The sequence below is a fragment of the Tenacibaculum sp. SG-28 genome, from assembly GCF_002954385.1.
Classification (GTDB): domain Bacteria; phylum Bacteroidota; class Bacteroidia; order Flavobacteriales; family Flavobacteriaceae; genus Polaribacter.
In genome coordinates, this window is sequence record NZ_MQVY01000001.1 from 96563 (window position 1) to 154233 (window position 57671).

Here is a 57671-nt window from a genome sequence, read left to right on the forward strand (position 1 = left end):
GTTTCAAATGCGTTTCTATCGTATTCAGTTTATAGATAGAGTCTAAAACAGGAGAATTGATTTCTCTATAAATAGAGTCGATAAATAAAGGATCTCCCTTATTAATGTTATAGGTAATAGTACCAGTCTTTTTTTCTATGGAATCGGTAGTAGCATTTATCGTAGCTCTGAAGTATCCTTGATTTTGAAAGTATGTTTTTAAATTCGCTACCGTTTTTTTTGTTTTTTTATTGTCAATTATCACGGGTGCCTCTCCACTTTTAAGAAACCAATTGTTAATTCCTATAGACGATTTTGCAACAGAGATACTTTGTTTTTCAGAAAAAGCATTTTTAAAAAACGCATATGTTTTTGGGTTTTTCTCTCCCCACTCACTTGGCGATTTTGGCCCGTCGGGGTCTCCTAAGTTGTAAAAGTTTAGTGCAAGTGGTATTCCAAATGCTTTTACATTTGGTCTTTGTAAGATTAATTCGTCAATATTTTTGTTTTTGTTTTTAACACTATCAATATATATGGTATTTTCTTTGAGTAAAAGCTCGTTCTCTTTAACGTATTTCACAGTGCTACATGAAAATAGCACTGACATTAAAACGAAATAGAAAGAAAGTTTTTTCATTAACTTTACGCCACGATTAATAATCAAAAATACATTTTTTTTGGTGTTAAAAGATAGTAAATATAAATTAATGAGTTTGTCTAAAAGCAATAGTAAACTAATAAAAAGTTTACAGCAAAAAAAGTATCGTCAAAAACATAAATTATTTATTGCAGAAGGGGTAAAGGTGGTTACAGAATTACTACAGTCGAACTTAGAATTGCATAGTGTTTTTATGACTAGTGAGGTTCTAAATATTCCTGATTCTTTTCCAATAACTATGGTCTCAGAAGCTGAATTAAAAAAATTAGCGTTTTAAAATCACCTAACAAAGTCGTTGCATTATTTAAAATTCCTTCTAATTTTTTTACGGAACCTACACAATTTACATTGGTTCTAGATGGGGTAAATGATCCGGGTAATCTCGGAACCATAATTCGTTTGTGCGATTGGTTTGGCGTTAAACAGCTTTTGTGTTCGAAGAATACAGTTGACTGTTATAATCCGAAAGTAGTGCAGTCTACAATGGGGTCTATAACCAGAGTATCTGTACAATACTTAGATATAGTACCATTTTTATCACAGACAAAACTACCGGTATTTACTGCAGATATGGAGGGAGTAAATGTATATAAAGCTACTTTGCCAGAGCAAGCAGTTTTAGTAATGGGTAATGAGGCTAATGGTATTTCTGAGGAAGTTAAAGCTGTCGTACAAAAAAAGCTCACCATACCTCGTTTTGGTCCAGATAATGTAACCGAGAGCCTTAATGTGGCTACAGCTACTTCCATTTTATTAAGTGAGTTTAAAAGAAGCTTAGAATAAGCCGTTTATTTGTGCGTCAATTTTATCAATAATGCTACCTAAATCTTCAGGATTCTCGACGAAATCAATATCATCTACATCAATGATAAGTAAATTGCCTTTGTTGTATTTGGTTATAAATGCTTCGTATCGTTCATTTAGTCGACTCAGGTAATCAATACTAATAGAGTTTTCATATTCACGCCCTCTTTTGTGAATTTGACCAACTAAAGTGGAAATATCTGCACGCAAGTATATTAGTAAATCGGGTGGTGTTACTAGATTCTCCATGAGCTCAAACAAAGAGCTGTAATTGCTGTAATCTCTATTGGTCATTAGTCCCATGGCATGTAGGTTGGGCGCAAAAATATGGGCATCTTCATAAATTGTCCTATCCTGAATTATTTTCTTTCCCGTCTTCCGTAAATCAAGAATTTGTCGAAACCTACTGTTTAGAAAATATACTTGTAAATTGAAAGACCATCGTTCCATCTCTGCATAAAAATCATCCAAGTAAGGATTTTCATCTACAGATTCATAGTGCGGTTCCCAGCTATAATGTTTTGCTAATAATTTAGTTAAGGTAGTTTTACCAGCACCGATATTTCCTGCGATTGCTACATGCATGATTTATAATTTTCTGGATGTAAACTTACACAAAAAAATAGAATTTTAAGAGGTTTAACATGTCAATTTATACCCATATCCGCGAACGTTTAGTATTTCAATACTTTTATCATGGCACAATTTTTTACGAAGTTTAGAAATAAAAACATCCATGCTTCGGGCACTAAAATAATCGTCATTTTTCCATAGTTTATTTAAAATATAAGATCTGTCTAATATTTCATTTCTTTTTTGACACAAATGATAAAGCAAGGAAGATTCTCGATGGGTTAAAGGAATTAGATCACCGTTGAATGTTAAGTGCTGCTTGGTGGCATTAAATGTATATTTTCCTAGCGTAATGTTTTCGGTATCCAGGCGCATGACTTGCCTATTTAGTAACGCATTAATTCTTACGATCAGCTCCTCTATCGAAAATGGTTTTTTAAGGTAATCGTTTCCACCAACGCTAAAACCTTCTATTACATCTTTTGTTTGTGATTTGGCAGTTAAAAATACAATCGGGACATACTTATTTTCTTTTCTTATTTCTTGCGCAAGTGAAAAACCGTCTTTTTGAGGCATCATAACATCTAAAACCAAAATATTTGGTGTATCACGGTGATATAATTCTAGTGCCTCTTGTCCGTTTTTAGCATAAATTACATGAAAATCTCTACTCTCTAAACTTTCCTTAACAATTTGTCCTAAACTAGGTTCATCTTCGGCAAATAGTATTTTTACTTTTTTTTTCATTTTGGAAGCAATATTTTAAATATAGTTAGCGATGGTTTTGAGTTTAATTCCACAGTTCCGTTATGCTTTTCTATAATTTTTTGAACGTAGTATAATCCTATTCCAAAGCCTTTTACATTATGGGTATTTCCTTTAGGAACTCTATAAAATTTTTCAAAAATTTTCTGTTGTTGATTTTTATCAATTCCTTTTCCATTATCGGTTACAATTAATTGAATAGCTTTAGGTAAGGGGTTCATTGTCAATTCAATACTGCTTCCGCCGTATTTTATAGCATTGTCTAAGAGGTTAGATACTACATTCTCCATATGAAAACGATCTATATTGATAGTTAGTTCTTTAGTATGCGATGTATACAGAATTTGTTTTTGGGTAAGATGTTTATGACGCTGTACTATCTTTTCTACAAATTCAACTATATCCGTAGGCTCCTTTTGCAACAGCAATTTTTCACTGTCTAACAATGCGGTCTCCAGTAATTTTTCGACCATAGTTTGTAGCTTCAAAATTTGATTGGAGGAAATAGCAAGGTATTTATTTGTCTTTTCTTTATCGTTAATAGCGTTAAAGTTGGTAATGCCCTCTATGGCTGCAGATATAGTAGTAATTGGAGTTTTAAATTCATGAGTTATGTTACTAATAAGGTCATTTTTGATAAGGGCTAGTTCTTTTTGTTTTTTAATAATTGCTACCAAATAAAAGATACTACCAATAATTACTATAGATAGTAATAGGGAAAGTAAAATTCCAAAAGAACTCCTTTTAATTGCCAAGCCATTTGGTTTTTGATAGTATACTGTAATCTTATCTTCAAGTTTTAAAAAAGTTGATTTTGCAATAGTACTCGCATTTAGTTTTTTATTACTTAGTGTTCTTTCTACATTATTTAGGATACTATCGTTTCTTTTATGTTCTATATAAAAATCAGTGTTGATGCCTTTTATTCCTAATTGATTTTTAAATAAAGAATCTAACTTTTGGTAGTTAATACTTTTATTATTTAGACTTATCATTAAAGAGGTAATATCATTAATTTCTCTTTGAATTCGCAAACTGTCTGCTTTACTCTTACCGAAATACACTTTTAAATTGGAGTTCTTGTTTGTGTTTTCTGTCTTTTTTTGGAGGTAGAATTTATCTCTGATTTCAGTTTCAAGTTTATCCTCTAAAGTAGTAGATATAGAATCTAATAGCGCCTTTGATTGTTCATAGTTTTTATCATCGGAAGATATTTCAATTGATTCAATTTTGAAAGATATTGTGTCTTCATTTTTTGTAGGAAGACCAAGAAGTGATTTTGATATTTTAGATACTGTTTTTTTATAGTCCTTAGACTTTTCCGGTTCTTCTACAATAGTATAAATAGTCTCTTTTTGTTCTCTGCTGAAATATTCTTCACAAGCACCATCTATACTTTCTTGTATCTCCGTATGGATATATTGCTGGTTTTGTTGGTAATTTTTTAAATTCCAAAACAACTGCACCGCAATAATTATCAGTACGGTTATAGATATAAGAACTAATGTTACTCTTTCATTTTTAAAATTCATGTATCAAATATAGAAAGTAAGTAGTTACATTTTTCACTGTTAACAATCGTTAACGTTGGTTAACTAGGAATATAAATAAGATATCCAAACTTTGTAATACTAAAATAAAAATACTATTAAATTAATATATCATGAATGTAAAAATTATCGTAACAATTGTTTTGTTTTTTATCTATTGTATTGCAAATGCGCAACAAAAACCGCAAAAATATGCGGTAGATTCTATACAAGCCGTAGTGACTAAATTGGAGCTAAAAATTGAAAGTATACAAGAATTACAAAGTATAGATTGGAATATAATAGAAGAGATGTTTAAGGATAACCTGCCAAGTAAAGAGATTGCTATTGTACTAGAATATCAACCTAAACAAAACGAGATTAAAACATATAAGAAAGTAGATAATTTCAGAGTAGAACTCAAGGGTAAATCCTCAGATACTTCATGGATAGTAACTAAAATGAAGGCAATTGTTAAGAGAATAGTAAAGCTTTAGTGAACAAGATAGCAGAACATACTTTCCCTAATTTATTTTTTAGATGTTTTGTTGTGCTCTATTATAGTTTATAGTCTCAGAATTTATGAACTTTTTAGAAAGCAAGTTATAAAAAGCGAGTCGATTAGACTCGCTTTTTCTACTTTATGATTAGCTTTGAGATTGTTTGTTTACTACCGTTTTGAACTTGTAATAAGTACATACCTGCTTTAACCGAATCAAAATTTAAGTTTTCTGAAAATACTCCTAATGCCTCTGGAAAATGCAAATCCTGAAGCACTCTTCCTCTTATATCGTATAGCTTTACGGTAACTCCTTTCTCATTTTTGAGTAGAAAAGATAGTTGAAATGCTCCATCAGAGGGGTTTGGATATATTTTAAAATTTTCAAAAACAGTAGTATTGGTTGATGCTACAGCATCTATAACTACAGTGTAATCCTCTACTTCTCCATCGAAGTTTGTTTCGCATGCCGCAGGGTCTCCATCGTTTAAATACTTCGTAGAAATTCTTAACAATGTATTTCCGAGTTCAGCATTTTCAGGAATAGTAATTTGTAATGGGCTATTACTTGTAATTCCATTAGAATTAGAATTCACAATACCTAAATCATATTCTTCCTCGGGGTCTAGTTTGCAATTCTGATTCCAATCAAACCATGCGAAGGTTTTCGTTTGAAAAGCACCATCGGTATTTGCATATACAGTAAGTGGTATAGATTCCCCTTGTTGCACAAGAGTTGAAATGGCAGTGAAGTCATTATATCCCTGCGTTTTGTTGGGAGTAGCGTTGTCAATGGTATTAAATCTTACTAAAGTTGTACTAGTGTTGTATTGTGTAGTTCCTGAAGAAGTACAAATACCATCAATAATATTTAGCCTAATAGGGATATTTTGTGTAAACGAAGTGCTTTGTGCATTCAATGTGATTTCATAAGAGTCAGATAACACGTTTTCCAGATTCGAAATATCTAGATAAAAGTTTCCGTTTTCACTGATATTTTCTGCGCTCAAATTACTCGTTGCTCCCGGGGGTAGATCTTGTATGCTTAACGATACGTTTTCAGTGTAATTAGAAGATTTTAGAAAATCAAAATTAAATCGAATTTCTGTGGTAACCTCATTGCAGATTTCAGTGTCTCCGGTGGTATTAGTAATTGCGAAATTCGGTGTTGTATTAATTCCAAAAGAGGAGGTAATGTTATAAAAAATATTATCGGCTGCTTCCACCATTATATAAGCACTAGTACTGGTTGTGACCGTATTTGGTAAAGTGATAGTTTCCTGGCCATCATTATCAGTATTTGTTGCTAAGGTAACAGGAAATGTACTTCCTCCATCTGTAGATAATTTAATATTTACTTTTTTACAGTTTATTGGTGTTTCATTTGTTTTACCAACTACCCAAGCTACATCTATCGTTTCATTTTGCTCTAAATTAGGAAGGTTAGTTACCGTAAAAATAGGAGCATTCACTACATTTACAGTAACATCATCTCTGGAGTTGGCACCTCCATTAGTGTTGTTATCTCGAACTGTTAGCGCAAAATTTAGTTCTCTGGCGACACTTGGTAAAACTTCCCATGTAGAACCCGTATTTCCGGATATTACAGTATTAATTGCAGGGAAATAGCGATCAGGACTATTTGATGGTGCTAACGATCGGAACAAAGGACCTCCGATATTGGTTGCTTCCGGTGGCATCGATGCAGCAATTTCATTATCTATTTGTTCCCAAGTATACGTTAAAGCATTTACTCCATTATCGTCAGAGGCATTTGCTTTCATTACGAAAGGAGTGAGTTTAGGAATGCTATATGATCCACCTGAAACTACTGTTGGAGCTATATTGTTGGTATCTTCCAATGTGGCACAGGTAGCAGATGTCTGTATAATCTCCCACATTTGAGCTATGCTTACAGCATGGAAATAGTCATCGCTTACCGATTGTATATTTGGACTACATATACCTGCATATGCCATTATTGTAGATCCACTTCCGGGTTCCACAGCAGTTGATCCAGTTCTATTTCCGTTACAGAAATTATTAAAGGTATGGGTAGCTCCAAACTGATGTCCTATTTCATGTGCTACATAATCTATGTCAAATGGATCTCCAATAGGTTGTTGCCTTCCTGTTATACCTCTAGCTTTTTGATTTGAGATACAAACTACTCCCAATCCTGCAAGTCCACCACCACCGGTACTAAATGTGTGACCGATGTCGTAATTTGAGGGAGTTATTATATTATCACAAACACTTTGGCTTTCATTGATTAAAAGGCTCGCATTGTCGTTTGATAAGTTGTCTGTGCTTGGGTCTAAAAAAATAATTTTATCATTGTCGTTTACTAGCACCATACGAACAGCCATGTCTCTTTGATATACAGCGTTTACTCTAGTCATCGTTGTATTCATGGCTGAAAGTACTGCTGCTTTTTTTACCTGATCTGTTGCAGTAGATGGTATATTCTGTCTACTGAGGTGAAATAAGGAATATTCGCCTGTACATGCTATGGCAATTCTAAAAGTTCTCAATTTTCCATCGTCAACGGTTTTATAGGAATTTTGTCTAGCAGCATTATTTTCTTGTTTAGAATCATTTGTCAAACAGATAAAATCCTCTTTGTCATGGTTTATGTCTTCCTTTTTGTATGCAAGATACTTATCAAGATTTTTAGTTAAAGGGTCAATATAGATTGTCTTTTTACTTCCAGAAGTTATCATTACATGAACACCATCGGATCCAATACTGATATATGCATGCTTATCAGGATTCTTTATACATTTACCCGAATAGGAAGTGATGCTGCTGAATTTCCTAGCAATCTCCTTCTCAAAATTAGAAATTTTTCGTATTTTGAAAATAGAGAAAATACCATTACTGTCGGGTAATACAATTGTAATTGCATTACTTTTAGTTGCGGTTCTTAGGTGGGTAACAAACGCCTTTTTATCCAAAGAATAGCCTTCGAAATCTTTGGGCATAATATTCCTTTCAAGAAGTGTACTTTTGTTTTGTAAATTATAGGATTCTAATTTTTTCCAGTAATTTTGTGCATTAGCTAAAAATGTACTAAATAAAAAAAGTGAAAATAGAAGGTAGTATTTTTTCATAAATAAATTATTTAACGCAGTTATCAACCAAAACTATTTAATTGATATTTTTTTAACAAGATTTATAAAATTATGAATAAAAAAATTAAGATTGATGATTTAACCCAAAAAGATTTCAAAGAAACTTGGGATTTGCAAACACAATTGCTAGACTCTATAATAACACTTAAAAGAGCAAAACGCAACGGCGAGACCACAGAGGAAACACCGAATTATTTTTTGTTTGTAGAGCATCCTCACGTGTATACTTTGGGAAAATCTGGGGATCTTAAAAATCTATTAATTTCAAAAGAACAACTACAACAAAAAGGGGCTTCTTTTTATAAAATAAATAGAGGAGGTGATATTACTTACCACGGACCTGGACAAATAGTTGGGTATCCTATTTTAGATCTTGAAAACTTTTTTACCGATATTCATAAGTATCTTCGACTTTTAGAGGAAACCATTATTCTTACCCTTGCAGAATACGGAATTGAATCGGGCAGAAGTAAAGGCGAGACAGGGGTTTGGCTAGATGTAGGTACTCCTTTTGCCAGAAAGATATGTGCCATGGGAATACGAGCAAGTAGGTGGGTTACAATGCATGGTTTTGCTTTGAATGTAAATGCAGATCTTGGTTACTTTGACAATATCATACCCTGCGGTATCCGTGGAAAACAGGTTACTTCGATGCAAGCAGAATTAGGAAGAGAAATTGACGAACAAGAGATAAAAGAAAAGATTCTAAAGCATTTTAAAGAACTGTTTGCAGTAGAACAATACATGTAAACTAAAAAAGTGATTGGTTTCCAATCACTTTTTTAGTTTAATTCAAAAGAACAACTTAGTTTTTCGCTTTTACATCGAATGAAATTTCAATTAAATCGTCAATAAATTTATCTTTTAAATTTTCAAAAATCTTTTTTGATTTATATTCAATACCGAATTCTGTTCTATCAATACTAAAGGTATCACTTTTAAAGGCCATTAACCCATTTTCGTTATAAATTATCGCAGGAATGGTAATACTTTTAGTAACATCTTTTATCGTAAGATTTCCTGTAATGTGTAATTTTTCGCCTTTCATTTCAGAGGAAGCTACTTCAAATTTTGCAGCCGGAAATTTTTCAACATCAAAAAAATCAGCAGCTTTTAAGTGCTTCTCTAGATTCTCTTTTCCCTGACCCTCTAAATCGGTACAAACGATTGAATTCATATTAACTACGAATTTTCCAGCTTTAATAATTCCATTTTCAACTTCGAATGCTCCGTACTCCATTGCGATATTTCCATTGTGCGAACCCGTTGGTTTTGATCCTTTCCACAGCATTGTAGACTCTTCAATGTTTACTTCGTAGGAATTTGCAAGATTTTCTACTTTTTGTACATCTTTAACCTCTTCACCCGTAGTAACTTTATTTTTTTCTGTCTTACAAGAAACTGCGGTTAAGGCTACAAATGCTATTGCTAAAATTGATTTTTTCATGGTATTGTTTTAAAAAATTGATTAAGTTAAGTACTACAAATTTAATTAAAATTTATTTTCCTTGGAAATTATTTTCTTTTTAATAACTGATTAATAACATAAGATGCTGCTTGAAGTCCAAATGCAGCAGGCATGTAACTAATGGTACCGTAGTATGATTTTTTAAAGTTTTTCCCATCCGTAAGTTGTAAGCTATTAGGAATTTGAATTTCTTCAGAATATACCGCTTTAACTCCTTTGTCTACTTTTCGTTCTGCTAGTCTTTTTCGCAGTGTTTTAGCCATTTTGCAATGTTTTGTCTTCGAGATATCTTTTACCTTTACTTTGGAGGCATCGAGTTTCCCTCCAGCACCCATAGAACTGACTATTTTTACTTTTTTTCTTCTTGCAGCAACTAATAAGTTTACTTTAGGGGTAATGCTATCAATACAATCTATGACATAATCATACTGTGGGTCTATGATTTCATAGGCACGCTCTGGTGATAAGAACTCTTCCAAAACCGTAAGGTGAATATCTGGATTGATATCTACTATTCTCTCGGCCATTACTTTGGCTTTAGATTTTCCTATAGTGCTATCTAAAGCTGGAAGTTGTCTGTTTTTATTTGTAATATCAAAAGCATCACCATCAACAATTGTCATTTTTTGCACGCCAGCTCTCGCGATAAATTCTGCGGCAAAAGAGCCAACTCCACCTAGTCCGACAATTAAAATATTGGCTTTTTTAATTTTAAGTATACCTTCCTTTTGTACCAACAGTTCGGTGCGTTCTAACCATTTCATAAAGTAAATATGTTGTTAAAATTGTAATTAATTTCTGTTTGAATTTCTGTGATATTTTTTCCTTTTAAAGCAGCAAATTTATAATAAATGTCTTGTATAGAATAGGCTGTGTTATCCGTTTCTAATAAAAAATTCTCCGTATCTATACTACGAACTACCTCTTGCAAATTTTTATTTTTTAACAAAGATGCACCAACAGATAAAACGATTCCATTGCGGAGAAGCTCTCGCGCCAGGTGTATGTTTTTATGGTACCCATGTACAATCCATTTCTGCTTCGGTTTTCGTTGTTTTTTGATAGCTAATAGCTCATTGTAACTTTTAACACAATGAAGAAGTACAGGTTTTTCATATTTTTCTGAAATTTCTATTTGTTGTTGCAAAACCTCTACTTGCAATTCAAAGTTTATATCAATTTTTTTATCCAAACCACATTCTCCAATAGCAAGGCATTTTTTGGAAGAAATATTCTTGTGTATGCACTGGAGATCGTTTTCGATTTGTCCCTGATTAATATACCATGGATGGATGCCAATAGAAAAATAAGTACTATTTATTTTAGAGTTTGGGTACTGGTTGTAAATCGAAATGATTGCCGGATCCTCTTGTACAGTATGCGTATGCGTATCATAAAATTGAGGTTCCATGTTTACTCTTTATTTTTTGTATCTATAATGATGGTAACCGGGCCGTCGTTACACAAAGCTACTTGCATGTCGGCACCAAATTCTCCAGTTTGTATTTTCTTTCCTACATCTTGCTCAATTTGCGAAATGAATTTTTTATATAATGGAAGTGCAATTTCTGGTTTAGCAGCTTTTATATAGCTTGGTCTATTTCCTTTTTTTGTTGCAGCTTGAAGCGTGAATTGGCTCACCACTAGGAGATCTGCATGAATATCCTTCACCGATTTATTCATGATGTTATTTTCATCGTTAAAGATTCTTAGGTTTACAATTTTTTTAGATAACCATCGTATATCTTCTTCAGTATCGCTCTCCGTGATACCTATTAATACGACAATACCATTTTTAATAATGGCAACTTTATTGTTCGCAATAGTTACGCTAGCTTCCGTAACTCTCTGTAGTACTGCTCTCATGTTTGTAATCTCCTAGCTAATATGTTGTTATCTCCAAATATCCGTTCTGTAATTTTCCTCCTCGTCTTCTAAAATTTGCAAGTAACTCTTATAACGTGACCAAGATATCTCTTCATTTTCTAAGGCTTCCTTAACGGCACATTTTGGCTCGTTTATATGAATACAATTGTTGAATTTACAATCTTTCTTCAATTTGAAAAACTCGGGAAAGTAGTCTCCTAATTCGTCTTTATCCATATCAACAACTCCAAATCCCTTTATTCCCGGCGTATCAATAATTTGGGCATTAAAACTCAAGTCAAACATTTCTGCGAATGTAGTGGTGTGCTGTCCTTGTTTATGCTGCTCTGAAATCTCCTTAGTCTTAAGATTAAGGGATGGTTCAATTGCATTTACTAATGTTGTTTTTCCAACCCCAGAATGTCCTGCAAACATACTTACTTTACCTTCCATAATTTTTTTTACAGAAGAAATATTTATGTCTTGTATTGCGGAAACTTCAATGCAAGTGTATCCAATATTCTCGTAAATATCTTTTAGATAAAGAATTTCAGCTCTTTCGTCTACGGAATAGGAATCAATTTTATTAAAAACTAAAATGGTCTCAATGGAGTAGGCTTCTGCAGTAACTAAAAAACGATCTATAAATGTAGTTAAAGTTGGTGGGTTATTGATGGTAATTAAAAGAAAAACTTGGTCAATATTAGCGGCAATAACATGGGTTTGTTTCGATAAGTTAACCGATTTTCGAACGATACAGTTTTTACGTTCTTTGATGGTAGATATAACCCCAGTTTCAGCATCTGTTTTGGATTCTAGTTCAAATTCGACAACATCTCCAACTGCTATTGGATTTGTACTCTTAATTCCTTTTATTCTAAACTTTCCTTTTATTCTACACTTGTATAATGTAGTGCCTGTTTTTACCCAGTACCAGCTTCCTGTAGATTTATAGACAGTTCCAATCATCTAACAAAGATGCAAATAAAAAATGAAAAAGATGGCAGAGAAAGGCTGGGAATTAGCATTTGTAAATAGTGGTGAAGCGAGTTATTCTGGTAGGGGAAATAGTAATGGTATTTTTATCACACGATACGGGTTTAAAAGAAAAAGAAAGACACCTGTTGCTCAATCTTCCAATTAAAAAAAACGCCCATTAGGGCGCTTTTTCTTATCCGTTTATAATTTTCTTTTGATGGTTAATACTTTCTTGATGAATTGCTTTAAACATTTTCAAAACAAATTCTTCACTTAAACCTCTTTGCTCACCTTCTAAAATCATATTCCCCAAAATTTCATTCCATCTTTTGGATTGCAAGACGGCAACGTTCTTTTCTTTTTTTAATGCTCCAATTTTATCTGCTATTTTCATTCGCTTCCCTAGGGTATCGATAAGCTGATTATCCGTGATGTTAATTTGAGCTCTTAAATTATCTAGCGAGTCTCTATAGGTTTGGTCAGAGGTTGTTTCTTTTCGCACTTTTAAGTCTATCATCATTTGTTTAAGGGTGTCTGGTGTTACTTGTTGTGCAGCATCACTCCAAGCATTGTCTGGATCTATGTGTGTTTCAATCATTAAACCGTCAAAATTTAAATCAAGAGCGGTTTGTGAAACTTCAAATACCATGTCTCTCTTACCAGTAATATGAGATGGATCACAAATTAAGGGCAAATCTGGGAATTTATTTTGAAACTCTATAGCTAGCTGCCATTCTGGAATGTTTCTGTATTTAGATTTTTCATAAGTAGAAAATCCTCTGTGAATTGCTCCTAATTTTTTAATCCCCTTAGAGTACAATCGCTCTATTCCTCCAAGCCAAAGTGCAAGATCAGGATTTACTGGGTTTTTAACCAAAACAATTTTATCGGTACCCTCTAAGGCATCCGCAATTTCTTGCATGATAAATGGGCTCACGGTAGAGCGTGCTCCAATCCATAATAAATCAATGTCGTGTTCTAATGCTAATTTTACATGATTAGCATTGGCAACTTCTGTACAAGTTTTCATCCCCGTTTCTTCTTTTACCTTTTGAAGCCATTTTAGACCTAATGCTCCAACACCTTCAAAGTTTCCGGGTCTTGTTCTCGGTTTCCAAATACCAGCGCGAAAATAATTCACATCAGAATCCTTTAGCTCGTGTGCAATTTTAAGCACTTGTTCCTCTGTTTCGGCACTGCATGGTCCTGCGATTACCAATGGGTGAGACAAACTCATGTCTTCCAACCATGTTTTTAATTCTTTAGAATTTTCCATATGTATTTCTGTTAGTTGGTCTCCTCAACGAGAATTCCATTTAATATTTGTTTTATATAGTTTGTATTTTCCATCTCTTGGTAAATCTCAGTGAATCTAGCGTCTTGTAATAGTTCTTTAAAATGAATTAGATTTAAGATATATTCCTCAAGAGTTTCCATAATGTTTTCTCTGTTTTGTTCAAAAATAGGGGTCCACATGGCGGGTGAACTTTTCGCTAGTCTTACTGTAGAGGCAAATCCACTGCCAGCCATGTCAAAGATGTCCCGCTCATTTTTTTCTTTTTCAATAACAGTTTTCCCCAGCATAAAAGCACTTATATGTGATAAATGAGAAACATAAGCAATGTGTTTGTCATGCGATTTAGCATCCATATAGCGAATCCGCATTCCAAGAGCAGAAAATAGTTCTAATGCCTTTTCTTGTAATTTGAATGCTGTTTTTTCTACTTCACAAATTATATTTGTCTTCTCTTGATATAAGGTGCTTGTGGCTGCCTTTGGTCCTGAGAATTCTGTGCCTGCTATAGGGTGTGTCGCTAAAAAATTTCGTCTGTTTTTGTGCTTTTCAATAGCCTTGCATATATCTACTTTAGTTGAGCCTACGTCAAAGACTAGTGTGTTTTCTTGAATCGAATTTAAAACCTCCAAAGTTAGCTCTAATGCAACATTTACCGGAACTGCAACGATAACCACATCCGCATTTTTTAATTCTTTTAGCGTTGCTTTTTCATGAATTATTCCTAGGTCTAGGGCTTCTTGTAGGTGGTTTTCATTGCTGTCTATTCCGTATATGGTACACGATGCATATGCTTTTTGAATTCCCAAGGCTAAACTACCTCCAATTAATCCAATGCCAATTACATATATATTCATTTAAAATCGTTTTATTGCTTCCGTAATTTTTTCTTCTGGAACACACAACGAAAAGCGTATGTATCCTTCTCCTTGACTCCCAAAGATGGTTCCTGGTGCCACGAATATATTTTTCTCATAGAGTAGTTTGTCTACCATATCTTCCGATTTTTGATCTCCGGGTAATTTAGCCCAAACAAACATTCCACTTGTATTTTTATCGTAAACACAATGTAGTTTATCTGCCAGTTCAAATATCAATTGTTGTCTCTTTTTATAAATTTCATTTTGTTCTTCAAACCATTTATCGGATAATTCTAATGCTTTAATGGCCCCTTTTTGAATACCATAGAACATTCCAGAATCCATTTGTGTTTTTACTTTTAAGACTTCCTGTATAAATGTCTTGTTTCCCAATAACTTCCCTACTCTCCAGCCTGCCATATTAAATGACTTACTCAAAGAGTTTAATTCTAGTGCAATATCTTTAGCGCCTTCGATTTGTAAAATACTCTTTGGAGCCTTATTCAAAATAAAACTATACGGGTTGTCATTAACAATAAGAATATTGTTTCTTTTCCCAAAAGCTATAAGTTTTTTATAGGTGTCTTCGGTTGCTTTTGTACCTGTTGGCATATGTGGATAATTTACCCACATTATTTTAACTCTAGATAGGTCTTGTTTTTCAAGTGCTTCAAAATCGGGTTGCCAGTTTGTTTTGGCATCCAATGCATAGAACACTGAAGTTGCTCCAAGTAGGTTCGTAACAGAGCTGTAAGTTGGATACCCCGGATTAGATGAGTACGGCATCTCCCTCGTTTAAAAAAGCCAAAGAGATGTGCATAATACCTTCCTTACTTCCCATTAACGGTAAAATTTCATTCTCTGGATCTACAGTAACCTTATACTTTTCTTTATAAAATTGGGCAACCGCATTTCTGAATTCTGGTAAGCCTTGGTAACTCTGGTATTTGTGAGCTCCAATATCTAATACGCTTTTTTGAATCGCTTCAATTACAGGGCTTGGCGGAGCTAAGTCTGGGCTACCGATACCTATATTTATTATCGGTCTTCCTGTTGCTACGAGGTTTCGAACTTCTTTAAGTTTTTTAGAGAAGTAATATTCCTGAACCGTTTCTAATCTTTTTGCAAAAGTAATCATGCTCTTCCGTTTTTATATTCTCCGAGTACTTTTAAATTGTTGGCCATAATTTCTAAAATGGCTTTTGCTTTTTTATAATCTTCATAGGTATTGAAGGTTACATCGATAAAAAAAGCATATTTCCATGGTGTTTCAATGATGGGAAGTGATTGTATTTTTGTTAAATTTAGTTTACAATCGCTCATCACATTAAGAACTGTGGCTAAGCTGCCTCTTTTGTGGTCTAATTCAAAGCGAAGTGATGCTTTGTTTATGTTCTCTACCCCATTTTCAGGCTTTTCTGTTTGTAGAACTACAAATCTAGTTTCGTTATTTTTTATGGTCTGAATTTCATCTTCGATAATTTCTAAATTGAAAATCTCTGCTGCGATTTTTGGAGCAATAGCAGCAACACCCTGCAGTTTTTCTTCGGAAATTGTTTTTGCAACGGCTGAGGTGTCTACGTCTTCTACTAATTTTATGGAAGGATATTTTTTGAAAAATTCTTTACACTGAAGCAACGCCATAGGGTGGGAGCAAACCTCTTTTATATCTTCTATTTTTTGACCAGGTAAAGCCATTAAATGATGGTGTATTGGTAAATAGTACTCTCCTGATATATGCAAGTTGTTTTTGTCTATTAATGCATAGTTAGGGATAATTGAACCTGCGATGGTATTTTCAATAGCCATTACAGCCTCGTCGGAAGTGCTACATAACAAACTATTACTTAAAATGTCAAAAGATAAACACTCGTTTATTGTAATATCTTTGCCATAATATTTTTTTGCAACGATATGATGATTGCTACCTTGTATTCCTTGAATCGCTATTTTTTTCATTTTGGTGTAAAAAAAAAGCCTCGATACAATCGAGACTTTAGGTTTATATTATTTTTTGTTACTTAACAATATGGTATAAAGTCTCTTCTTTTACTAAAAAAGTAAAAGTAAAAATAGAAACCTTGCCATACGTTTTGTAACATTCTTTGTGTTTTTGTTTTCTAATACAAATCTTAGAAATTAATTTAATACTACCAAATATTTTTTGTAAAAAATTATTTAACCCCTGAAATCAAGGGTAAAGCATCGGGTAGTTTTCTTTTAGGGAGCTTACAAGTACCATTGGTACAAACATAAATTAGTGTTTGACCTGAAACATATTTACTTTTCAGCAAAGGAATTGTACTAGTAGTATCGGAAGTACCACTGAATATTATATTTGGTATATACAGCTTGTACATCTCTTTTGCAAGCTCAGATACGTTTTCTCCTACTATGGCAACTTCGTAATATGGTAGAGTATAACTCATTAACAAGTGAAGCCAATTGGTGAAATTCTGGGGTGATGTTGTTACGCTATTAATCACGTTATTTAGCATTAAAATTGCGAGTTCATTCATTTTTTTATCAGAGAAATAAAGGCTTAGCTTATGAAGATTTCTCGCCATCTGAGAATTTGAAGAAGGAATCACTCCATCGATTATTGCTGTTTTTTTAGAGATTAGATCTTTGTCCTCTTTAGAGCTGAAATTAAACATTTTAGTGTTCTCGTCATAAAAGTACTGCATAGCATACTCCATTAATTCTTTTGCAGCCTGCAACCATTTTTCCTCTAAGGTAACTTCATACAAAGCAATAAAGGCATCAATAACAGCCGCATAATCTTCTGCATAAGCATTAATGGTACTTTTATTGTCTTTGTAATTTCGGTACAACCCACCGTCTTTTTTGAATTGATTTTTTACGATAAACTCCGCATTTTTTATAGCGGTATTTAAATACACTTCTTGGTCAAAAGCACGATATGCATCTATAAACCCTTTAAGCATCATGGCGTTCCATGAGGTAAGTACTTTTTTGTCTGTGGCAGGGCGAGATCTTTTACCTCTTATTTCTAGTAATGCTTTTTTCCAGTTATTTACCTTTTGTTCTAGTTGTGCTTCAGAAATGTTAGCAGCAATCGCCAGCTTATTTTTAGAAGTTGTTCTTTGTAATATGTATTTGTCGTCTTCCCAATATCCTTTTTTGTCAATACTAAAATAACGTGAAAAAAGAGCAAAATCCTCTTGTAAAATAGCTTCTAGTTCTTCTTTTTTCCATACGTAAAATGCGCCCTCTTCCATGTCTCCATTTCTATCTTTACTGTCTGCATCAATGGAGGTGTAAAAAGCACCATTACTGCTAGTCATTTCCTGTAAGATAAAATCCAAGGTCTCTACTGCAACGTTTTTGTATAGTGTTTTCTTTTCTTTTTGATATGCTTTTGCATAGAGGCTAACCAATTGTGCATTATCATACAGCATTTTTTCAAAGTGAGGAATCCGCCATTCTTCCTCGATAGTATATCTAGAAAATCCACCTCTAATATGGTCATAAATTCCACCATAAGCCATTTTTGTAAGACTAGTGTTTAGGTATTTTTGAAGAACAGTATCTTTGTATTGGTGTTCAAAACGCATTAAAAAATCAAGTGCATTGGGTAATGGGAATTTTTGTTTTCTTAGGAATCCACCATTGGTATAATCTAGATTTATTTTTAAACTATCTACCGAAGCAGCTAAGATATTTTCGGTGAACTTTGTGGGGGTGTTGTTTGGTTTAATGATATTATTTTCTCGGATACCTTTTGTTATTTTTTCTGCGAATTCTTTAAGTTTCCTTGGGTTTTCTTTATACAAAGCAGAAACCTCTTCTAAGATATTTTTCCATTGTTTTTTGGTGAAGTAGGTTCCTCCAAATATTGGCTTCCCATTTGGCAGTGCAATACAGTTTAGTGGCCAGCCTCCACTTCCAGTCATTAATTGTACAGCAGTCATATAGGTGTTGTCTACATCTGGTCGTTCTTCTCTATCTACCTTTATATTTATGAAATTTTCATTCATAATTTTTGCAATAGAATCATTTTCAAAACTTTCTTCCTCCATTACATGACACCAATGGCATGCTGCATACCCTATCGAAATAATGATTAGTTTGTTTTCATTTTTAGCCTGTTCTAATGTTTTGGGGTTCCAAGCTTTCCAATTCACGGGGTTGTAGGCGTGTTGTAAGAGGTATGGGCTTGTTTCTTGGAGTAATTCGTTCGACTTTTTCGACGGTGATGTGGTGCAACATAAAAGAGTAAAGTTAATAGCAATTCCTATAAAAAGTTGCTGTAAATATCGCATGGTATCGATCGTTTAGGTTGTAGCATCAAAAGTAACGAATACGTTTTAATTTACTTCAAACATACTCTACTATAAAAAAACCTCGAAATATCGAGGTTTTTTGGTTCAGGTTAGATTGTGTATTTTTAATTTACACGAACAGTCTCGTAAGTTCTCGGAGTTTCTGCTTTAATAACAGTCATTTTACCTTTCACTTGTTTTAAAACATCCTTTAGTATTAATTTTTTAACAGCCTGATTTTTGTAGGTCTTGTAGTAGTATATAGAGTTTTGTGTGTCCACTACCGAGGTCCAAACGGTATAATCTGTTAATAAACCGTTTTTGGTATTTTCTTTGATAACTCCTTTGGGAATATCAAAGGCGTTTAAAATATGAAAAGCTCGAAAAATTCCTTCCTCTGTATTTTTACTTTGTAAAGAAGTATTAGCAAACGCTGTCGCTCTAACAAATCGAGAAGGAGAGGTGTAATCTCCTGGTAATCCTAGCATACCTGTTCCCTCACCAAGTGAGCCGTACTTTACTCCATTGATTTCAAAACCGTGTTTGTTTTGAGCTCCTAAATTTACATAATTTCTCAAGTTGGTAAGGTGCCAATCGTAGGTAGGATTATTACAAATAGCATTTACTGTATTTTCATATATTTGAAGACCATCTTTGGTGTATTCAATAACTACAGATCTACCAGATTTATCTGTTACTGCATAGTGAAATGGCGCTTCACCTTGAATATCTTCTATAAAAGATCCAACAACAGAAACGTTTTTTAATCCTTTTATAACCTCATCTACGGTTGCAAAACTGCCAAGTATATAATTTCCCATTTCTTCACTTGACACAGCTCTTGACTGGTTTTGCGGAGTCAAAGGTTCATAAGAAGCGAATCCTGCAAAATAAAAACATCCTAAATATAGCCCTGCTTCATTTACACCATCTACCACAATCATTTTTTCAACAGCATTCATTCCTGCAAAACCGTATTTTGCTTTCATCGTATAGCCATCTTTTCCTTCAACAGAACTTAAGAATTTTATAGGAGTTCCTTTTGGAACTACTAGTAAATTAGACCTAACATCGAATCCAAATTCCATGGTTCTGGCCGGTATGGTTACACCGTTAAGTGTTTTGATAATAATTCCTGTACATGCAAATGTACTTGGAATGCTTATGATAGAACATAGCATAAGCATGATAAAAAGTTTGTTTAGTTTCATAATTTTTATTTTAATTCTTAAAAATAAAGAAATAATAACAAAGGTCAAATAAATTTTACAGTTTCTGAAAAGGTAAATAGTAGCGAGATAAAAAACACAAAAAAGCCTTCAAATTATTTTGAAGGCTTTTGCGGTCTGGACGGGACTCGAACCCGCGACCCCATGCGTGACAGGCATGTATTCTAACCAGCTGAACTACCAAACCGTTGCTTTTAGAGCGAGCACAAATATAAAATTGTTTTTTGTATTTGCACTATTTTTATGTGTGTTTTCTCGTTTAAAAGAGAAGCTTCTAGCGGTCTGGACGGGACTCGAACCCGCGACCCCATGCGTGACAGGCATGTATTCTAACCAGCTGAACTACCAAACCGTTGCTCTAAGCGGATGCAAATATATAACTTTTTTTAATTAAAAAAGTAAGTTATTATAAAAATTTCCTTCTGCTAACAAGGTATGAAGTGAGGATTTCGTTGTATCCTTTTGCTCTGTTTACTGGAACATAATCAATTTTATATTGTAAGCATTTGTTTTTAAGATTATTGAAAAAGTTAGCAGCCAATTCTCTATATTGTTTTTGAATATTTTCAGCGTATATATTAATTTCTTTCCCAGTTTCTAGGTCTGTAAATTTTTTGGGAGTATTGTCGAAGTTAAACGAGAATTCAAGTTCCTTATCATAGGTGTGAAATAAAATTACTTCGTGCTTATTGTGTTTTAAATGCCGCAGTGCGTCAAAAAGTTCTTCCTCCTCTTTTGAGGTTTGGAGCATGTCTGTGAATAAAAAAATTAAAGACCTTCTGTGAATTTTTTCTGCAATCTCATGCAAATATTCATAAGTTCTTGTGCTTTTCTTAGAGGGATTAGAAAGTAATTTTTCCAACTGATTTAGAATCATTTTACGATGACGTTCGCTTCCTTTTTCTGGGGCATAGTATTCATAAGAATCGGAATATACACTCAAACCTATTGCATCTCGTTGTTTTTTTAAAATCTCCATGAGACAGGCAGAGGCAACTGCCGCAAATCCTATTTTATTTAGGTTATTTAAATCGGTGTTTTTTATTACTGGATAATGCATCGAAGCTGAATTGTCAATAATAATATGGCATCTTAGATTTGTTTCTTCTTCATATTTTTTGGTGTATAATTTTTCGGTTTTGCAAAAGTTTCCAATCTATGTGTCTTGTACTTTCTCCTTTATTATACAATTTGTGCTCTGAGAATTCAACAGAAAAACCATGAAAGGGACTTTTGTGCATTCCCGTTATAAATCCTTCCACAACTTGTTTTGCAAAAAATTCAAGGTTTTTTATCTCAGATCCTAAAGAATTATTTAAATCAATCATATACTCCGAAATTACTAAAAGCACAAGCAATAAACAAAATTTTGTTCTTGTAGAAATTTCATACTTTGCTTCTAAAAATAAAAAAGGTTTAGCCGCAACTAAACCTTTTTAAATTGTATATCTTTAATTTGAAATATATCTATAAAGCAGCATCAATTTTGTCTGTGTACGCTTTTTTAGGCGCAGCACCAACTTGCTTGTCTACAACTTCCCCATTTTTGAAAATTAACACCGTTGGAATATTTCTTACACCGTATTTAGCAGCAAATTCTTGATTAGCATCTACATCTACCTTACCAACAACTGCTTTACCATTATATTCCGAGCTAATTTCATCAACGATTGGAGCGACCATTCTACAAGGACCACACCAAGCTGCCCAAAAGTCAACTAATACAGGTTTATCTGATTTTAATACTACCTCTTCAAAAGAAGCATCTGTTATTTCTAAAGCCATCTTATTTTATGTTTTATTTAAATTAAATTCGTTTTTGCAGATACAAATGTAATCAAATATTTTTCCATGGCAATTTTATAGAAATTAGTTTTAATTATAACTACATCAATACTTTTTATTACATGTATGTTGTATAATGTTTAAAATAATCTTTATTTTTGCAAGCTCAAAACATGAGGAAAAATTTGTCTGATTGCAACCTCCATAAAAAATGCTAAAGCAGTATTCTACTTCTTTTTGCAGCAATCGTAGCAAGTTTTTTGGGTATTAAATAAAAAGAAATAAATTATGCCATATTTTTTTACTTCGGAAAGTGTTTCTGAAGGTCATCCAGATAAAGTAGCAGATCAAATATCAGACGCATTAATTGATAATTTTTTGGCTTTTGACGCATCTTCTAAAGTTGCTTGTGAAACCTTAGTAACAACCGGTCAGGTAGTGCTTGCTGGAGAAGTGAAATCTAATACGTATTTAGATGTTCAGAAAATTGCCAGAGATGTGATTAACAAGATAGGATATACCAAAGGAGAGTATATGTTTGATGGAAATTCTTGTGGTGTTCTATCTGCTATACACGAACAATCAGACGATATAAATAGGGGAGTAGACAAGGGAATTCAAGAGGAACAAGGAGCAGGAGATCAAGGAATGATGTTTGGTTATGCTACTAGAGAAACTGAAAATTACATGCCACTTGCTTTAGATCTTTCCCATCTATTACTAAAAGAATTAGCCGCGCTTAGGAGAGAGTCTGACCAAATTACTTATTTGCGACCTGATGCTAAAAGTCAGGTTACTATTGAGTACTCTGACGATAACATTCCATTGCGTATAGAAGCAATTGTTTTATCGACACAACACGATGATTTTGCCTCGGAAAAGGAAATGCTTGAAACGATTGCAAAGGACGTTCAAAATATTTTGATTCCAAGAGTTATTGCAAAGCTAAACCCTCAAATTCAAAAACTTTTTAATGCCGATATCAAATATCATATCAACCCTACAGGAAAATTTGTAATCGGAGGACCTCACGGGGATACCGGGTTAACAGGGAGAAAAATTATTGTGGATACCTACGGTGGTAAAGGAGCGCATGGCGGTGGTGCTTTCTCTGGAAAAGATCCTAGTAAGGTAGATCGTTCCGCAGCATATGCAACTAGACATATTGCTAAAAATCTTGTGGCTGCTGGAGTAGCCGATGAGATTTTGGTACAAGTTTCTTATGCCATAGGTGTTGCAGAGCCAATGGGGATTTTTGTAGATACCTATGGAACCGCAAAAGTTGGGCTACAGGACGGAGAAATAGCTCAAAAAGTAGCTGCTATTTTCGACATGCGCCCCCATGCTATCGAAACGCGATTAAAACTGCGAACACCAATGTATAGCGAAACTGCTGCCTATGGTCATATGGGTAGGAAAAATGAAATTGTAACAAAAACGTTTATCCAGCCAAACGGAGAAATCAAAACTTTAGATGTAGAGTTGTTTACATGGGAAAAGTTGAATTACGTAGAAGAAGTGAAGGCTGCGTTTGCAATTTAAAATTAATATTCAAAGTAAATTTATCAAGTGTACTTGTTGTATCAAGTACACTTTTTTTACATTATGACTTGTTTTTTTATATAATTGACACAATTTTATTTTATGTTTGTCACTTAAAAGGAAAAAAGGACTAAGAAATGGACATATTTTTTATCATCACGATACTGATAGTTTTATCCGCAATCTTCGGATACATTAATATACGATTTTTGAAATTACCATCCACCATTGGTTTAATGGCGGTAAGTATTTTATTTACGCTTGGAGTTATTGGTTTGAGTAGGTTTGATGATGCTTTGTTAGAAAAAGAAAAATTACTTCTCGCCTCCATTGATTTTAAAACAGTACTCTTGGATGTTATGTTAAGTTTTTTATTGTTTGCAGGGGCATTACATACCAATTTTCAGCAATTAAAAGTGCAGCGAAAACCAATTCTAGTTTTTGCAACAATAGGTACTTTTTTGTCTACATTTATCGTTGGTACTTTTATCTATTTTCTACTCGATATTATTGGTCTTGAAGTCGCTTACATCTATTGTTTGCTATTTGGAGCACTAATTTCACCAACCGATCCAATTGCTGTTCTAGGGATTTTAAAGAAGGTAGGAGCTCCAAAACAGCTAGAGACAAATATAGTTGGAGAGTCTTTGTTTAATGATGGGGTAGGCGTAGTTATCTTTATGACTATTTTTGAGATAGCATCAGGAGAAGAAAGCTTTTCTTTTGTAGGTGTTGGAGAACTTTTTTTAGTAGAGGTCTTAGGAGGTTTATTCCTTGGTCTTACGCTTGGGTACATAACTTTTAAATTATTAAAATCTATTGACAATTACGAGACTGAAGTGATTATTACAATTGCTACTGTAATGGGAGGGACGCTATTGGCGCAAAGACTTCACGTCTCAGCTCCTTTGGCAATGGTCACTGCTGGTTTAATGGTAGGACACGATACTACCAGAAAAGCAGCGATGAGTTCACTTTCCGAACAATATGTAGATAAGTTTTGGGAGTTAGTGGATGTTCTTTTAAATGCCATTCTTTTTGTCATTATCGGAATGGAATTGTTAGCGTTAACGTTCAAAGGAGCTTATTTAATGGCTGGATTATTTGCTATTCCTTTGTTGATTATAGCGAGGTATCTATCCTTAATGTTTCCGATAGCTTTTTATGCTAAAAAGTTAAATTTCGTGCCACATACCAATATTATTATGTCTTGGGGCGGTCTTAGAGGTGGTATTTCTATCGCTTTGGCATTAAGCTTTCCGCTTCCATGCACAGAGATTTATTTCTTGTGATGACCTACGTCATTGTAATTTTTTCTATCCTATTTCAAGGTTTAACCCTAGAAAAATTAATTCAAAGGATGGGATTGAAAGAGAAGGCAATGCAGGCGAAGTAATTTTTAAGTACATAAAACTGAAGTAAGTACTGTTGGTATTCGTGGTTATTATTTTGAATTAAGTTATATTTTTCTTTCCACAACATAGTGTATCATCTGTTGCAGTGATTTTTTATATGGAGAGTCTGGAAAATTCTCAAGTATGGCAAGGGCCTTATCTTTATAGTCGTTCATTTTTTTGGTGGTATATTCTATCCCACCATTATTTTTTACAAAAGCTATAACTTCTTTTACTCTTTTTTTGTCTTTGTTGTATTTTTTTACCGAATTAATCAACCAGCTTTTTTCTTTTTTCGAACAGTTGTTTAAAGTATGTATAAGTGGCAATGTCATCTTCTGTTCTTTGATGTCTATTCCTGTTGGTTTTCCTATCTTTTCCTCGGTGTAGTCGAATAAATCGTCTTTGATTTGGAAAGCAATACCAATATATTCACCAAACTTGCGCATTTGCTGTACCGTTTTATTGTTTGCGCCAACAGATGCCGCTCCAATACCGCAACACGCCGCAATTAGGGTGGCGGTTTTTTGCCGAATGATTTCAAAATAAATGGTCTCTGTTATATCAAGTTTTCGAGCTTTTTCGATTTGCAATAACTCTCCCTCACTCATCTCTCGTACGGCAATAGATATGAGCTTTAAAATATCAAAATCTTCGTTGTCAATGGATAAAAGTAAACCTTTAGATAGCAAAAAATCTCCTACTAAAACGGCAATTTTATTTTTCCAAAGCGCATTAATGGAGAAAAATCCTCTTCTACGATTGCTGTCGTCTACAACATCATCGTGCACTAAAGTAGCAGTATGTATTAATTCCACGACAGAAGCTCCGCGATACGTCCGTTCATCAAAGCCTCCATTGGAAACCATTTTTGCTACTAAAAAAACAAACATTGGACGCATTTGTTTTCCCTTTCTTCGCACGATATAATAGGTGATTCTGTTGAGCAGAGGTACTTTGGATAGCATGGCATCTTTGAATTTGTTTTCAAAGAGTTCCATCTCTTTTGCAATGGGAATTTTGATTTGCTCTACGGGCTTCATATACGCAGTAAAAATACGAATAATTTGAGTTTTTTAATCTAAATAAAAGTAAAGTTTTGGCTTTAGAGGTCTTTTGTTTTTTTGCTTAAAGCATCTTTTTTTGGTGTGAATTTAGGCTTTGGAAAAGCGCCCTGGGATATTTTTGAACTTGGATTAGGATTTATTAGCTAATTGACCACAGGCAGCATCGATGTCTTTACCTCTTGATCGACGAACATTCACTACAATATCGTGCATTTCTAAATTTGAGATGTAGTTGTTTAGTGCTCTAGCTGATGCCTGTTGAAATTCGCCATCGTCAATAGGGTTATATTCAATCAAATTCACTTTGCAAGGAAGGTATTTACAAAAACTTACCAATGCATCAATATCTTCTTTACGATCGTTAATTCCATTCCAAACAACGTATTCGTAGGTGATTTTTCTCTTTGTCTTTTCGTACCAATACTCTAGAGATTCTCGTAGGTCTTTTAGCGGGAATCTCGTATTGAAAGGCATAATCGATGTTCTTACTTCATCGATTGCAGAGTGCAGTGAAACTGCGAGGTTAAAGCGAACCTCGTCATCTGCCAACTTGCGTATCATCCTTGGAACACCAGAGGTGGAAACCGTAATTCTCCTCGCTGCCATTCCTAGTCCTTCAGGAGATGTTATTTTTTCAATAGCTTTAAGAACATTGTTGTAGTTCATAAGAGGTTCTCCCATTCCCATGAATACAATATTGGATAATTTATGGTTGTGATATAACCTACTCTGTTTGTCAATTGCTACAACCTGGTCGTAAATTTCATCAGGATTCAAGTTTCGCATGCGTTTTAGGCGAGCTGTTGCGCAAAATTTGCAGTCTAAACTACAACCTACCTGACTTGAAACACATGCAGTAGTTCTTGTTTCTGTTGGAATCAGTACAGATTCAACAATCAAACCATCGTGTAATTTAATGGCGTTTTTGATGGTGCCATCACTACTTCGCTGCATCGCGTCTACCTGCACGTGATTAATGACAAAGTTTTCATCCAACATTTCCCGTGTTTCTTTCGATAAATTTGTCATATCCTCAAAAGAATGTGCTGCTTTATGCCAAAGCCACTCGTATACTTGATTTCCTCGAAAAGCCTTGTCATTGTTTCCGATAAAAAAGTTGCGAAGTTCTTCTTTAGAAAGTGCTCGTATGTCTTTTTTCTTGTTCAAGTGAAATTGAAATTACAGAATTGCAAAGGTATAATAAAAAACTGGTAATCTTTTGTAGAGTACCAGTTTAGTATATGGTTGTGTAATACGAATTCTTATAAGATAAGCATGGCATCACCGTACGAGTAAAACTTGTACTTTTCTTTGATTGCTTCTTGGTAGGCCTCCATCATAAAATCGTGCCCTGCAAAAGCCGAAACCATCATTAATAGTGTAGATTTTGGCGTGTGGAAATTAGTTACCATACAATTGGCGATACTAAAATCATAAGGAGGAAAAATAAATTTATTCGTCCAACCATCGAAGGCATTTAATTTATTACTCGATGATACGGAAGACTCTACCGTTCGCATAACAGTGGTACCAATGGCACATATTTTGCGTTTGTCTTGAATGGCTTGGTTAATTCGTGTAGAACTCTCCTCAGGAATTATTATTCTTTCTGAATCCATTTTGTGTTTTGAGAGATCTTCTACTTCTACTGGATTAAAGGTGCCAAGACCAACGTGTAAGGTCATTTCAGCAAAATCTACTCCTTTAATTTCTAAACGCTTCATTAAGTGTTTCGAAAAATGCAAACCTGCAGTTGGCGCTGCAACTGCTCCTTCGTGTTTAGCAAATATGGTTTGGTATCTTTCTTCATCTTCTGGTTCGACGTCTCTCTTGATATATTTTGGTAGTGGTGTTTCTCCTAATTGGATGAGTTTTTTTCGAAACTCTTCATAAGATCCATCAAACAAAAAGCGCAATGTTCTTCCTCTTGAAGTAGTGTTGTCTATAACTTCTGCTACTAAACTATCATCCTCTCCAAAAAATAATTTATTACCAATTCTAATTTTTCTTGCAGGGTCTACTAATACATCCCAAAGTCTATTTTCCGCATTTAATTCGCGCAGTAAAAATACCTCTATACGAGCTCCTGTTTTTTCTTTATTTCCAAACATACGAGCAGGAAAAACTTTCGTATTGTTTAACATCATTACATCCCCCTCGTCAAAATAATTGATCAAATCTTTAAATAGTTTGTGTTCTATTTTTTGAGAGTCTCTGTGTAATACCATTAAACGAGCTTCATCTCTGTGCTCTGAAGGATATTCCGCTAATAGTTCCTTTGGTAAATCAAAATCAAAATTCGATAATTTCATATTTTTTATTTTCTAAACGAGGGCAAATATACAATATTGCAATAGGCGTTGTCAAGAGATTGGGGTAATATTTTATATCTCTGTTACCTGAAAACCAATTTTTTTTAGGTCCTTCCAAAAATTTCTGTACGATTTCGTTACTACGTTTGCATCTTCAATTCTGATGCTGGTTTTTAGCGCAAGAGGGGCAAAAGCCATTGCCATTCTATGGTCGTTATAGGTGGCGATAGCAACCTCTTTATTCATCTTGTTTTGGGATTCTAAATGCAAGCTTTTGTCGGTAACCGATATAGTTGCTCCTAGTTTAGTTAATTCTTCTCGGAGGGCCTCTAAGCGATCTGTTTCCTTAATTTTTAAAGTGTGCAAGCCAGTCAAATCACAAGCGATACCTAAACCAAAGCAAGTAACTGCAATGGTTTGTGCAATATCGGGAGCATTTTTTAGATCTCTGATTAATTTCTCTTTACTCGTTCCTGTGTTTTTTGTTATCGTAATATGGTTGCCCTCAAAAGTAGTTGTTACGCCGAAATGTTGGTAGATTTGTGCCAATACACTGTCTCCTTGTAAACTGCTTTTTTATAGGCAGATAATCTAACGGAACTGCCGATGTCACTGAGTGCAATAATGGAATAAAAATAAGAAGCAGAGCTCCAGTCCGATTCGACAACAATTGTAGTATCGACAATTTCTTTTTGTTTTTCTATGCGGATTATTTGCTGTTCAAAAGTAGCTTTGATACCCAGTTGATGAAGCAGCGATAAGGTCATTTCGATATACGGTACAGAAGTAATTGCTCCGACCAATTCAATTTCTAGTCCAGTTTCCAGTTTTGCTGCTATAAGCATAAGTGCTGAAATATACTGACTACTCACATTTCCATTGATTTTTACGGAGTTTTTTTGCAACTTTTTGCCATGAATCTCAAGCGGTGGGTACCCATTTTTTCTAAGTACTTTATTTCCGCTCCTAAGCTGCTAAGTGCATCGACTAAAATTGCAATAGGTCTATTGTGCATCCTCTCCGAACCTTGTAGTATTTTACAACCTTTTTCTTGGGAAGCAAAATAAGCAGTTAAAAAGCGCATCGCAGTTCCTGCATGACCAATATCTGCCACATTACTTTTTCCTGAAAGAGCTTCTTTAAGATGTAAAGAGTCATCGGAATCTGATAAGTTTTCTATAGTTAAATTTGGGTAGAGTTTTTGTAATATTAACAAACGGTTCGATTCACTTTTTGAACCAGATATAAGAATATCAGCAGAAATTTTTGTTAGGTTAGTGCTAAGTTTAATATTCATTACTTAAGGCATTTTTTTATTGGTAATCCATAATCCATAAAACAGACTGATAATTATTTTAGACGTCCAAAATTGCATCCATTTTCCGTCGGAGAACAAGGTGTTATTTACGGCTTCAAAATTACCTGCGAATACATCAGACCAATTGTTCATTAGAATACTTATTACTACTACAATACCTAAAAAAGGAACGGAAATTTTTAAGGTATTAATCCAGAATAGTGGTTGTCGAATTTTTTTTAGGAATTGCATTTATTTAAGTTTATCGTTGTTGTGGTGCCTATCGTGATCTCGCTTAGTTTTGAGGTCTAGTTTTTTGTCAAAAGCCTCTTGTAAGTTAACACCAGTTTGGTTTGCTAAACATAAAACTACGAAAACAACATCTGCCAGTTCTTCTCCTAGATCTTTATTTTTATCACTTTCTTTCTCACTTTGTTCTCCGTAGCGTCTGGCAATTATTCGAGCTACCTCACCAACCTCTTCTGTTAATTGAGCCATATTAGTAAGCTCATTGAAATAGCGAACACCATGGGTTTTAATCCAGTGATCAACTTGTTTTTGAGCGTCTTGTATATTCATTTGAATTCTTGTTTTTTAAAACTATTTGAACTGTCCAAAGATAAAGCATATTGTGATTAATTAATTCGCCAAGGCGGATTTTTTCTGTTCTTTCCTGCGGTGTATAGTATTAATTTATTGCCGTCAGGATCAAGTAATCTTGCCTCTCTCCAAAGCCAAGGTTGATCGGTTGGGAACATTGTAAATTGCATGCCTTTCTCTTGTAATGCGTCTACCAATGCATCTAAATTTTCATTTTCAAAATAGATACTTGTTTTGCTTTCTTCAGGAATATCCTTTACCGCATGAATAGAAAAAGTACTATCGCCTTCGGGCAAAGCGAAACGTGCATATTTTGGGCTTGCATCAACGATGAGTTGCAAGCCGAGGGTAGTGTAAAATACTATGGATTGTTTTACATTTTTAGACGGTACGGTAACTTGATTTAATCGCATTTTTCTCTGTTTTTAATTGAATAATTAGTAGTAAAAAGACAAACATTCCTAGTACAGCTAGTAGTGTCATGATATTCCATGTGATGCCATATCCATAGGTGTTTATCAATTGCATTCCTGAATTATGTCCGAATATATGTGCTATTGAAAACGCAATGCTGTAGTATGCCATATATTCTCCTTGTTTTCCCTTTTTTGCTCTGCTGATTACAAAAGCATTGGAAAAAGGAAAGGCAATCATTTCTCCGATAGTCATTAGCAACATTCCAACTATTACTATACCGATGTAACCGCCAATGTTCAATATTAAAAAACTCACCCCCGTTAATAGTATTCCAAAGAAAATTAATTTCACTGGAGATACTTTAGTGGTCTCCAACCATTTGATTAAAGGCATTTCTAGGAGGAAAATTAAGAATCCATTCATTCCCATGAGGAGTCCTATTTCAAACTCTGAAAGTGTACATATTTCTTTGTAATATAGAGGTATCGTTGAAAAATACTGCAAGAAAATAAAACCAAAAAGAAACATCCCTACAAAGAAGATCCAGAATGCCTTATCTGAAAAAATTGAAATTGGATCTTTTGTTTCTATGTCGTCTAAAACTTTTACTTTTTTAGGATGCAATACTTTCTTCAACAGAAGTGTAGCCAGTAAACAAGTTACTCCATCAATCCAAAATAGGCCGTCGTAGCCAATACTAGTTATTATGAGCCCACCAATTGCGGGTCCTGCAGAAAAACCAAGATTTATAGCCAAACGGATTAACGTTACTGATCGGGTTTTATTTTCTGGCTTACTGTAGGTATTTAAGGCCACAAACATTGCTGGTCTAAAGGTATCTGCGACCAGCATTACTAAGAATATTCCAATACAAAACCCCAGAACTGAATGTACAAATTGAAGGCCAATAAATAGTATTCCTGTTAGGAGTAAACTTGTATTCATTACTTTGTAGAATCCTATTTTGTCGGTTAATTTTCCACCCAACCAAGAGCCAATTACCGAACCAAGTCCAAAACAGGTCATGATCCACCCGACATTTTTGATAGTGAAGTTTAAATTTTCGATAAGATAAAGTGATAAAAATGGTATTACCATAGTTCCCGCTCTATTGATTAGAGTAATTAAGGCTAGCCACCATACCTCCTCAGAAAGTCCTTTGAAGGTATTTGTATAGTTTTGGTATAGTGTTTTCATTTCGTTTGTTGGTTAGTTTTCTAAAAATAAAAAGTCCGACAGTAACGTCGGACTTTTAAGAATTGTTATAATTTATTTTTTTATAGTTAAAATATATCAACAGCCCGGATGTGTTTCATTCTATATGAAAAACATCTGTACTGTTTGCTATATGTATTTAAAATCGTCATTGTATTTATTAGTGTATCAAAACTACTAAAAAAAACTTTTCATTTACAAAAATATTGTCAAAATATTCTGAAAATCAAAATGTGTCGTCTTTTAAGTGCTTCGATTTATATGTTCTTGTACTTCCCAGACAGGATTTATACTAGTATTTTATACAAAATCGGCTTACTTGGTGTCGCATCGTTTGCAAAAGGTGCTATCATAATATTAATCATGTAGTTGCCATCTTCTACAGTGTTGGGTACATAGATGAATTCGGTAATGGTTGCATCAAGTCTTATTTTTTCAGAAGTATTCCAAAATGCATGGTGTGCTAAAAGTTTCCCCTCATCCTTTTCTTTGTCTACGGAGGGTAAATCTATTAAAAGGTGTTTTACGTTAATTTCTTTAAGGTATTGTGCAGCCTCTTCTGTGAGGTATGGCGGATTGGTGTTTGAGTACCTTGCCGATGTTTTTTGTTCATTGTTTGGTAAAGTCCTGATAACAATGGCTTCTATGTTTTTATTTGTGATTTGTTCTTTCACCTGTTTCTTTGTGATTACCGCATCATCACCAACTTTTTTAGGAGTAACACTAATCAGTTCGGCAAGAAAAAAATAACGTTGTAAATGATTGTTAATAGAATAGAATTCCTCTGTAATATGACCCACGCACTCGGTATGGGTAATATGTGCATGTGGGTTAAAATTTATGGTATTAAAATTAACATCTGCCCCAGCAGAGACACTACCGATCCATTCGCCCAAGGAAACTGGTTTTATAGTTGGGTCATCAACGTACCATGCGTTAATATTTTGTTTCTTCGTATCGATAGGTATCGAGATATCTATTGGTTTAGCAAGATCAATAGTTATCTTAGTATTGTTGCAATCTATGGTAGTTATCATGGGGTAAAAATACCTAAATTATAAATAAATCACTAGCGATTCCGTCTGCTAAAAATTTTCCTTTTTCTGTAGTCTTTAGGCAGCTACTCTTAGCCTCCTCTTCCGATATATATTCCATCTGCAATAAGCCATTTTCAATATATTTTTTAGAATTAACTAAAAGTTCATTTTCTATTTTAGTGCCAAATTCCTTTTTTATTTTGTGAAGAGATACGCCCCATATCGTTCTTAAGCCCGTCATTAAATATTCGTTGAATTGGTCTTTTTTAGTCAATTTTTCTATTTCAAAAGGGAGTTGATTTTCTTGTATAGCTTTTATGTATTTTGGATTGCTGGCTAGATTCCAACTGCGGTGCGTTTTGTTGAAGGAATGTGCAGAAGGTCCTATACCAATATATCTCTTTCCTTGCCAATAACTAGTATTGTGTTTCGAGAAGAAACCAGGTTTACCAAAATTTGAAATTTCATAATGAACAAAACCATTCTTTTTTGTTTCCTCTACCAAAATATCAAAATGTGCCTTAGTCTCGTCTTCATTAGTGTTTGGATAGCTACCATTTTTAACAAAAGTTGCAAGTGCTGTTTTTGGTTCAACAGTTAAGGCATAGGAAGATATGTGGTTAATGTTAAGGTCAAAGGCGTATTGTAAATTCTCCTTCCATCTTTTTTTACTCATTTTTGGAATTCCATAGATCAAATCTATGGTGACGTTATCGAATAATTTCGTGGCTAATTTTAGAGATTCAAGAGCTTCCTTAGCGCTGTGTGCTCTGTTCATTACCTGTAAATCTTCGTCAAAAAAAGATTGCACTCCAATGCTTAGTCTATTAACTTTTGATGTGGCTAACTTTTGCAAAGTTTCCCTGGATAGATCGTCAGGGTTTGCCTCTAGAGTAATTTCAGCAGTATCCGTTACATGATAATATTTTTGTATTTTTTCTAGAATGGATTTTATTTCAGAAACGGAAAGTAGGCTAGGGGTTCCACCCCCAAAATAGATCGTTGTAACGCTTTCATCTTTTAACTCTGTGTTTCGCATGACAAGTTCTTTTTCAAGGCAGCTAATGAGAAGTTCCTTCTTCTTTAAGGAGGTAGAAAAATGAAAGTCACAATAGTGGCAAGCTTGCTTGCAAAAGGGGATGTGTAGATAGATTCCTGCCATTCGAGTTGTCTTTTTATTTTTTTACAATTCTATCATTTCGATTAAAAAATAAAAGAACCTTAATTGGTTTATTTTACTTTTTTTGGGTTTTGTTTTACAAAAGCAGCCCATCCCGAATAATTTTTACCGCCAATTTTACTTCCCGAATTATAGTAGTGACATACCGCTGCGGCCAGTCCATCTGTTGCATCTAGATTTTTCGGTAAGACTTTAAGATTTAACAAGGATTTAAGCATTAGTGCAACTTGCTCTTTACTTGCGTTTCCATTACCAGTAATGGCCATTTTTATTTTTTTGGCAAGTATTCTGTCACAGGAATTTGACGTGAAAGTCCCGCAGCCATCGCAACGCCTTGAGCTCTACCTAGTTTTAGCATCGACTGCACATTCTTTCCGAAAAACGGCGCTTCTAATGCGATTTCGTCGGGATGGTAGGTGTCAATCAATTCAATAGTCCTCTCAAAAATAAGCTTTAGCTTTATATAAGGGTCTTCGTATTTTTTAAGGAGTAGTTCATTCATTTGAATAAACTCCATTTTTTTACCAACTACCTTTATAATTCCAAAACCCATTATCGTAGTACCAGGATCTACCCCTAAAATTATTCGTTCTGTTTTCAAATGACTTGATTTGTTACTTACAAAATTACTCATTTATCTTGGGATACCTGAATGTTTAACAACGCGATTACATTTTATTATTTTATCTCTAAAGAAGTAAATTTAAATTTTTCACCATTGAATAATCCTTTGTCGGATAATTTTATCGATGGAATTACCAATAGTCCCATAAAAGATAAGGTCATAAACGGTGCACTTAACGTACTCCCCATTTTTTTAGCCAAAAGATCTAGCGCTGCATATTGTTTCCCTATTATCTCGGCAGGTTGATCGCTCATGATACCTGCAATTGGTAATGGGATAACATTTTCGGTCTTTTCGGTAACCGCGCAAATACCACCTTTTTTCTCTATTAGTAGGTTTACTGCTTTACAAAGCATAGCGTCGGATACCCCTACAGCAATTATATTATGTGAATCATGTCCTACAGAGCTCGCGATTGCTCCTTCTTTCAAATTGAAGTTTTTGATAAATCCTATTGCTGGCTCGCTATTGGCATACCGATTAACCACCGTGATTTTTAAAATATCTTCTTCCACATTAGAGATGAGGTTGCCGTTGTCTTGTAACGCGTTTACTTCTATTTCTTCTGTAATCAGAGCTCCATCTATTGCTGCAATAGCTCTAATTTTTTCTGAGGAAGAATGGTATTCAAATTCAGAAATATTTTTTTTGAGGTACAAAAGTTGTTCATGATTTCAAAAGGAACATCTGTAACTTTGGTTTTTCCATTTGCAGCGACTAATATCCCATCGATATAGGTTTGGATAACCTTAAAATCAGTTAGGTCTTCAACGATAACAAAATCTCCGGCATCTCCAACTTGTAACATGCCAACATCCAAGTTATAATGTGTAATCGGATTGATGCAAGCAACTTGCAATACTTTAAAAAGGTCAATTCCTTTTGCAACCGCTCTTGCACAGAGTTTATTGATATGTCCTTCTAATAAATCATCGGGATGTTTATCGTCTGAACAAAACATCATATTCTCATAATTAGTGCGAACTAAGTCAATTAAGGCTTCAAAGTTTTTAGCGGCACTTCCTTCACGAATGATTATCTTCATTCCTTTTTCGAGTTTTTCTTTTGCCTCTGCACTACTAAAACATTCGTGATCGGTATGTATTCCGGCTGCTATATATTTGGTTAGGTCGTTTCCTTTTAACCCAGGAGCATGTCCGTCCACTGGTTTTTGAAAATACTTTGCCCAACTTATTTTTTTTAGAATTTCTTCATCCTCGTGAATCACCCCAGGATAATTCATCATCTCTGCTAAATATTTAATATCTGGATTTGCCATTAGGCGTTTGATGCCTGCTGCATCAATAGTAGCTCCTGCATTTTCATAAGAAGTTGCAGGGACACAGGAGGGAGCACCAAAATTGAACTTTAAAGGTACTTTTTTTCCATTTTGTATCATAAACTCAATGCCGGGAATGCCAAGAACATTTGCTATTTCATGCGGGTCAGAAACCGTAGCAACAGTGCCATGGGTTACTGCAATTTTAGCAAATTCAGAAGGCACTAGCATGGAGCTTTCAATGTGAATATGTGCATCAATAAATCCCGGAATTATATAATGTTCCTTTTCGTGCATTGCTTCTTTAATAGCAGTGATTTTTCCATCTGTTATCTGAAGTTCTCCTTTGAATATTCTTCTATTGGGGATATCTACAATATTACCTTGTATGGTCATGATACTTTTTAAGCTAATGTAGGTATTATTGTGCTAATATTATCAACATATTTTTGGTTAGGGTTACACCAAGAGCTAAAAAAAGCATCCGAAAAGGATGCTTTTATTTGTGCTTATTTTTTGATAATAGGAGGTCCTCCTGCAAGAATTTCTTCGTTAGCGTACTCTTCAAACTTTTTAAAGTTTTCTCTAAAAGAATCGGCTAATTTGTGGGCAGTTTTGTAATATTCCTCATCGTTGTTCCATGCAATGCGTTGACTTAATAATTCGGTTGGAACTCCTGGGCATTGTCTTGGTTGTGCTAAACCAAAAACTGAATGGATATGATAGTCTCGTAGTTTATTTCTCCAAGTTTACCACTTAATGCAGCATTAATCATCGCACGAGTATATTTTAATTTCATACGGTCTCCAACGCCGTAAGGTCCAGCAAACCAACCTGTATTAATTAACCAAACGCTAACACCGGTTTCCTTCATTTTTTCACTCAACATTTCTGCGTATTTTGTTGGGTGTAAAGGCATAAAAGGTGCACCGAAACAAGCGGAAAAACTAGGTACAGGTTCTGTTACTCCTGCTTCAGTTCCTGCTACTTTTGCAGTGTATCCTGAAATAAAGTGATACGCAGCCTGACCAGGTGTTAATTTAGATATTGGAGGTAACACTCCAAAGGCATCGGCGGTTAGGAAAAATATATTTTTAGGGTTATTTCCTGTTGATGGAGTTCTTATGTTTTCAATGTGGTGAATTGGATAACTTACACGAGTATTTTGTGTAATTGATGTATCGGCAAAGTCTACTTTACCATTCTCATCCATCACAATATTTTCGAGAATAGCCCCTCGTTTAATGGCTGCAAAAATTTCAGGTTCTTTTTCTTGCGATAGATCTATAACTTTTGCATAACAACCTCCTTCAAAATTAAATACCGAGTTTTCAGCAGTCCATCCATGTTCGTCATCGCCAATTAAGCTTCTATTTGGATCTGTTGAAAGTGTAGTTTTTCCTGTTCCTGACAAGCCAAAAAATATGGCAGTATCTCCTTCTTTACCTACATTAGCAGAACAGTGCATAGGTAACGTGTTTTTGAATACTGGCAAAATAAAGTTAAGTGCAGAGAAAATTCCTTTTTTAATTTCTCCTGTATATCCAGTTCCTCCAATTAAGGCGATTTTTCTTTTAAAATTTAAGATTGCAAAGTTGTGTTGGCGAGTTCCATCTTCTTTAGGATCTGCCATAAACCCTGGCGCATTAACAACGGTCCATTCCGGATTAAAATCTTTTAGTTCTTCTTTTGTTGGTCGTAAGAACATGTTGTAGGCAAACATGTTGCTCCAAGGATATTCATTAACCACTCGAATGTTTAACTTGTAATTCTCATCTGCGCATGCGTAGCTGTCTCGAACAAATACTTCTTTACTAGACAGATAATTGGTTACTTTGTCGTATAACTTATCGAATTTAGTACTATCAAAAGGAATATTGATATCGCCCCACCAAATTTTATCTTCGGTGATGTCATCTTTTACAATAAAGCGATCCCTTGGTGATCTTCCCGTGAACTCACCAGTTTTAACTGCTATTGCACCAAAACTTGTATCTTCCCCTTGTCCTTTTTCAATTGAAATATCATGTAACTCGTCTGAACTCAATTGATAACGCACGATAGCGTTCTTAATTCCTAAGTTTTCTATCGAAATCGTTTTCGTATCAAGATTTGTCATCTTAAAATATTTTAGTTGTGTTTTATTTTTTACAAAAATAGTTCTTTTTGTGAAAACTTATAACTCCCTTGCGATTTTTATTGCACATTCTTTTTTTTCTTCTTTTGAATTAGAAATACTGCAGTCACAGCCCAGCCTAATAGTAAAAGTAATCCTCCAAACGGGGTAATAAACCATATACTTTTCGCTGGAATATTTCCTAATTGAATCGCAAAAATGGATCCGGAAAAGCATATAATTCCTAGAAAAACTATTCCTGTAATCCAGTTTTTTTGTGCTTTCGATAGCTCTAAAGATGCATTCACAATTAATAAGAACAATACATGAAACATTTGATATCGAATTGCTGTTTCAAAGCTTTTCAAACCATCTACTGTCAAAACCTCTTGTAAACTATGTGCTCCAAATGCACCAAGTAGTATCGTTAACCCACCTAAGATACAGGTTATTGTTAAATTTTTATACATATTTAAAGTTTTTGTTTAAAATTAAACTTTTTTAGCGATATTGCAATTCCAAAATAAACGACACAAAAGTACATTATATCCATGAGAAATATATTGATAATTGGTGCTGGAAGATCTAGTTCTTCCTTAATATCTTATTTGCTAGAGAAATCCCAGGAAGAGAATTTACATATAACCATTGGTGATCTGGATACCACCCACGCATCCGCACTTATAAACGGTCATAAAAATGCCTCTACAATCCTACTAGATGTTTTTAATGAAAAAGAGCGAATGGAAGCAGTTCAAAATGCAGATGTAGTAATATCGATGTTACCAGCGAGATTCCACGTAGAGGTAGCCAAAGATTGTGTTACCTATAAGAAGCACATGGTTACTGCCTCTTATATTTCTGATGAAATGCATGCCTTAGATAAAGAAGTTCGTGAGAAAGGCCTGATTTTTATGAATGAAATTGGTTTAGATCCAGGAATCGATCATATGAGTGCTATGCAAGTAATTGATAGAATCAAAGAAGACAATGGTAAAATGGTGTTATTTGAGTCTTTTTGTGGAGGTTTAGTAGCACCTGAGAGTGATACCAATTTATGGAACTATAAATTTACATGGAATCCAAGAAATGTGGTTTTGGCAGGGCAGGGAGGTGCATCTATGTTTCTGCAAGAAGGTACTTACAAATACATTCCATATCATAAACTTTTTCGAAGGACCGAGTTTCTCACCATAAACGGAAGTGGAAGATTTGAAGCATATGCCAATAGAGATTCTTTAAAATATCGCAGCATTTATGGTTTGCAAGATATTAAAACCATGTATCGTGGAACGGTTCGTAAAGTTGGTTTTTCTAGAGCATGGAATGTTTTCGTTCAGTTAGGAATGACAGATGATTCGTATACCATTCAAAACTCGGAAACCATGAGTTATCGCGATTTTACCAATTTATTTTTAGCCTACTCTCCAACAGACTCTGTAGAGCTTAAATTCAGGTCGTATTTAAAAATAGATCAAGACGATTTGATGTGGGATAAGTTTTTAGAGTTGGATATTTTAGTGCCACTAAAAAAGTGAACATAAAAAATGGAACACCTGCGCAAATTCTACAAAAAATATTGATGGATTCTTGGAGTTTGGGGCCTAATGATATTGATATGATTGTAATGCATCATATTTTTGGGTATGAAAAAGATGGTGTTACAAAGCAATTAGAGAGTAGTATGGTTATAGAAGGCGACGACGATATTTATACGGCAATGGCCAAAACGGTTGGTTTACCTGTTGCTATGGCAGCTGTGAAAATTTTAAACGGAGAGATTAAAACTCCCGGAGTACAATTGCCAATTAACAAAGAGGTGTATGAACCAATTCTTTCTGAATTACAATCATTCGGTATCCATTTTAAAGAAAAGGAAGTACCGTATTTAGGTTACAACCCCGATTCCATAAAAGGATAAACTACAACTTTAAATAAAAATCTTTAACAAGATTACGATAGGCATCTGTATATTGATGTCTATCTTTTTCTAGTGTTAATTCTTCCGATTTCACGATAGTTTCTCGAAAGGATAATTCTAACAAACTTCTTTTTATTTCGGTTTTATCGTTTCCTTTAACTCGACACCTCCTGGTGACGTGTAAATGGTACTTTTTAGCAATATTGGTAAAATACGCTTCTTCCTTGAAAGGAATAATAACGGCAAAGTTTCCGTCTTTAGCTAGCATTTTAGCCACAGAAGCAAGTAACTCTTCAAAGCTTAAATGCACTGTAAATCGCGCTTTATTTCTTGCCGAATCGTTAGACGGATAGGTATCCGAGTAGAAAGGAGGGTTAGAAATAATTAAATCATAGGTTTCTCCTTCCTCTACTATTTCAGCAGTAAATTCTTTACAAGATGCATGGTATCCATAGAGGCGATCTCCCCAGTCTGATAATTCAAAATTTTGAACAGTTTGCTCAAAAGCATCTTCATCAATTTCTATGGCATCGATAATACTAGCACTGCTCCTTTGTGCCATCATAAGCGCAAGTATTCCGGTTCCAGAACCAATATCCAAGATGGTGTCGGGGATGTTTTCTAAAGAACACCAAGCTCCTAATAAAACCCCATCTGTACCGATTTTCATCGCGCACTTGTCTTGATGAATTGTGAATTCTTTAAATTTAAATGGTTCCATTTATAAAAAAGTACCGATTATTTTTTCTGCGTTGTACCATAGTAAAATAACTACCATTAAAAGTAGTACTAAAAATAGACCTCGTTTAGGGTTTGTCTTTCTGTTTTGACCAAACTTTCTTTGAAACTTCATGTTTTATCGTGTTATTTTGTAGCTCTTAACATTTCTCTTTTTCCTGGAGGACCAGGTAATCTCTCTACGGAAAACCCAACTGCTATCATGGCTCGCCTTATAGTTCCTTTTGCGGCATAAGTGACTAGGATACCATTTTCTCGAAGCGAATTGTACATAATTGTAAATATCTTTTCTGTCCATAATTCGGGCTGCACTCTTGCCCCGAAGGCATCAAAATAAATCAAGTCATAGGTGTTTACGTCTGTAATTTCCTGAAAAAACTTCTTTTGTTTTGTCAGAGAAAACTGCTTTGAAATTTGCTGTTTTACATCCCAAGGACATGCATGAATAACTTGAAAGTAGTTGGCTTTATTTTTACCGTTTAAGTTATCGGTATAATTGAGTTTTTTAAGTTCCTCCAAAGCGACAGGATAGGCCTCTACACCGATATAGTGGATGGTTTTGTTTGATTCTAGAAGTGTAATTAAACAATTTAACCCTGTACCAAATCCTATTTCTAAAATAGCGATATTCTCTTTAGAAATCTGTTCTAAACCATTTCTGATAAATACGTGGTACGCCTCTTGTATTGCTCCATGTTTGGAGTGATACTGTTCGTTCCATTCCGGAATGTGAATGGTATTTGAGCCATCTGCAGTTGTAATTATCTCTCTTTTCAAATTAATTAATCCAAAGTTTTTTAATTTTTGGTATTGGTCCTCTACAAAAAATCTCGTGACATTGCACACAACTATTAACCGCCGTATTGAAATTTTCCTTCCTTTGTGATTTCTCTCCTGTATACGTTTTTACCATATACTGCACGTAGGTGTCGGATAACTTCCTGAAATCACTACTCTTAAAAGTGGCATTCGTTAAAGTTGCACTGTGTATGTTTTTGATATAATCCGGAAACGGACCGATATCTTTTTGATGCATAACATTTTCTTTGGTTTCTTGCATTTTTGCAAACATTTGTTGCATCAGTACTGCCATTTCAGAGGGTTCGGCATAAACAAACTCTTTGGTATTCTTATTTTCAGAGGCACAAGCACACAAAAAGCTTCCTAAAAAAACTAAAAGATACCTAGTCATTATTTTTTAACAATACACCATCTGCTAAAAACGCATAGGTATATTTTGGTTCTGTTATTGCGTTTATCTCCTCGTCTGATTTTCCTGCATCTTTAGCGTAGTGTTGTAATTCCTCCACAGGAGTAATAGTTACATATGCTTTTCCGTTAACAATTACCTTTTCATCTTCACAATTTAAAGGCATGAAAAAGCCGTAATCTTTAAAACGAACCATGGTTTCTTTACCATCACCAAGTTCTAACTTCATCCAGCATCCTTTTTTCTTACAAACACTATTAACAGTGCTGGTGAATTTTACGTTTAAAGTATCTCCTGCATTCATGTTTTCGAATTTATTTCGCATAACATCAGCAGATAAAACATTTTTCTCATTTACCTTTTTACCAAAGGAAGTATATGCGATGGTACTGGATTCTTTAGTAGCTTTGTCATTCTCCTTCTTTAAATTACAGCTTGCACAAAATATGCTTAAAATTAGTGTTATTATTGTTATTCTTTTCATCTTCAGTTTGTTGAGTAAATTATTTTTAACAAAGATAACCATATTTGTTGGATTCGTGTAGTAAGCACGTTTAATCCTACATGTTTTTGTAACTTTGCCAGCATAAAAAAAATATTATGGATATTAAAATTCAGTCGGTTGAAGTTTCTAAAATTGCTGATGTAGACTTTAACGATTTATCTTTTGGTCATGTGTTTACAGATCACATGCTCGTTTGCGATTATGAAAACGGAGAATGGAATGTGCCCGAAATTGTACCTTATGCGCCAATTACCCTAGAACCGTCGGCAAGGGTGTTTCATTATGGTCAGGCTGTTTTTGAAGGAATGAAAGCATATAAAGATGATGCAGATGGGATTTTCTTATTTCGACCCGACCAAAGTATAAAAAGACTTAACATTTCTGCTGAAAGGCTTGCTATTCCTGCCGTTCCAGAAGCTATCTTTTACAATGGGTTGAAAAAATTACTACATCTCGATACCGAATGGATCAAAAAAGGGTTTGGAAACTCTTTATACATTCGTCCTTTTATAATAGCTACCGAAGGAGCTATCGCTGCTTCCCCAGCTGAAAAATACCGATTCATGGTTATCTGTTCTCCGGCGCAATCTTATTATGCAGGTGATGTTCGAGTTTTAATAGCAGAAAAATACAGTAGATCTGCAAATGGTGGTGTTGGTTATGCCAAAGCAGCAGGTAATTATGCTGCACAATTTTACCCTACAAGTCTAGCGAATAAAGAAGGATACCAACAGATCATCTGGACGGATGCTGATACACATGAATACATGGAAGAGGCTGGAACCATGAATGTATTTTTTAGAATAGGAGACACCTTAATTACTGCTCCAACTAGCGATAGAATTTTGGATGGCATTACAAGGAAATCTATTATTCAATTAGCAAAAGATAATGGAATTTCTATTGAAGTACGAAATATCAAGGTACAAGAAATAAAAACTGCTGCAGCAAAAGGAGAACTCAAAGAAATTTTTGGTTCTGGTACTGCCGCTGTTATCAATCCTATTAAAGGGTTTAAGCACCAGGATACTGTGGTAGAATTGCCAAATATGGAAGATACTTACGCTGCATTTTTCAAAGAAAAGCTTTTAAATATTCAGTATAACAAAGAAGAAGATAAGCATCAATGGAGGGTGCAAATTTAGAGCATTAAACCCCTCTTAAAATATAATTTCAAAAGGCATCGAAATCGAAAACAACTCAAATTCGATGCCTTTTTATAGCTATTATTCCAGAACTATTTTTTCTAAATTAGGTTTAAAGTAATTCGGTCCTTTTAGAACTTTTCCATCTTCTCGGTAAATAGGCTTCCCATCTTCCCCTAATTTACTCATGTTACTGCGTTGAATTTCGTTAAAAACTGCTTCAATTTTATCTTGCATTCCATGCTCTATAATAGTACCGCATAAAATGTACAGCATATCACCTAAGGCATCTGCAACCTCTACTAGGTCATTGTTCCTTGCTGCCTCAATATATTCCTCGTTTTCTTCTTTCATTAAATTGAAACGAAGCAGGTTTCGGTCTTCTCCAATATTTGCAGTCGGTTTGTCTTTTATTCCTAACCCAAATGCTTTATGAAATTCATGAACGGCACTAATCTTTTTTTTCATTTTGGTTCTTATTTTAATGTTGTATTCCTAATTTTTTTTCTGTTTCTTTTAGCTGAAAGCTATTCCAATCTTTTATGTGGTGTTTAACTCCCATAAGGTTAAAATCCTTTTTGTTTTTATCATTAACTCCAACAAAATGAAGGTTTAGATTTGTTGCGGTAGTTAGATCCCATAATCCATCTCCGAAGGAAATAATTTCCTCAAATGCTGAGATTCCGAAGTATTTTTCCGCTTTTTTAATTGCAGAGGTAACGATCTCTTCTCTTGAAAACATGCCATTGGAGGTCGCTATTAGTTCGGGTATTACAGGTAGCTTTGCTTGTTGTAATTTTAGTATTGCCGGACGCATTAAAGATCCAGTGGCAAAACAGATACCGTAGTCGCTATGGTGAAGTAACTGATTTATTATATTCAGCGCTCCTTTAATTGCATTGCTGTCTTTGTGGGTTGCAAATCTTTCTGTCATTACTTTCTCAAATTCAGGAATAAAAGAAAGGGTAAAGTCTCTTTTAAAGGTTTTTTCGTAATTTACTTTAAAAATATAACTGTCTGAAGCATTTTTGTAGTTTTTCCAGTTGGTATCTATATTTTCAATTCCAAAGTGTTTCAAGGCAAATAATAACGCATCCTCGTGTTTATGCTGACTATCTGTTAACGTATCGTCGATATCCAAAACAGCTAACTTACTTTTTTGTATCATGGTATTGGTTTGGCTTTAAAGCTATTTAAATTAAACGAATTACAGGGTTTTAGTATTGCAGAGCACTTGCGTTATAGAAAAACATTATCCAAATAAATTTCAGAACAATAAATCATTGTTTAACTTTGCTAAAAATACAATATTATGTTTACCACAGGTAGGATTATTTTTGCAAGTTTATTTGTTGTCGTTTTTGTAACCACAATGGTTATAAGTTACAAAAAAGACGCGAAGAGGAATAAAAAGTATTACCAGAATGGAGCTTTGTATGTTGCCGTGGCAATTGTTGTAACCATTTCTTTACTATTTTTATCTAAATACTTAATTAAGGGTTAAACAAGTTCCTCTACATCATTGAGTTTTTCATGATCTAGAATGGTAAATCCTTCACTATCAAAATATATAGAAGGTTTGTATTTAGCGTGAAGTTTCAATTCAGAAAAGTCATAAGAGGTGGCTTGATAAACTGTTTGCCCAAAAGATTCTTCGTGATACTTTAATAAAATATACAGTTTAGCATCTAAACTTTTTATTTCTACTGCATTGTATTTTTGTAGTGGACTTTCTGAATCAATTTCATGCACCACAGTCCAGATTGTCGGTAAATACATTATTTTATTCCGCTCTAATTTTAAGGTGTAGAAGTTCCTCTTATACATCCCTGATTTTTCTTTTTCGTTAATAGATAGTGTAACGGTTATCTCGGGTTCTATCATTAATGTTTTTCTTCTGTTAATCAAGCGAAACATTATGGCATTTCCTTGGTTAAAGTGTCTTAAAATAAAGTTTTCGCTAAAGCGAATTGCAGCTTTAGGCCTTGAAAATCTTCCATACAAAAGACCGGTGATAAAAGAGAAAGAGAGCAAGCCAATCATCGCCTCAAAAGCAGCTATAATATTGGCGACTATACCCTGAGGTGCTATCCCTCCGTAACCTACGGTGGTTAATGTTTGTGCGCTGAAAAAAAACCATTTAAGAAATCGTCTATGAGGTTTCCTTTCGACGGAGTAATTTCCTCAATACCAATTGCTACATATAGCCCCCCAAAAAATATATTGAGCGTCAAATAGCCAAGCAATACAAATAGAAAAAATTTCCACCAAGGCAAGGCAATAAAAAAAGTGTATAAGTCTTCAATTTTGAATTTTTTATTGACGTGAATTACATTGGAAGTTCCATCTTTGTTAACAATTCCTCGAATGTTTTTCTGTGAATTATAGCCAAATCCAGGATCTTTAACTTTTTGTGCCATACGATTTATAAATAATTTTAAAGGTACAAAAATTAACTGCTACGATACTTAAAACATTCTTTGGTATGATCATTAACCATACCTATAGCTTGTAAGTAGGCGTATATTATAGTGGTTCCAACAAATTGAAAACCGTGATTTTGCAGTTCCTTAGAAATTGTATCTGAAAGTTTATTTGCAGTAGGAACTTTGTCGCTGTTTTCAAACGTATTGTAAATTGGCTTGTGGTTGCTAAATTTCCACAGAAAATCCGAAAAAGAACCATATCTATCTCGAATTTTAATAAAGTTTTGTGCATTAGATATGGCTGCTTTAATTTTTAGTTTGTTTCTTACAATTCCTTTGTCACTAACCAATGCAGTATACTTTTTAGCTTTGTATGCTGCTATTTTATGGTAATCAAAATTATCAAAGGCCCTTCTAAAATTTTCTCGTTTCTTTAGAATAGTTATCCAACTCAGTCCTGCCTGAAAAGACTCTAATAACAGCATTTCAAATAATTTCCTGTCTTCATATACTGGAATGCCCCATTCTTCATCATGATATTTTATATACAGCGGATTTGAAGTAACCCAAGCGCATCTTTTTTTCATATCTTGTATAAATTACTATAATTTTGTACTTTAAAGGTAAATATTTTTAGCATGAATTTTTCAAAATATATGGTTCCGATTATAATTTTTAGTTGTATTGTGTATGCTTGTAGTACTTCCAATCGCTATAATTCCTCTTCCGGAAAAGATGAACCGGTTGTGATAGCTAACGATAGCTTAGAGTACGAGATAATTATTATGGATGTAGGGTTTAATACTTATTTAGTGTCAAATGCCAGGCCTGTGGGTTATTACTCGCAGTCATACCTAGAATCGAGAAATAGATTATATACTACGGAGTGGAATATTAGAGTACTTAATCCCAGTCGATACAATCCTAACATTTATAACAATTCTATTGATTATAACCCAAATGTGGATTATGGATATGATGTAAACTATAAACTATTTAATTATTTTAAATTTGTCGAGCAGAAATATAGAATCAAAATTAGATAAAGCTGTCGTTAAAACTTATATTTGCTTTTGAGAATTCAATTATTATATCATGAAGTTTTTACGTAATTTATTAGCCTCTATACTTGGTTTTTTTATTTCTTTGTTTCTATTTTTTATGTTTTTTGCTCTTGTAGGTTCTCTCATGAGTTCTTCAGAAGACATAGAAGTTAAATCAAACTCAATTATCGAATTAGATCTTTCTGCAAGTGTTAAAGATTTTGCTCCAAAAGACGATAATCCTTTATCAGAGATTTTAGATTATACGGATGAAAAAGTTGGATTGAATGCTATAATCAATGCTATAGAAAATGCACAAGTTGATCCTAATATCCTAGGAATAAGTATTAAAACTTCGCAAGTCAACGCAGGGGTAGCGCAAACACAGGCAATACGCGATAAACTTTCTGATTTTAAGGAAAGCGGCAAGTTTATTTTTGCGTACAATGATTTTTACGATCAGAAAAACTATTATTTAAGTTCTGTAGCGGATAGTTTGTTTGTTAATCCTGTTGGTTCTATTGATTTTAAAGGACTATCTACCGAGATTTTATACTACAAAGATTTTGAAGACAAGTACGGCGTAAAGATGGAAGTGATTAGACATGGAAAATACAAAAGTGCTGTAGAGCCCTATTTAACCAATACAATGAGTGAAAGTAACAGAGAGCAAACCACTTCTTTTTTACAATCTATTTGGTCTGAAATGCTAAGTGATATTAGTGTAAACAGAAACATATCGGAAGACAAACTAAATAATATTGCCGATAATCTTCAAGGTAGAAATGCAACTTCTTCTAAAAATAATAGTTTAGTAGATGGTATTATTTATCAAGACGAATACGTACAAAAATTGAAAAATGCCTCTAGTGAAAAAATACACATGATTTCACTTCAAGATTATATTGCATCAGGTAAGGGACGCAGGAATGTTTCTGTGAGTAAAGATAAAATTGCAGTTATTTATGCCCAAGGAGAAATTATGTATGGTGAAGGTAACGAGGATGTTATCGGCCAGGGTATTATTAATAAAGCAATTAAAAAAGCAAAGAAAGACGCTTCTGTGAAAGCCGTTGTTTTGCGCGTAAACTCACCAGGTGGAAGTGCTTTAGCCTCTGAATTAATTTGGCGAGAGTTAGAATTATTGAAAAAAGAAAAGCCATTAGTTGTGTCTATGGGTAATGTAGCAGCCTCGGGAGGATATTATATCTCTTGTAATGCAGACAAAGTTTTTGCAGAACCAACAACCATAACTGGTTCTATTGGCGTTTTTGGAATGTTACCTAATATGGAAAAATTAGCTAGTAGAATTGGTATAAATGCAGAACAAGTTTCTACAAATAATAACCCAGAGTACAGTTTGTTTGAGCCTATGGATCCAAGATTCTATGAGGTAACTAAGGAAGGAGTAGAAGACATATACGATACTTTTCTTACACGTGTGTCGAATGGGAGAAAGCTAACTAAAGAAGCTGTCGATGCAGTAGCTCAAGGTAGAGTTTGGACCGGAAAAGAGGCTGTTAATATTGGTTTGGTAGATGCACTAGGAAATCTAGACGATGCAATTATAGCAGCAGCTAATCTTGCCGATGTTTCTGCATATAGAATTAGAAATTATCCAAATTATACTCATGATTTTAAAGATTCGTTTTCTTTTAATCCTTTTTTAAAAGCATCTAAAGAAAAACTGCTCAAAGAAACTCTTGGTGCAGAAACCTATAGGTTGTATACTACTATCAATGAATTCCAAAAATGGAAAGGAATACAAGTTCGAATGCCATATCTTTTTGAAATAAAGTAAAAATAAAAAAGGGTTCACAGAACAAGTGAACCCTTTTAGAATTTATTTTGTAAAATATTACATCATTCCTGGCATTCCACCACCCATTGGAGGCATTGCTCCTCCGGCAGGTGCGTCTTCTTTGATGTCTACTAAAGCACATTCTGTGGTTAAAATCATACCTGCAACAGAAGCAGCATTTTCTAATGCTACACGAGTTACTTTTTTAGGGTCGATAATACCAGCTTTTAGCATGTCTACATAAGCTTCAGATTTTGCATCGTAACCAAAGTCGTTTTTACCTTCTAGTACTTTGTTAATTACTACAGATCCTTCGCCACCTGCATTTTCAACGATAGTTCTTAACGGTGCTTCAATAGCTCTGTTCACAATTTGAACACCGGTTATTTCGTCTAGGTTATCGGTAGTTAAAGATTCTAAAGCCTGTTTTGCTCTAACTAAGGCAACTCCTCCACCTGCAACAATACCTTCTTCAACCGCTGCTCTTGTAGCGTGTAATGCATCGTCAACTCTGTCTTTCTTTTCTTTCATCTCTACCTCAGATGCAGCTCCCACATATAGTACTGCTACTCCTCCGGCCAACTTAGCAAGACGTTCTTGAAGTTTCTCACGATCGTAATCGGAGGTGGTAGTCTCTACTTGCGCTTTGATTTGATTAACACGAGCCTTGATTTGTGTTTCATCTCCGAATCCGTTTACGATGGTAGTGTTGTCTTTATCTATGGTTACTGTCTCTGCAGTTCCCAACAAATCTAAAGTAGCGTTTTCTAACGAAAAACCTCGTTCTTCTGAAATAACGGTTCCTCCAGTTAGAATTGCAATATCTTCTAGCATTGCTTTTCTTCTGTCTCCAAATCCAGGTGCTTTAACAGCAGCTATTTTTAATCCACCACGAAGTTTGTTTACTACTAGAGTTGCAAGGGCTTGTCCGTCTACATCCTCTGCGATAATTAATAATGGTTTCCCTGATTGCGCTACTGGCTCGAGAATAGGAAGTATTTCTTGTAGGTTAGATATTTTTTTATCGAACAATAAAATGTAAGGGTTTTCTAGGTCTGCAATCATTTTATCTGCATCCGTAACAAAATAAGGAGATAGATATCCTCTGTCAAATTGCATTCCTTCTACAACATCCACATAAGTATCTGTTCCTTTTGCTTCCTCTACGGTTATCACTCCTTCTTTACCTACTTTTCGAAAGCTTCCGAAATTAAATTTCCAATAAAAGCATCGTTATTAGCTGAAATAGAAGCTACTTGTTGTATTTTTTCTGAAGAATTACCAACTTCTTTTGCTTGTTTCGTAAGATCGCCATTTATAGCTTTTACCGCTTTGTCTATACCTCGCTTTAAGTCCATTGGATTTGCTCCAGCAGCTACATTTTTTAAGCCTTCTTTAACGATAGCTTGTGCCAATACAGTTGCTGTTGTTGTTCCATCACCGGCTAAATCGTTGGTTTTTGAAGCAACTTCTTTCACCATTTGTGCTCCCATATTTTCTAGAGCATCTTCTAATTCTACTTCTTTCGCTACAGAAACACCATCTTTTGTTACGTGAGGGGCTCCGAATGATTTTGAAACAATTACATTTCTACCTTTAGGACCTAAAGTTACTTTTACAGCGTTTGCCAATGCATCTACTCCGCGCTTTAAGCCTTCGCGAGCCTCTACATCAAATTTTATATCTTTTGCCATTTTTTCTAATTTGTTTATTTTAAATGTGTCAATTTTTTTAGATTATCGCGAAAATATCGCTCTCTCTCATAATTAGGTAGTCGTTGCCTTCTAGCTTAAGTTCTGTTCCAGCGTACTTTCCGTAAAGAACAGTGTCTCCAACTTTTACTGTTAAAGGTTCGTCTTTAGTTCCGTTTCCTACCGCAACAACAGTACCTTTTTGAGGTTTTTCTTTTGCGTTATCAGGAATAATAATTCCAGAAGCGGTCTTTGTTTCAGCTGCAGCTGGTTCTACAAGAACGCGATCTGCTAAAGGTTGTATATTTAATCCCATAATATATTTTTAAAAGTTTTTTCTTGGTAACTAATTCAGAAATTATGCCATACTCTTTAGGCTGACATTTTTACTATTCTTTTGCATAAAAATAAAAAAAATGCCAACGTGTCATCTACGTTGGCATTTTAATAATTGGTATATAGAAAACTACTGCACACTATCTTTTGTACCACTTTCTACTGGAGTACTAGTAGGTGTTGTAGTTTCAATTTCATTTAAGGTATTGTCTAAAGTTGGAGCTCCGGATGCACTATCTCTTGGAATAGCAAAATTAGCTATTAAGATTAAAGCAAACATCGTTATTGCTAGAGTCCATGTTGTTTTATCTAAAAAGGTATTGGTGTTTTGAACTCCTCCGATATTTTGAGCGCCACCACCTCCAAATGAAGAAGATAATCCACCTCCTTTTGGATTTTGAACCATTACAATTAATATCAATGCTATAGCAACTATTAAAATTAAAATCAAAAGTAAGTTATATGTAGTCATTATTTATTGTTTTGTAAAATTTTAATTCTTTTAATTTGGTCTGCAAAGAAACCACTTTTTTCTGGATATTTCAAACTTAATATTTTATAGGATTTAATCGCACTTTCATATTTCTTTTGTTCCAAATATACCTTAGCTAAGGTTTCTGTCATTAGCTGGTGTTCATTTCCTTGGTTTTCCTCTATTTTATAATGAATAGTCGTTCCTTTTGTAGGTCTCGATATTTTCGGATTGTTTTCAATAAATCTATCAATAATAGCTGCATTACTTGTGTTTATTGTTTTCGGAGTAGTTTCTTCTTTCTCTTTTGGCTTACGTTGAATTTCTTTTGCATGGGTCAATTGCAACCACTGCTGAAATGAAAAGTTTTCGTTTTTTGAAAAAGCTAAAGGAGTTCCTATCTTTAATTCTTTGGTAATGCGCTCTTGTTTAGATATTGTTTTTGGTGCAGATACTAACGATTTTATTGTGAGTTTTTCTTTTGTGACACTAGCTTTTTTTAAGTCTTTGGAGGTTATGTAATCGAAAAGCACCTCTCTGTCGGTAGTGTAAGCCGCAGTCTCTTTGAGAACTTTGTTATATTTATAACTGCTTATACTTTTTAAAATTTTTAGATGTAACGCTTTTGCTAGATGGAAATAAGGATATTTCGTAATTAAATTTTGTAGAGTTTCTAACTCTTCATGCGAAAAGGTCTCCTTCTTGAGTATAGTTTGTATGTTCGTTTTAGTTATCAAGAGTTCGTTACCATTTAGCTACAGATGCGTTAAAAATATCTTGTGTTATTCTTTCTAAAATTTCATTTAATGCGCTATCTAACACGCCTCCTGAAAGCTGTTGTGCAGCCCCATAGTCGTAGTAGAAAGAAAATTGCTTTTCAAAATTATCTTTTTCTTCTAAACTATTCGTATACCGTACGTTAACTACGATGGTTAATCGGTTTTGTGCCGCTTTTTGATCGGCCGTAGCACTCATTGGGGTAATTCTGTAGTCTATGATTTCGCCATTAAAATGCAACTCTCCATTAGATTTAACTAGTGTTAAATTTGTCTGTCTCGTGAAAAGATCTTGTAAGTCTTGTGTAAATCTTTGGCTAAGCGAGGGTTCTATGATAGGGGCCTGGTTCGGAAAAAAGTCTACTTGAATAGTTTTTGCAGCTCCAGTATTACCTCCGGTAAAAGAATAGGCGCCACAACCCAATATGAGGAGAAAAGTTACACCGATGATACCAAAATGTATAATTGATTTTTTCATTTTTTATTTTTTGGATTGTACAAACATTGCTTGGGAATGTGTTACAAGTTGTATTGTTTTATTTTTCGGTAAAGAGTTCTCTCCGAGATTCCTAATTCTTTAGCAGCCAATTTTCTTTTACCGTTATTTTTCTCTAACGATTTTTTTATCATTTCCACTTCTTTCTCTTGTAGCGATAAATTTTCATCTTCTTCAATGGTTTCAATAAAATCATAGGTATTGCTATCCGCTGGCTCTGTGTATTGTACCACCTCTACCTTAGCACTATCACTTTGCTGTTCTTGGTAAATTTTTTCAATTAGCCTGTGGTTTTCTTCTTGTACTTGAGGAGAATTACCGTCTTTTAACAAGTCTAATGTAAGTTTTTTTAAATCGTTAATGTCATTACGCATATCAAATAAAATTTTATACATAATGTCTCGTTCGTTAGAAAAATCATTTTTAGCACTAGTACCATTAATGATAGCCGGTAAATTGCCTTGTGTGTTTGGTAAATACTGCAGTAATTTTTCACTTGAGATTACTCTATTTTCCTCAACTACCGAAATTTGTTCTGCAATATTTCGAAGCTGTCTAATGTTTCCTGGGAAATTGTAGCTCAGTAATACTTTAATAGCACTATCCTCCAATCGTATGGTAGGCATGCGATATTTTTGGGCAAAATCAGATGCAAACTTTCGAAATAGCAAATGAATGTCTTCTCCTCTTTGTCGCAAAGGCGGTAATGGGATTTCAATAGTACTCAAGCGATAGTACAGGTCTTCTCTAAACTTCTCTTTCGATATCGCTTCGTGCATATTTACATTAGTAGCTGCTACAATTCGAACATTGGTTTTCTGCACTTGGGAAGACCCCACTTTAATAAATTCCCCATTTTCTAAAACACGTAGCAATCGTACCTGTGTGGTGAGCGGTAGTTCCCCTACTTCGTCTAAGAAAATAGTTCCACCATCTGCAACTTCAAAATAACCTTTTCTTGTTGCTGTTGCTCCGGTAAAGGCTCCCTTTTCATGACCAAACAATTCACTGTCTATAGTTCCCTCCGGAATGGCTCCGCAGTTTACAGCGATATATTTTGCGTGTTTTCGATGCGATAATTGATGAATAATCTTTGGAATACTCTCTTTACCAACACCACTTTCCCCGACTACTAATACAGAGATATCCGTAGGAGCAACTCTAATTGCTTTTTCTATGGCTCTGTTTAACTGTAAATCGTTACCAATAATTCCAAAACGCTGTTTAACAGTTTGTAAATTTTCCATTTTTCCTTTTTAAACGAGATTTTCGGGGAATACTCGATTACACTATTTAAGTATTTTATATTAATTATTGTCGGAATACCCTACAGCTTTACCTATTAAGGTAGTCGCAGTACAGTTTTCAATTTTTACCTCCACAAAATCTCCCATTTTATAATTTTCTTTTGGGAATACCACCACGGTATTTTGGGTGTTTCTGCCTTTCCATTGGTCTTGTGATTTTTTGGAAGTACCTTCAATAAGAACCTCTTGGATTTGTCCTACTTGTTCTTTTGCTCTGTACAAGCTATGTCTTTGTTGCAAGTCTATGATTTCTTGCAGTCGTCTCTTCTTAATGTCTAATGGGATATCATCCTCCATCTTTTTCGCAGCCAACGTACCAGGTCTTTCCGAATAAGCAAACATAAAACCAAAGCTATATTTAACTTTTTCCATAAGGTCAAGGGTGTCTTTGTGGTCTTCTTCAGTTTCTCCACAAAAGCCAGCTATCATGTCTTGACTAAGGTGCATTTCAGGAATTAGTGTATAAATATTTTTAACTAATTCTAAATATTCTTCTCGCGTATGCAATCGATTCATTGCTTTTAACATTGCATTACTTCCACTTTGGATGGGTAAATGAATGTATTTACAAATATTTCTGTGTTTTGCCATCACGTGAATGACATCTAGAGTCATGTCTTGAGGGTTGGAAGTAGAAAAACGAAAACGCATCTTGGGGAATCTAGTAGCACACATGTCTAATAGTTGTGCAAAATCTACAGCGGTAGCCTTTGCCATTTCCGAAGCCTTTTTAAAATCCTTTTTCAGCCCACCACCATACCATAAATAGGAATCTACATTCTGACCTAGAAGCGTAATCTCTTTAAAGTTTTTCTCGTGCATTGCATTTATTTCTTCCAAAATACTTTGCGGATCTCTACTTCGCTCTCTTCCTCGTGTGAACGGAACTACACAAAAAGTACACATGTTATCACATCCTCTTGTTATCGATACAAAAGCAGATACTCCATTAGAATTTAATCGAACCGGTGACACATCCGCGTAGGTTTCTTCCTTCGATAGAAGCACGTTAACGGCATCTCTTCCCGCTTCTACTTCTTCTACTAAATTTGGTAAATCTCTGTAAGCATCGGGGCCAACTACAAGATCGACAATTTTTTCTTCTTCTAAAAACTTTGCTTTTAGTCTTTCCGCCATACAACCTAAAACACCAACTTTCATCTTTGGGTTTCGTTTTTTAGCATGGTTGTATTTTTGCAGTCTATTGCGAACAGTTTGTTCCGCTTTCTCTCTAATAGAACAGGTGTTTACTAATACTAAGTCAGCTTCTTCTATGTTGCCAGTGGTATTAAAGCCCTCTTCGGAAGAATCGAAGCGACGATCTCACTGTCGTTCATGTTCATTTGGCAACCGTAACTTTCTATAAAAAGTTTTTTGCTATTGCCATCCTTTTGTTTTGTTAGTAAAGGTTTACCTTGTTTCTTCTCCTCAATTATTTTCTCAACGTGTTCCATAAGTTCCTTTAAATCTTGCTAAAAATAGACCGCAAAGATACAACCAAATTATAGAAATATGACATTATGACATAAATTAATAGAGTTTTAACCTTGTCTTTTTAGGATTTTTTTTTAAACTAAATATTAAATAAAAAAAAGTGGCTACTTTTGTAGACTGAAAAAAGCTTCTTTTCTATATATATGAAGCAAAGAACAAGAATAAAGTATGGCAAAGAATTTAGTAATAGTAGAGTCACCTGCAAAAGCAAAAACAATTGAAAAGTTTTTAGGTAAAGATTTTCAAGTGGAGTCTAGCTATGGGCACATAGCAGATTTGCCTTCGAAAGAACTTGGGGTGAATGTTGATGGTGATTTTAAGCCAAAATATATCGTTTCTTCTGATAAAAAAGCAATTGTTAAAAAATTAAAAGATTTAGCGAAAAAAGCAGATACAGTGTGGTTAGCCTCCGATGAAGATCGAGAGGGAGAGGCAATTGCATGGCATCTGGCAGAGCAATTAAAGTTAAAAGACGAAAATACCAAAAGAATTGTTTTTCACGAAATAACCAAAAAAGCAATTTTAAGAGCTGTTGAAAATCCAAGGGATATCAATTACAACCTGGTAAATGCCCAGCAGGCCAGAAGAATATTGGATCGATTGGTAGGATATGAACTGTCTCCGGTTTTATGGAGAAAGGTTAAAGGTGGCTTGTCTGCTGGAAGAGTGCAGTCTGTGGCTGTTCGACTAATCGTAGAACGAGAAAGAGAAATTGAAGCGTTTACACCGGTAGCCTCTTATCGAATTGATGCTTTGTTTATTAACGATGCAGGTAAAAAATTTAAAGCTAAAATTGCCAAGAATTTTTCTTCTAAAGAAGAAGCAGAAACATTTTTAAATTCTTGTATTGAAGGAACTTTTACTATTGCAGACCTGCAAAAGAAGCCTGCAAAAAAGACACCAGCAGCTCCTTTTACAACTTCCACGTTACAGCAAGAAGCGTCTAGAAAACTTGGTTTTCCGGTAGCAAAAACTATGATGATGGCGCAAAGGTTATACGAAGCAGGTTTGATTACGTACATGAGAACCGACAGTGTAAACCTTTCCGAGGATGCTAAAAATGCAGCAAAAGAAGAAATTTCCAATTATTATGGCGCTGAGTACAGTAAACCTCGAAATTATTCCACCAAGTCCAAAGGAGCACAAGAAGCACATGAGGCTATCCGTCCAACGGATATGAGTAAACATGACGTTGCCGTAGATTATGACCAAGACAGATTGTACAGTCTTATTTGGAAAAGAACATTGGCTTCGCAAATGAGCGATGCCCAATTGGAAAGAACTGTGGTGAAAATTGAAAACGACGCGAATGATAAGGTTTTTGTTGCCAATGGTGAGGTGATTACTTTTGAAGGTTTTCTAAAAGTTTATTTAGAAGGAACAGATAATGAAGAAGAAGAACAAGCTGGTATGTTGCCTAAAATGAACGTGGGTGAAACTTTGGAGTACGATGCTATAACTGCATCGGAAAGATATACCAGACCATTAGCGAGGTTTACCGAAGCATCTTTAGTAAAGCGCCTAGAAGAGTTAGGGATTGGAAGACCCTCTACCTATGCACCTACAATTTCTACTATTCAGCGAAGACAATATGTTGAAAAAGGCACTGTGGAGGGAAAAGATAGAAATTACGTAAAGTTAAGTCTTGAAGCCGGTAAAGTGCACGAGACGTTGTTAACTGAAAAAGTTGGTTCCGACAAAGGAAAACTTGTACCAACAGATATTGGAAATGTAGTTAACGATTTTTTAGTGAAAAATTTTGATGCCATTCTAGATTTTGGATTTACGGCTAAAGTAGAAAACGAGTTTGATGAAATTGCCTCTGGAAAAGAAGACTGGACGGCAATGATTAAAGATTTTTACAAAGATTTTCACGTTACTGTAGAAGATGTAGCTGCAAACGCAGAAAGAGCTAGCGGGCAACGTTTATTAGGAATAGATCCAGAAAGTGGTAAAAATGTCTACGTTCGTTTAGGACGCTACGGAGCTATGGTACAAATAGGTGAGGCCACGGATGAAGAAAAACCAAAATTTGCAAGTTTACAAGGAGATCAAACCATGGGCTCTATTACCTATGAGGAAGCGATGGATTTATTCAAATTACCAAAGTCCATTGGTACCTATGAAGATAACGAAGTTGTAGTGGCAAATGGTCGTTTTGGACCTTACATTAAATTTGATGGAAAGTATGTTTCTTTAGATAAGGGAGAAAATCCAATGGCTGTAGATATGGATAGAGCTATTGCACTTATTGAAGCAAAAAGAAAAGCAGATGCCCCTATTGGATATTACGAAGAAATGCCAATTCAAAAGGGAGTTGGTAGGTTTGGACCTTTTATTAAATGGAATTCTATTTTTATCAATGTTAACAAGAAATACGATTTCGATAATTTAACCCAAGAAGATCTAGAGACTTTAATTGAAGAGAAAAAGCAAAAAGAACGCGATAAACTAATTCACAATTTTGAAGATGTAGGAATTCGTGTAGAAAAAGCGCGTTGGGGTCGTTTCAATGTCATCAA

At 34.5% G+C, this 57671-nt stretch carries 50 protein-coding genes, 2 tRNA genes and 11 pseudogenes (2 of these 63 running past the window's edge); 11 read left to right on the forward strand and 52 right to left on the reverse strand.

Features of this window, described 5'->3' with window-relative positions; all coding sequences use genetic code 11:
- A protein-coding gene (locus BSU00_RS13610) for a BamA/TamA family outer membrane protein (protein ID WP_255402247.1) crosses the window boundary here: on the reverse strand, positions 1-559 show its 5' portion. Its footprint begins 1523 nt before the window's first position; the window shows 559 of its 2082 coding nt (coding positions 1-559); it begins with the start codon at positions 557-559; its stop codon lies off the left edge, out of view.
- Between the two features lie 127 nt (positions 560-686).
- Here BSU00_RS13610 and BSU00_RS00405 point away from each other — a divergent pair.
- Positions 687-1420: pseudogene (locus BSU00_RS00405) on the forward strand (TrmH family RNA methyltransferase).
- On the opposite strand, the gene BSU00_RS00410 reads toward BSU00_RS00405, so the two are convergent.
- From BSU00_RS00410 to BSU00_RS00420, 3 genes are read right to left on the reverse strand one after another with little or no spacing between them, the layout of a single operon-like run.
- Entirely contained in the window at positions 1412-2026 is a 615-nt protein-coding gene (locus BSU00_RS00410; RefSeq protein WP_105002645.1) for a deoxynucleoside kinase, read from the reverse strand. The pseudogene BSU00_RS00405 and the gene BSU00_RS00410 overlap by 9 nt on opposite strands.
- A gap of 54 nt (positions 2027-2080) precedes the next feature.
- Positions 2081-2761, reverse strand: coding sequence for a response regulator transcription factor (locus tag BSU00_RS00415; RefSeq protein ID WP_105002646.1), 681 nt, complete (start codon positions 2759-2761; stop codon positions 2081-2083).
- Positions 2758-4311, reverse strand: coding sequence for a sensor histidine kinase KdpD (locus BSU00_RS00420; RefSeq protein WP_105002647.1), 1554 nt, complete (start codon positions 4309-4311; stop codon positions 2758-2760). Before BSU00_RS00420 ends, BSU00_RS00415 begins: the two co-directional genes overlap by 4 nt.
- A 131-nt stretch (positions 4312-4442) precedes the next feature.
- Here BSU00_RS00420 and BSU00_RS00425 point away from each other — a divergent pair, with 131 nt between their 5' ends.
- On the forward strand, positions 4443-4805 hold the full coding sequence (locus BSU00_RS00425; RefSeq protein ID WP_105002648.1) for a hypothetical protein: 363 nt from the start codon (positions 4443-4445) through the stop codon (positions 4803-4805).
- A gap of 139 nt (positions 4806-4944) precedes the next feature.
- On the opposite strand, the gene BSU00_RS00430 is transcribed toward BSU00_RS00425, so the two are convergent.
- Positions 4945-7920 (reverse strand): reprolysin-like metallopeptidase, encoded by a 2976-nt coding sequence (locus BSU00_RS00430; RefSeq protein WP_105002649.1) that lies wholly within the window; start codon positions 7918-7920, stop codon positions 4945-4947.
- 72 nt (positions 7921-7992) lie between these two features.
- Between BSU00_RS00430 and lipB the strand changes: the two genes are divergently transcribed.
- A complete protein-coding gene (lipB, locus tag BSU00_RS00435; RefSeq protein WP_105002650.1) occupies positions 7993-8691 on the forward strand; it encodes a lipoyl(octanoyl) transferase LipB in 699 nt (232 codons plus the stop codon).
- Positions 8692-8746: 55 nt separating this feature from the next.
- On the opposite strand, the gene BSU00_RS00440 is transcribed toward lipB, so the two are convergent.
- The 5 genes from BSU00_RS00440 to rsgA all read right to left on the reverse strand — a co-directional run bounded on the left by BSU00_RS00440 (position 8747) and on the right by rsgA (position 12244).
- Positions 8747-9388: a YceI family protein gene (locus tag BSU00_RS00440; protein ID WP_105002651.1), complete on the reverse strand. Its 642-nt coding sequence runs from the start codon at positions 9386-9388 to the stop codon at positions 8747-8749.
- Positions 9389-9456: 68 nt separating this feature from the next.
- Complete coding sequence (locus BSU00_RS00445; protein ID WP_105002652.1) at positions 9457-10173, reverse strand: ThiF family adenylyltransferase; 717 nt, start codon at positions 10171-10173, stop codon at positions 9457-9459.
- Positions 10170-10820, reverse strand: a complete 651-nt coding sequence (locus tag BSU00_RS00450; protein ID WP_105002653.1) for a TatD family hydrolase — start codon at positions 10818-10820, stop codon at positions 10170-10172. Before BSU00_RS00450 ends, BSU00_RS00445 begins: the two co-directional genes overlap by 4 nt.
- Positions 10821-10822: 2 nt before the next feature.
- Entirely contained in the window at positions 10823-11275 is a 453-nt protein-coding gene (gene dtd, locus BSU00_RS00455) for a D-aminoacyl-tRNA deacylase (protein ID WP_105002654.1), read from the reverse strand.
- A 27-nt stretch (positions 11276-11302) separates the two neighbouring features.
- Positions 11303-12244, reverse strand: a complete 942-nt coding sequence (rsgA, locus tag BSU00_RS00460) for a ribosome small subunit-dependent GTPase A (RefSeq protein WP_105002655.1) — start codon at positions 12242-12244, stop codon at positions 11303-11305.
- Between the two features lie 22 nt (positions 12245-12266).
- Between rsgA and BSU00_RS12845 the strand changes: the two genes are divergently transcribed.
- The gene (locus BSU00_RS12845) at positions 12267-12419 is read left to right on the forward strand and encodes a hypothetical protein (protein ID WP_158254371.1); all 153 of its coding nucleotides are present in this window, start codon (positions 12267-12269) and stop codon (positions 12417-12419) included.
- 27 nt (positions 12420-12446) lie between these two features.
- Here BSU00_RS12845 and BSU00_RS00465 read toward each other — a convergent pair whose 3' ends face one another.
- The 10 genes and pseudogenes from BSU00_RS00465 to trxA form a co-directional block, all read right to left on the reverse strand.
- On the reverse strand, positions 12447-13529 hold the full coding sequence (locus tag BSU00_RS00465; RefSeq protein ID WP_105002656.1) for a bifunctional 3-deoxy-7-phosphoheptulonate synthase/chorismate mutase type II: 1083 nt from the start codon (positions 13527-13529) through the stop codon (positions 12447-12449).
- A gap of 11 nt (positions 13530-13540) precedes the next feature.
- On the reverse strand, positions 13541-14404 hold the full coding sequence (locus BSU00_RS00470; RefSeq protein ID WP_105002657.1) for a prephenate dehydrogenase: 864 nt from the start codon (positions 14402-14404) through the stop codon (positions 13541-13543).
- A pseudogene (locus BSU00_RS00475) lies at positions 14405-15545 on the reverse strand (pyridoxal phosphate-dependent aminotransferase).
- Positions 15542-16366, reverse strand: coding sequence for a prephenate dehydratase (locus BSU00_RS00480; RefSeq protein ID WP_105002658.1), 825 nt, complete (start codon positions 16364-16366; stop codon positions 15542-15544). The pseudogene BSU00_RS00475 and the gene BSU00_RS00480 overlap by 4 nt, the downstream one beginning before the upstream one ends.
- A gap of 215 nt (positions 16367-16581) precedes the next feature.
- On the reverse strand, positions 16582-18693 hold the full coding sequence (locus tag BSU00_RS00485) for a thioredoxin domain-containing protein (RefSeq protein WP_105002659.1): 2112 nt from the start codon (positions 18691-18693) through the stop codon (positions 16582-16584).
- A 125-nt stretch (positions 18694-18818) separates the two neighbouring features.
- Complete coding sequence (locus BSU00_RS00490; protein WP_199176745.1) at positions 18819-19904, reverse strand: linear amide C-N hydrolase; 1086 nt, start codon at positions 19902-19904, stop codon at positions 18819-18821.
- A 131-nt stretch (positions 19905-20035) separates the two neighbouring features.
- Positions 20036-20109, reverse strand: a tRNA-Asp gene (locus BSU00_RS00495).
- A gap of 91 nt (positions 20110-20200) precedes the next feature.
- A tRNA-Asp gene (locus tag BSU00_RS00500) sits at positions 20201-20274 on the reverse strand.
- 54 nt (positions 20275-20328) lie between these two features.
- Positions 20329-21250 (reverse strand): annotated as a pseudogene (locus tag BSU00_RS00505) (DUF58 domain-containing protein).
- Between the two features lie 139 nt (positions 21251-21389).
- Positions 21390-21707: a thioredoxin gene (trxA, locus tag BSU00_RS00510; protein WP_105002660.1), complete on the reverse strand. Its 318-nt coding sequence runs from the start codon at positions 21705-21707 to the stop codon at positions 21390-21392.
- A 288-nt stretch (positions 21708-21995) separates the two neighbouring features.
- Between trxA and metK the strand changes: the two genes are divergently transcribed.
- Positions 21996-23249: a methionine adenosyltransferase gene (metK, locus tag BSU00_RS00515; RefSeq protein WP_105002661.1), complete on the forward strand. Its 1254-nt coding sequence runs from the start codon at positions 21996-21998 to the stop codon at positions 23247-23249.
- A gap of 137 nt (positions 23250-23386) precedes the next feature.
- Positions 23387-24645, forward strand: a pseudogene (locus tag BSU00_RS00520) (cation:proton antiporter).
- A gap of 63 nt (positions 24646-24708) precedes the next feature.
- Here BSU00_RS00520 and BSU00_RS00525 read toward each other — a convergent pair.
- From BSU00_RS00525 to BSU00_RS00590, 15 genes and pseudogenes are all read right to left on the reverse strand, one after another.
- A complete protein-coding gene (locus tag BSU00_RS00525; RefSeq protein WP_105002662.1) occupies positions 24709-25686 on the reverse strand; it encodes a polyprenyl synthetase family protein in 978 nt (325 codons plus the stop codon).
- A 153-nt stretch (positions 25687-25839) separates the two neighbouring features.
- Positions 25840-26877: a 23S rRNA (adenine(2503)-C(2))-methyltransferase RlmN gene (rlmN, locus tag BSU00_RS00530; protein WP_105002663.1), complete on the reverse strand. Its 1038-nt coding sequence runs from the start codon at positions 26875-26877 to the stop codon at positions 25840-25842.
- Between the two features lie 95 nt (positions 26878-26972).
- Positions 26973-28022, reverse strand: coding sequence for a tRNA preQ1(34) S-adenosylmethionine ribosyltransferase-isomerase QueA (queA, locus tag BSU00_RS00535; protein ID WP_105002664.1), 1050 nt, complete (start codon positions 28020-28022; stop codon positions 26973-26975).
- A 72-nt stretch (positions 28023-28094) separates the two neighbouring features.
- Entirely contained in the window at positions 28095-28571 is a 477-nt protein-coding gene (locus tag BSU00_RS13790) for a hypothetical protein (protein WP_369820229.1), read from the reverse strand.
- Positions 28541-29319, reverse strand: a pseudogene (locus BSU00_RS13795) (3-phosphoshikimate 1-carboxyvinyltransferase). The gene BSU00_RS13790 and the pseudogene BSU00_RS13795 overlap by 31 nt, the downstream one beginning before the upstream one ends.
- A gap of 3 nt (positions 29320-29322) precedes the next feature.
- Positions 29323-29571, reverse strand: a complete 249-nt coding sequence (locus tag BSU00_RS00545; protein ID WP_105002665.1) for a hypothetical protein — start codon at positions 29569-29571, stop codon at positions 29323-29325.
- Positions 29572-29898 carry a nucleotide pyrophosphohydrolase gene (locus tag BSU00_RS00550; protein WP_105002666.1) on the reverse strand — a complete coding sequence of 109 codons (327 nt, stop codon included), beginning with the start codon at positions 29896-29898 and terminating at the stop codon, positions 29572-29574.
- Positions 29899-29954: 56 nt separating this feature from the next.
- On the reverse strand, positions 29955-30332 hold the full coding sequence (locus tag BSU00_RS00555; protein ID WP_105002667.1) for a VOC family protein: 378 nt from the start codon (positions 30330-30332) through the stop codon (positions 29955-29957).
- Positions 30301-31533 (reverse strand): MFS transporter, encoded by a 1233-nt coding sequence (locus tag BSU00_RS00560; protein ID WP_105002668.1) that lies wholly within the window; start codon positions 31531-31533, stop codon positions 30301-30303. The genes BSU00_RS00555 and BSU00_RS00560 overlap by 32 nt, the downstream gene beginning before the upstream one ends.
- Before the next feature lie 305 nt (positions 31534-31838).
- On the reverse strand, positions 31839-32588 hold the full coding sequence (locus BSU00_RS00565) for a cyclase family protein (RefSeq protein WP_105002669.1): 750 nt from the start codon (positions 32586-32588) through the stop codon (positions 31839-31841).
- Positions 32589-32601: 13 nt separating this feature from the next.
- Positions 32602-33750, reverse strand: coding sequence for a radical SAM family heme chaperone HemW (hemW, locus tag BSU00_RS00570; RefSeq protein ID WP_105002670.1), 1149 nt, complete (start codon positions 33748-33750; stop codon positions 32602-32604).
- Between the two features lie 68 nt (positions 33751-33818).
- A pseudogene (gene ruvC, locus BSU00_RS00575) lies at positions 33819-34369 on the reverse strand (crossover junction endodeoxyribonuclease RuvC).
- A 77-nt stretch (positions 34370-34446) separates the two neighbouring features.
- Positions 34447-36068 (reverse strand): annotated as a pseudogene (gene ade, locus BSU00_RS00580) (adenine deaminase).
- Between the two features lie 113 nt (positions 36069-36181).
- Positions 36182-37791 (reverse strand): annotated as a pseudogene (pckA, locus tag BSU00_RS00585) (phosphoenolpyruvate carboxykinase (ATP)).
- A 77-nt stretch (positions 37792-37868) separates the two neighbouring features.
- On the reverse strand, positions 37869-38258 hold the full coding sequence (locus BSU00_RS00590; protein WP_105002671.1) for a DUF423 domain-containing protein: 390 nt from the start codon (positions 38256-38258) through the stop codon (positions 37869-37871).
- Positions 38259-38339: 81 nt separating this feature from the next.
- Between BSU00_RS00590 and BSU00_RS00595 the strand changes: the two are divergent.
- Positions 38340-39709, forward strand: a pseudogene (locus tag BSU00_RS00595) (saccharopine dehydrogenase family protein).
- Position 39710: 1 nt separating this feature from the next.
- Here BSU00_RS00595 and BSU00_RS00600 read toward each other — a convergent pair.
- Genes BSU00_RS00600 through BSU00_RS00615 form a run of 5 tightly spaced genes read right to left on the reverse strand, consistent with a single transcriptional unit; the run spans position 39711 to position 42141 of the window.
- Positions 39711-40379 carry a tRNA1(Val) (adenine(37)-N6)-methyltransferase gene (locus tag BSU00_RS00600; RefSeq protein ID WP_233188527.1) on the reverse strand — a complete coding sequence of 223 codons (669 nt, stop codon included), beginning with the start codon at positions 40377-40379 and terminating at the stop codon, positions 39711-39713.
- A 51-nt stretch (positions 40380-40430) separates the two neighbouring features.
- On the reverse strand, positions 40431-40562 hold the full coding sequence (locus BSU00_RS13615; RefSeq protein ID WP_255402248.1) for a hypothetical protein: 132 nt from the start codon (positions 40560-40562) through the stop codon (positions 40431-40433).
- 11 nt (positions 40563-40573) lie between these two features.
- The gene (gene mnmD / locus BSU00_RS00605; protein ID WP_105002673.1) at positions 40574-41224 is read right to left on the reverse strand and encodes a tRNA (5-methylaminomethyl-2-thiouridine)(34)-methyltransferase MnmD; all 651 of its coding nucleotides are present in this window, start codon (positions 41222-41224) and stop codon (positions 40574-40576) included.
- A 1-nt stretch (position 41225) separates the two neighbouring features.
- Positions 41226-41639 (reverse strand): hypothetical protein, encoded by a 414-nt coding sequence (locus BSU00_RS00610; RefSeq protein ID WP_105002674.1) that lies wholly within the window; start codon positions 41637-41639, stop codon positions 41226-41228.
- Positions 41632-42141, reverse strand: coding sequence for a DUF4920 domain-containing protein (locus BSU00_RS00615; RefSeq protein WP_105002675.1), 510 nt, complete (start codon positions 42139-42141; stop codon positions 41632-41634). The genes BSU00_RS00610 and BSU00_RS00615 overlap by 8 nt, the downstream gene beginning before the upstream one ends.
- Before the next feature lie 116 nt (positions 42142-42257).
- Between BSU00_RS00615 and BSU00_RS00620 the strand changes: the two genes are divergently transcribed.
- The gene (locus BSU00_RS00620) at positions 42258-43307 is read left to right on the forward strand and encodes a branched-chain amino acid aminotransferase (protein WP_105002676.1); all 1050 of its coding nucleotides are present in this window, start codon (positions 42258-42260) and stop codon (positions 43305-43307) included.
- Between the two features lie 81 nt (positions 43308-43388).
- On the opposite strand, the gene BSU00_RS00625 is transcribed toward BSU00_RS00620, so the two are convergent.
- The 5 genes from BSU00_RS00625 to BSU00_RS00650 form a co-directional block, all read right to left on the reverse strand.
- Complete coding sequence (locus tag BSU00_RS00625) at positions 43389-43775, reverse strand: nucleoside triphosphate pyrophosphohydrolase family protein (RefSeq protein WP_105002677.1); 387 nt, start codon at positions 43773-43775, stop codon at positions 43389-43391.
- A gap of 13 nt (positions 43776-43788) precedes the next feature.
- The gene (locus BSU00_RS00630; protein ID WP_105002678.1) at positions 43789-44475 is read right to left on the reverse strand and encodes an HAD family hydrolase; all 687 of its coding nucleotides are present in this window, start codon (positions 44473-44475) and stop codon (positions 43789-43791) included.
- 332 nt (positions 44476-44807) lie between these two features.
- Positions 44808-45350, reverse strand: coding sequence for a hypothetical protein (locus BSU00_RS00640; protein WP_105002680.1), 543 nt, complete (start codon positions 45348-45350; stop codon positions 44808-44810).
- Between the two features lie 68 nt (positions 45351-45418).
- Positions 45419-45727: a hypothetical protein gene (locus BSU00_RS00645; protein ID WP_105002681.1), complete on the reverse strand. Its 309-nt coding sequence runs from the start codon at positions 45725-45727 to the stop codon at positions 45419-45421.
- 32 nt (positions 45728-45759) lie between these two features.
- Positions 45760-46320 (reverse strand): DNA-3-methyladenine glycosylase I, encoded by a 561-nt coding sequence (locus BSU00_RS00650; RefSeq protein WP_105002682.1) that lies wholly within the window; start codon positions 46318-46320, stop codon positions 45760-45762.
- 51 nt (positions 46321-46371) lie between these two features.
- Between BSU00_RS00650 and BSU00_RS00655 the strand changes: the two genes are divergently transcribed.
- Both BSU00_RS00655 and sppA read left to right on the forward strand, forming a co-directional pair.
- Positions 46372-46779, forward strand: a complete 408-nt coding sequence (locus BSU00_RS00655) for a DUF6146 family protein (protein WP_105002683.1) — start codon at positions 46372-46374, stop codon at positions 46777-46779.
- Positions 46780-46828: 49 nt separating this feature from the next.
- Positions 46829-48577: a signal peptide peptidase SppA gene (gene sppA / locus BSU00_RS00660; RefSeq protein ID WP_105002684.1), complete on the forward strand. Its 1749-nt coding sequence runs from the start codon at positions 46829-46831 to the stop codon at positions 48575-48577.
- Positions 48578-48634: 57 nt separating this feature from the next.
- Here the strand turns inward: sppA and groL are convergent.
- From groL to miaB, 7 genes and pseudogenes are all read right to left on the reverse strand, one after another.
- Positions 48635-50271: pseudogene (gene groL / locus BSU00_RS00665) on the reverse strand (chaperonin GroEL).
- Positions 50272-50308: 37 nt separating this feature from the next.
- The gene (locus BSU00_RS00670) at positions 50309-50584 is read right to left on the reverse strand and encodes a co-chaperone GroES (protein ID WP_105002685.1); all 276 of its coding nucleotides are present in this window, start codon (positions 50582-50584) and stop codon (positions 50309-50311) included.
- A gap of 150 nt (positions 50585-50734) precedes the next feature.
- Positions 50735-51076 carry a preprotein translocase subunit SecG gene (gene secG / locus BSU00_RS00675; RefSeq protein ID WP_105002686.1) on the reverse strand — a complete coding sequence of 114 codons (342 nt, stop codon included), beginning with the start codon at positions 51074-51076 and terminating at the stop codon, positions 50735-50737.
- Positions 51076-51813, reverse strand: a complete 738-nt coding sequence (locus BSU00_RS00680) for a hypothetical protein (protein ID WP_233188528.1) — start codon at positions 51811-51813, stop codon at positions 51076-51078. The genes secG and BSU00_RS00680 overlap by 1 nt, the downstream gene beginning before the upstream one ends.
- A gap of 7 nt (positions 51814-51820) precedes the next feature.
- Entirely contained in the window at positions 51821-52330 is a 510-nt protein-coding gene (locus tag BSU00_RS00685; protein WP_105002687.1) for an LptE family protein, read from the reverse strand.
- A gap of 41 nt (positions 52331-52371) precedes the next feature.
- Positions 52372-53595: a sigma-54-dependent Fis family transcriptional regulator gene (locus tag BSU00_RS00690; RefSeq protein ID WP_105002688.1), complete on the reverse strand. Its 1224-nt coding sequence runs from the start codon at positions 53593-53595 to the stop codon at positions 52372-52374.
- A gap of 60 nt (positions 53596-53655) precedes the next feature.
- Positions 53656-55109: pseudogene (miaB, locus tag BSU00_RS00695) on the reverse strand (tRNA (N6-isopentenyl adenosine(37)-C2)-methylthiotransferase MiaB).
- A 208-nt stretch (positions 55110-55317) separates the two neighbouring features.
- Between miaB and topA the strand changes: the two are divergent.
- Positions 55318-57671, forward strand: partial view of a type I DNA topoisomerase gene (gene topA, locus BSU00_RS00700; protein WP_105002689.1) — the 5' portion only. Its footprint extends 121 nt past the window's final position; only the first 2354 of its 2475 coding nucleotides appear in the window; the start codon lies at positions 55318-55320; its stop codon lies beyond the right edge, outside the window.

Coding starts and splice junctions, on each gene's coding strand:
- BSU00_RS00685 (WP_105002687.1), bottom strand. CDS start 52,330: ATGAAAAAATCAATTATACATTTTGGTATCATCGGTGTAACTTTTCTC.
- BSU00_RS00630 (WP_105002678.1), bottom strand. CDS start 44,475: ATGATACAAAAAAGTAAGTTAGCTGTTTTGGATATCGACGATACGTTA.
- BSU00_RS00565 (WP_105002669.1), bottom strand. CDS start 32,588: ATGATAACTACCATAGATTGCAACAATACTAAGATAACTATTGATCTT.
- BSU00_RS00445 (WP_105002652.1), bottom strand. CDS start 10,173: ATGAAATGGTTAGAACGCACCGAACTGTTGGTACAAAAGGAAGGTATA.
- trxA (WP_105002660.1), bottom strand. CDS start 21,707: ATGGCTTTAGAAATAACAGATGCTTCTTTTGAAGAGGTAGTATTAAAA.
- metK (WP_105002661.1), top strand. CDS start 21,996: ATGCCATATTTTTTTACTTCGGAAAGTGTTTCTGAAGGTCATCCAGAT.
- lipB (WP_105002650.1), top strand. CDS start 7,993: ATGAATAAAAAAATTAAGATTGATGATTTAACCCAAAAAGATTTCAAA.
- BSU00_RS00440 (WP_105002651.1), bottom strand. CDS start 9,388: ATGAAAAAATCAATTTTAGCAATAGCATTTGTAGCCTTAACCGCAGTT.
- queA (WP_105002664.1), bottom strand. CDS start 28,022: ATGAAATTATCGAATTTTGATTTTGATTTACCAAAGGAACTATTAGCG.
- BSU00_RS00655 (WP_105002683.1), top strand. CDS start 46,372: ATGAATTTTTCAAAATATATGGTTCCGATTATAATTTTTAGTTGTATT.
- BSU00_RS00625 (WP_105002677.1), bottom strand. CDS start 43,775: ATGAAAAAAAAGATTAGTGCCGTTCATGAATTTCATAAAGCATTTGGG.
- sppA (WP_105002684.1), top strand. CDS start 46,829: ATGAAGTTTTTACGTAATTTATTAGCCTCTATACTTGGTTTTTTTATT.
- BSU00_RS00590 (WP_105002671.1), bottom strand. CDS start 38,258: ATGTATAAAAATTTAACAATAACCTGTATCTTAGGTGGGTTAACGATA.
- BSU00_RS00465 (WP_105002656.1), bottom strand. CDS start 13,529: ATGGAAAATTCTAAAGAATTAAAAACATGGTTGGAAGACATGAGTTTG.
- BSU00_RS00410 (WP_105002645.1), bottom strand. CDS start 2,026: ATGCATGTAGCAATCGCAGGAAATATCGGTGCTGGTAAAACTACCTTA.
- BSU00_RS00415 (WP_105002646.1), bottom strand. CDS start 2,761: ATGAAAAAAAAAGTAAAAATACTATTTGCCGAAGATGAACCTAGTTTA.
- BSU00_RS00640 (WP_105002680.1), bottom strand. CDS start 45,350: ATGATTGGCTTGCTCTCTTTCTCTTTTATCACCGGTCTTTTGTATGGA.
- secG (WP_105002686.1), bottom strand. CDS start 51,076: ATGACTACATATAACTTACTTTTGATTTTAATTTTAATAGTTGCTATA.
- BSU00_RS00420 (WP_105002647.1), bottom strand. CDS start 4,311: ATGAATTTTAAAAATGAAAGAGTAACATTAGTTCTTATATCTATAACC.
- BSU00_RS00485 (WP_105002659.1), bottom strand. CDS start 18,693: ATGCGATATTTACAGCAACTTTTTATAGGAATTGCTATTAACTTTACT.
- BSU00_RS00650 (WP_105002682.1), bottom strand. CDS start 46,320: ATGAAAAAAAGATGCGCTTGGGTTACTTCAAATCCGCTGTATATAAAA.
- rsgA (WP_105002655.1), bottom strand. CDS start 12,244: ATGATTGGAACTGTCTATAAATCTACAGGAAGCTGGTACTGGGTAAAA.
- BSU00_RS00560 (WP_105002668.1), bottom strand. CDS start 31,533: ATGAAAACACTATACCAAAACTATACAAATACCTTCAAAGGACTTTCT.
- BSU00_RS00615 (WP_105002675.1), bottom strand. CDS start 42,141: ATGAAAAGAATAACAATAATAACACTAATTTTAAGCATATTTTGTGCA.
- BSU00_RS00600 (WP_233188527.1), bottom strand. CDS start 40,379: ATGAAAATCGGTACAGATGGGGTTTTATTAGGAGCTTGGTGTTCTTTA.
- BSU00_RS12845 (WP_158254371.1), top strand. CDS start 12,267: ATGAAAAAGATGGCAGAGAAAGGCTGGGAATTAGCATTTGTAAATAGT.
- BSU00_RS00525 (WP_105002662.1), bottom strand. CDS start 25,686: ATGAAGCCCGTAGAGCAAATCAAAATTCCCATTGCAAAAGAGATGGAA.
- BSU00_RS00490 (WP_199176745.1), bottom strand. CDS start 19,904: ATGAAACTAAACAAACTTTTTATCATGCTTATGCTATGTTCTATCATA.
- BSU00_RS00425 (WP_105002648.1), top strand. CDS start 4,443: ATGAATGTAAAAATTATCGTAACAATTGTTTTGTTTTTTATCTATTGT.
- BSU00_RS00545 (WP_105002665.1), bottom strand. CDS start 29,571: ATGCAATTCCTAAAAAAAATTCGACAACCACTATTCTGGATTAATACC.
- BSU00_RS00480 (WP_105002658.1), bottom strand. CDS start 16,366: ATGAAAAAAATAGCGATTCAAGGAATACAAGGTAGCAATCATCATATC.
- BSU00_RS00610 (WP_105002674.1), bottom strand. CDS start 41,639: ATGACTAGGTATCTTTTAGTTTTTTTAGGAAGCTTTTTGTGTGCTTGT.
- BSU00_RS00550 (WP_105002666.1), bottom strand. CDS start 29,898: ATGAATATACAAGACGCTCAAAAACAAGTTGATCACTGGATTAAAACC.
- BSU00_RS00450 (WP_105002653.1), bottom strand. CDS start 10,820: ATGGAACCTCAATTTTATGATACGCATACGCATACTGTACAAGAGGAT.
- BSU00_RS00645 (WP_105002681.1), bottom strand. CDS start 45,727: ATGGCACAAAAAGTTAAAGATCCTGGATTTGGCTATAATTCACAGAAA.
- BSU00_RS00620 (WP_105002676.1), top strand. CDS start 42,258: ATGGATATTAAAATTCAGTCGGTTGAAGTTTCTAAAATTGCTGATGTA.
- dtd (WP_105002654.1), bottom strand. CDS start 11,275: ATGAGAGCAGTACTACAGAGAGTTACGGAAGCTAGCGTAACTATTGCG.
- BSU00_RS00470 (WP_105002657.1), bottom strand. CDS start 14,404: ATGAATATATATGTAATTGGCATTGGATTAATTGGAGGTAGTTTAGCC.
- BSU00_RS00555 (WP_105002667.1), bottom strand. CDS start 30,332: ATGCGATTAAATCAAGTTACCGTACCGTCTAAAAATGTAAAACAATCC.
- BSU00_RS00690 (WP_105002688.1), bottom strand. CDS start 53,595: ATGGAAAATTTACAAACTGTTAAACAGCGTTTTGGAATTATTGGTAAC.
- hemW (WP_105002670.1), bottom strand. CDS start 33,750: ATGGCAGGAATCTATCTACACATCCCCTTTTGCAAGCAAGCTTGCCAC.
- BSU00_RS00430 (WP_105002649.1), bottom strand. CDS start 7,920: ATGAAAAAATACTACCTTCTATTTTCACTTTTTTTATTTAGTACATTT.
- BSU00_RS00670 (WP_105002685.1), bottom strand. CDS start 50,584: ATGGGATTAAATATACAACCTTTAGCAGATCGCGTTCTTGTAGAACCA.
- BSU00_RS13615 (WP_255402248.1), bottom strand. CDS start 40,562: ATGAAGTTTCAAAGAAAGTTTGGTCAAAACAGAAAGACAAACCCTAAA.